The organism is Gordonia sp. SL306 (assembly GCF_026625785.1).
Classification (GTDB): Bacteria; Actinomycetota; Actinomycetes; order Mycobacteriales; family Mycobacteriaceae; genus Gordonia.
The window spans coordinates 4,702,388-4,759,258 of the sequence record NZ_CP113063.1; the positions used below are offsets into that span (position 1 = coordinate 4,702,388).

Consider the following 56,871-nt stretch of genomic DNA (forward strand, 5'->3'; position numbering starts at 1 on the left):
TCTCACTTCTTGCTGAGTCCGCTTCGGTCTCCAGCTTCTTCGCCAGCATCTCCGCACCGTAGGTCAGCTCCTGTGAGTCATTGAGATAGCGCGCGTCGGTCGCCCACAGCGTCCCGAATGTGGCGTCCTTCTCGGTGGCGAACGTGCCCTCGTCGGTACCGGGGAAAGCGACAGGATTACCGAGGATTCCGAGGAGCCCTCCGGTGTCGGTGTAGTGGTACAGCGTCGGTGGCAAGTCCTCTGGTAGCGGCATCGGGCAAGCATATTCTGCTGGGGACGGTGGCCGGGTCCGCTACCTACTGAGCGACGGCGGGGCGACGAGGCGTGATTGTGATCGCGTCGGACGGCTTATGCCATCGGCCCCGGCCGACGCGGTCGATGGTGATGGTCATGGTCGACCGGATGAACTCGCGCTTCGCGACCAGCGGTAGCTCCTGCCACATCGCCATCGGGTCGGGGGCGGTCGCGAGGTCGCGGATCAACGGGTCCGTGAACACCGGTGTCGCGTCGGCCTCGGCGTCGGCGATCTGCGCCTCCAGGCGAGTCGCGACCCGCGCGCCGGTGCTCGGGGGCATCCGACCCTCGGCGATCTCGTTCTCCACGTCCTCCAGGCGCTGACGCAGCTCGGCCAGTCGTGCCGGGGCTGTGGGGTCAGACGCCGGTACCTCGGCCAGTGCGGCCAGCGACTCGGGTGTGGTCAGGATGCCTTCGACGACCGCGAGAACGACGCCGTCGGTCGCCTCCATATTTCGGCCCACACAGTGCTCCTTGCACTGATAGACCACGTAGCCGGTCCCGTCTTTGCGTCGGCCACCGCGCGCCTTCCAGACGTGCTCACCACATACTGCACACCGGGCGATGCCGGTGAGGAGGTGCTTCACCGGCACCCCACGCGGCCCGGTCTTGCGACCCGCGAACAGAGCGACCAAGTCATGGTGTTGCTCGTCGGTGAGAATCGGCTCCCATGTGCCCTTGCCGTGAATCTCCTGGGGGCCGCGTTTCCCGTCGATGGTGGCGCTGACGGTGCGGTACCCGGCGTAGGTCGCGTTGAGCAGAATGCGGCGCAGCTTTGCCGAGTCCCACCCGATCGGGTCTTTCGTTTCGATCCATCGGACTACCGAGCCGAACGACTGCCCTGCAAGCACTCGACGCGCAGCCTCCTGAACGAGGGGAGCGCGGTCGGGGTCGGGGGTCCGGCCGGTCGACTTGCCTGTCTCGGGATCACGAACAATCTTGTAGCCGTACGGAACTCGGCCGTGGGGCTTTCCCTCGGCGAGATTGGCCCGGTGCGCGCGGAGGATGCGCTCGCGGGTCTTCTTGGCCTCCTGCTCGGACATCATGCCGTCGATGACGAACTTGGGCTCGTCGAGGTCGACGAGTTGCCCGCCATAGGACATCGCCACGCCCCGCTCGATACACAGATCGCGCAAGCCAATAAGCGCGCCGAGATCACGTGAGAGCCGCGACGCCTCCCAACAGACGATCGCGTGCCCCGGGGCGACGATCTCGCGGAGCCGGTCGAAGCCGGGGCGGTCCTTGCGGGCGTATCGGCTCGCCGACCGATCGTTGTCGCAGATCACCTCGGCCACCGGCCAGCCCTCCCGCTCGCACACTGCCCGGCACTCGGCCTCCTGCTCGGCGACGGACCGGCCCTTTGCGTTGTCGCGGGACACTCGGGTGTAGATGATTGCGCTGGTCGCGGGCGTGTTCATAGTAAGAGAGTTTACGACTAATAAACACGCCTTCGACAGCACCTACTACCAGATCCTCGATTCGACGAAGGGACGGCCGTTCGGCCTGTACCTGCACGGCAACGAGGGGACCGAGGGTGCGGAGAAAGCGGTCGACTCGATCACTACCGGACTCGGGTGGACCAAGGCGGCCGAATACATCTCCGTCGCCGGCAAGCCGTCCAAGGACGAACTCGAGAAATGCTGGGAACTCGGCGCCACGGTCGCGGCCGGGCTGATGGGCTGATGATCTCCCGGGCCGGATCGCGACCACGTCCGCGTACGGCTCCGGCGTGCACCCGACCGCGCCGGTCCACCAGCACGGTTCCGGCTGGTCCTACACTGGCACCGTGAGCACGGCCATCCACTCAGCGACCGCGTCGGACGCCGCGACGATCCCGACCCCGTACGAGGACCTGCTCCGGCTCGTCCTCGAGACCGGTACCCCCAAGGCCGATCGCACCGGCACCGGCACGCGCAGTCTCTTCGGACACCAGCTGCGCTACGACCTGGCGGCCGGCTTCCCGCTGGTCACCACCAAGAAAGTGCATCTGAAGTCGATCGTGTACGAGCTGCTGTGGTTCCTGCGCGGCGACTCGAATGTCCGGTGGCTGCAGGACCGCGGGGTGAGCATCTGGGACGAGTGGGCCGACGCCGACGGCGACCTCGGGCCGGTCTACGGCGTGCAATGGCGCAGCTGGCCGACACCGTCCGGTGAACACATCGACCAGATCTCGGCCGCCCTCGACCTGCTCCGCACGAACCCCGACTCCCGTCGCAACATCGTCTCGGCGTGGAACGTCGGTGAGATCCCGCAGATGGCGCTGCCCCCGTGCCACGCCTTCTTCCAGTTCTACGTCGCCGACGGAAAGCTCTCGTGTCAGCTCTACCAGCGCAGCGCGGACCTTTTTCTGGGCGTGCCCTTCAACATCGCTTCCTACGCTCTGCTCACGCACATGATGGCGCAACAGGCCGACTTGGAGGTCGGCGAGTTCGTCTGGACCGGCGGTGATTGCCACATCTACGACAATCACGTGGAGCAGGTGCGCAAGCAACTGTCGCGTGATCCGTACCCTTATCCGAAACTCGAACTGCGGAAACGCGATTCGATCTTCGACTACGAGTTCGACGACATCGCGGTGGTGGGTTACGAGTCGCATCCGGGGATCAAGGCGCCGGTGGCGATCTGATGGCGACCACGGTCACCCTGCTGTGGGCCCAGGATCGGGTGGGCGCGATCGGTCGTGAGAACAGCATCCCGTGGCGGGTGCCCGAGGACATGCGTCGGTTCCGCGAGCTCACCGGGTCCGATGCGGTGGTGATGGGGCGGAAGACCTGGGAGTCACTGCCCGACCGTGTCCGGCCGTTGCCCGGCAGGCGCAACATCGTGATCACGCGGTCGGCCACATGGTCCGCCGAGGGGGCCGAGATCGTCCACACGATCGACGACGCCCTCGGGCTGGTCGACGGACCGGTGACGGTGATCGGTGGCGGACAGATCTACGAGGCATCGATGGATGTGGCAACGCATCTGCGCATCACCGAGATCGACATGCTGGTCGACGGTGCTGATGCGTTTGCGCCCGAGGTTGACCCGTACAGGTGGGAGGCCGAGGGCACCGGCGACTGGCAGCCGTCGTCGACCGGCGTCCACTTCCGATTCGTCGACTATCTCCGGCACGCGAGTGTGCGGTCGGGGCGGGAGGCATAGCGGGGCAGATGACCCGTACCAGCCTCTCCGCCACACAGGCGCGGCGAATCGCCCTTGCCGCACAGGGTTTCACCGATCGACCACCTTCCGGTGTGCCGACGTCGGCGCACCTGCGGCGGGTCGTGGCCCGGACCAGGCTGCTGCAGATGGATTCGGTGAACATCGCCGCGCGTGCCCACTACATGCCGATGTTCAGCAGACTCGGTCCGTACGATCGCGACATCCTCGACCGCGCGGCCTGGCGCCCCCGGCGCGGATCGCGACTCCTCGTCGAGTACTGGGCCCACGAGGCCGCGCTCATCCCCGTCGGCGACTGGCCTCTGTTCGGTTGGCGCAGAGACGAATTCCGCGATGGACGATACCGGTTCACCCGCGAACTGATGAGCCGCAACCGGGAACTCGCGCGTGATGTGCACGGGGTGATCGTCGAGGGCGGTCCGAGCACGCCGAAGGAGATCGAAGATCACCTCGGCATCGTCCGGCAGTCGGGGGTCCCGGGTGGCTGGTGGCATCGCGGGGAGGTCAAGCACCTCTGCGAGGCCATGTTCGCCGCGGGCGACCTCTCGGCCGTACGCAACGAGAACTTCGTACGGCATTACGACCTGACCGAACGCGTCATCGGCACCGACGTCGTCGACGAGCACATCGACCGAGCGGACGCGCATCGGGAACTGGCCGCGCGGGCAGCGAGCGCACTGGGTGTCGCGACAGTCGCCGATCTCGCCGACTACTACCGCACCAAGAGCGTCGACATGCGGCCGGCTATCCGCGATCTGGTCGATGCGGGGGAGCTGACTCCGGTCACGGTCGAGGGATGGCGGGATCCGGCCTACCTGCACGCGCGCGCGGTAATCCCTCGCCGGACCGATCGCGCCGCGATCCTCTCGCCGTTCGACCCGCTGGTGTTCTTCCGCCCACGGGCCGAGCGCCTCTTCGACTTCCACTACCGCATCGAGATCTATGTGCCGGAACACAAACGGGTGCACGGTTATTACGTGCTGCCGTATCTGATGGGCGACGACATCGTCGCCCGCATCGATCTGAAGGCCGACCGCAAGGCCGGCTCGCTCCTGGTGCTCGGGGCCTTTCTCGAGGACGGCCGGGCCGAGAAGGTCGTCGCCGATCGGCTCGCCGCCGACCTCGCGGCGATGTCCGGGTGGCTCGGACTGGACCGGGTCGACGTCGGGGAGCGGGGCGATCTCTCCCGCGCGCTCTCCGCCGCCGTCCGGTGAGCTGATCAGGACGGGATACGCACGACCATCTTGCCGGTGTTCTGGCCTTGCATCAGACCCAGGAAGGCATCGACCGCGTTGTCGATCCCGTCGACGACGGTCTCGTCGTGTACGACCTCGCCTGCTGCGAACCACTGACCCATCGTGGCGGTGAACTCCGGCAGCTGATCGAAGTGGTGGCCGACCGTGAACCCGGTGAGCGTGAGGCCGCGCGTGATGATGTTGGCCATGTTGCTCGGTCCGGGGGTGCGAGTTGTGCTGTTGTACTGGGCGATCGCCCCACACAGCGCCGCTCGTCCGCCGTCGCTGAACGAGTCGAGGGCCGCCTCGAGGTGATCGCCACCGACATTGTCGAAGTAGACGTCGATGCCGTCCGGTGCGGCCTCGCGGAGCTGCTTACGCACCGACGGTTCGTCCTTGTAGTTGAACGCCGCGTCGTAGCCGTAGCGCTCGGTGAGCAGCGCGACCTTCTCGGCCGAACCCGCGGACCCGATGACCCGCTCGGCGCCCTTGAGTCGGGCGATCTGGCCGGCGGCGGTTCCGACTGCGCCCGCGGCCCCCGAGATGAACACCGTGTCACCGGGGCGCATCTGCGCGATCGTGAGGAGTCCGACGTACGCGGTGAGCCCGGTCATGCCGAGCATGCCGAGGTAGACCGACGACGAGACGCCCTCGGGCGGTTCGGGAAGCGCGCGGAAACCCTTGGCGTCCTCCTGGACGAGGTCTCGCCATCCGTACTGATGGGAGACCAGCGTGCCGACCGGCAGATCGTCGGTCGTCGACTCGACCACGCGACCGACGGCACCGCCGGTCATCGTCTCGTCGAGAACGAACGGCGGGATGTAGCTGCGGGTGTCGATCATCCGGCCGCGCATGTACGGATCCACCGAGACGAACTCGTTGGCGACGCGCACCTGCCCGGGGGCCAGGTCGCCGTACTCGACGGTGACCGTGCGGAAGTCGGCGTCCGTGGGCCAGCCGGTCGGCCGGTTCGCGAGCTGGATCTGTGTGCTGGTCTGAGTCATCGATGACTCCCTTCCGGATTGTGTACCGATCGTTCCACAATAGCGTACGCTGGTCGGAACGACAATCGACGCAGTCAGGGGTGATCATGGGCAGAACGCAGGCGTACGACACCGCCACTGTTGTCGCCTCGGCGCGGAATCTGTTCTGGAAGAGGGGCTTCGACGGGGTCTCGGTGTCCGACGTGGAAAAGGCGACCGGATTGTCGCGGTCGAGCATTTACCACGCGTTCGGGAACATGCGCGGTCTGTTCGACGCGGCAGTGCAGGACTATCTCGACACCATCGTGCGGCCCCGCATCCGTCCGCTCCGGGAATCGGACGTCGCGCCCGGCGCACTGGCCGGGTACCTCGCCGGTCTGACCGAGGCGATCGGGCGCCTCGGGGACGCCGACGAACCGACCGGCTGTCTGCTCGTCGGCACCGCGGGGACCACCCTCGGGGACGACGAGGCCGTGCGGCAGGTCGTCGGCGCCTATCACGCCGAACTCCTCGCGGCTGTCACCAGCGGAGTGGCCGCGCGATTCCCCGACGACGACGCAGAGTCCGTCGCGGCGCGTGCCACGTCCATCACCGGGGCGACGATCGCGGCGATGACCCTCGCGCGCGTCAACCGGGACGAGGCGGTTCGGCTACTCGACGTGACGTCGGCCATGATTCGCTGACCCGGCACCCCGACTGGTGCAATTGCGACGCCGGGATGCCATGCTTCTGCTCGACCAATGTGCACACGGACGTGCTCGATCGGGAAGGCTGATGATGGCGGTTTCGTACCAGGGCAAGGACTACCGGCTGGTCATGTTCGACCTCGACGACACCCTGGCTCCGTCGAAGAGCCCGATGGCCGACGACATGGTCGCCCTGATGCGCCGCATGCTCGACCGGAGTCTCGGGTGCATCATCTCCGGCGGGCGGTTCGAGCAGTTCGCCGCGCAGGTCCTGGCGCGCCTCGGGACCTTCGACTCGATCGGGAACCTCCATCTGATGCCGACGTGTGGCACGCAGTACGTGCGCTGGTCGGGTACCGATTGGGAGACCGTCTACGCCGAATACCTCAGCGACGACGAGAAGTCGCGCACCCTCGACGTCCTCGAGGCGGGGGCCAAGGAGCTCGGTCTGTGGGAGTCGGAGACCTGGGGCCCGATCCTCGAGGACCGTGGCAGCCAGATCACCTTCAGCGCCTTGGGGCAGTCGGCTCCGGTCGATGCCAAGGCCGCCTGGGATCGCGACGGTGCCAAGAAGGAGTCGTTGCGCGCGTATGCAGCCGAGCGCCTGACCGACCTCGAGGTGCGCAGCGGCGGCTCGACGTCGGTGGACGTCACCAAGAAGGGGATCGACAAGGCGTATGGCGCGCGGAAGCTGATGGACATCCTCGACCTCGGCACCGGCGACATCCTGTTCTTCGGTGACCGCCTGGACGAGGGGGGTAACGACCGGCCCGTCCTGGATCTCGGGATCGAGTCGATTGCCGTCGACGGCTGGCAGGACACCTTCGCGAAGCTCTCGGCGATCGTCGACGGGTAGTCGTCGACGATCGCACGAGAAGTCTTCGCGAATGCCGTGACTACGCGTGCTTGACCAGCAGGCCCTTCTTGAGCCCGGCGATGTCACCGGCCGTCAGACCGAGGCCCTTGGACACGTAGTTGTCGAAGCTGCCGTACGTCTTGTCCGCAGCGGCGAACGCGGCACGCAGCGACGAGATGTTCACGCCGTTCAGCGAGTCGCCCGCGTCGGCATGGCGGAAGGTGTTGCTGGCCAGGTAATCCTGCTCGACCGTGCTGCGGTCGACGCCGAGGATGCTCAGCAGGACCGCGGACGCCCAGCCGGTGCGGTCCTTGCCCGCGGTGCAGTGGTAGAGCACGGTATCGCCCTTGCTCGTGGTGGTCTTGATGTCGAGCAACGTCTTCCGGAAGGCGTCGCGCGCCGACGCGCTGGTCACGAACTCGCGGTACTGGCTCTCCGTGTCGGTCAGACTGGCCGAACCCGAGTCCAGGCTGATCGGGACCGGTGAACCGACGACGTTGTAGTTCACCGCCGTCGACCCTGGGACCGCGCGGTCGGGCTGCACAGCGCGCTCTACGTCGCTGCGGAAGTCGATGATCGAGGTGACCCGGTGTCCGGTCAGCTTCTTCTGATCGGACACCGTGAGTTTGTCGAGGCTGTCGCTGCGGATGACCCGGCCGTTGATCGAGTGACCGTCGGCGGTGTGATAGTTCGCGAACGTGCGCGTGTTCACCGTGCCGGCGAGGTCGAATGCGGCGGGCGCGGACGTGGCCGCCATCTGCGAGGGGGCTGCCGTCGCTGTTCCGATCGCGGTCGGTGCGATTGCGGGTGCGCCGACCACGGCGAGTGCAGCGGCCGCGCATACGAGCCGTCGCCGCAGTGCGGAGCGGTGCGAAGGTGTGGTCATCTCGGGCCTTTCGTTTCCTGGATGGACGTGACGATCACGGTGCCGTCTCGTGACGCTAGTCGGCGGGGCCTGCGACGGATCCGACGCGTGGCGTTCCGGAGGGCACCCGGAACGATCTGGCGTGATAGCTGCTGGTCCGCGGGTCGGCCTTGTCGACGAGGAAGTACCAGTCCATCTGCGCCGCTGCCGGTGTGACGGTCAACACCCCATAGCCGTGCGCGTCGAAATCGTTCCATCGGACGTGCCGGTTGGCGGCCATGATCGCCGTGGGCACGGCGGCGCCGACGGTGTGCTCGGGCACTCCGAGGATGTCGTCGATGTTGGACGAGGTCACCGACGGGACCACCAGCTCGGTCGCGACCGAACCGACGGCGGGATAACGAGCCGCGTCGACGGGGATGTCACAAGCCCAGGACGAATGGATGTCGCCGGTGATGAACACGACGTTGTCGACGCGATGATCGCGGATCGTGTCGAGCAGTCGGCGGCGATCGGCGGTGTAGCCGTCCCATTGATCGGCGTTGTAGGGCACGCCGCCTGCGGGCAGGCCGAGCAATTCGGTGACGGCCGCGGTGTTGCGGGCGTCGAGGGGCGGGATCAGGACGGGCGCGATCATCACCGGGTTCCCGATTATCTGCCATCGCGTGGACGACGAGGTCAATCCATTGGTGAGCCAACGCATCTGGGCCGGCCCGGTGATGGTCTGGCGCGGGTCGTCGACGTCGGACGAGGTGGCCGACACCTGGTGGTCGCGGTACGTCCGGAGGTCCAGCATCGACAGTTCGAGCAACCGTCCGAAACGGAGCCTGCGGTAGAGATGCCTGCCGGTACCGGTCGCCTCGGGACGCACCGGCATCCATTCGTAGTAGGCGCGCTCGGACGAGGCTTTTCGTGCTGCCCAGGGTCCCTCGCCTGCGCTGTGGTTCTCCGCGCCGCCCGTCCAGGCGTCGTTGGACGACTCATGGTCGTCCCACGTGCAGATCCACGGCAGGAGGCGGTGCAGTTCGGCGAGGTCGACGTCGGTCTTGTAGTGGGCGTGTCGGATCCGGTAGTCGCGCAGGGTCACGGTCTCGTTGGCCGGTTCCGTCCGCCGCACCACGCCGGACTTCCCGCCGTAGCCGCCGGTCTCGTACTCGTAGAAGTAGTCGCCGAGGTGCACGATGGCGGTGAGATCGCGGTGCGCGCGCAGATGGCGATACGCCCCGAAGTACCCGGCTTCCCAATTGGCACACGACACAACGCCGAATCGCAGCCGACGGACATCGGCGCCCGCTGCCGGTGCCGTGCGGGTGTGACCGGTCGGCGACGTGGCACCCGCCGTGGGTCCCGACGCGACCCGGAACCGATAGACGTAGGGCGTGTCGGGCTCCAGCCCGGCGACATCGACCTTCACCGTGTGGTCGGCATCGACAGACGCGTGGACGGAGCCGGATGCCACCGTGCGTGCAAAGCTCGCGTCACGGGCGACCTCCCAGGTGACGTTGACGTCGGGTCCGCGACCCGAGCCCGGCGTCGACGTGGCCGTCGGCGTGACGCGTGTCCACAGAATCACCCCGTCGGGGAGTGGATCGCCCGAGGCGACGCCGTGGGCGAACACCGCGGCCGAACGGGGCGCTGGTGTGGCGGAGACGGGTGACATGGCGATCCCGGCGGTGGAGACACCGGCCGCCACCGCGCCCGTGCGCAACACGGCGCGACGGCTGATCCCGGATCTTTCCGACGGTTCTGCAGAGGACGCGCCGGGCTGATCGGGGTCACTGGGGTCACTGGGCGGTGCGGACACGACGCTCATCATGCGGCACCCGATGCCATGGTGGCGAGCGGGAGGCGCTCGGCGGATCAGCAGCGCCGTGGGGGTTCTGGCGGGCGTCGTCGAACGTTCATCCGGAATCCGCCCGATCGACATCCGATCGCCGACCCGACGAGGGTCTGGTGCCGTTCCGGCGGAAGGAGCAGGATTTGCATCATGGCGATCGACATGGACCGGTTCACGCTCTCCCGACTCGGCGAACTCCGCTGGTGCGCGATGCGACGACGAGTGCGTGCTGCGGTCGCGGGGGAGACGGTCGTCGACTCACGTGATGCGTTGCAGGTGTGGGAGCCGTACCGGGTGGTGGGCTTCTATGCCGTACCGGTCGCGGACATCTCGCCGGGGCCGGTCGATCCGGTGGCCGTGGCGACTGCCGAGCACCGACCGCCGATCCTGACCCCGGACGATGCGTTCGGGTTGCACACCTGCCCGGGGACGGCGTGGACGATCCCCACCACCGATCACCCGCTGGTCGCGGCCGCCTTCAGCCCCGATGATCCGGATCTACGAGGCCACGTCGTCCTCGACTGGTCCGCCTTCGACGAGTGGCGGGAGGAGGAGCAGACCGTGGTCGCGCATCCACACGATCCGTTCAAGCACATCGACTGTCTGGAAACGAGTCGCCACGTCGTGGTTCGCGTCGACGATGTGGTGGTGGCCGAGAGCAACCGGCCGACGCTCCTGCTCGAGACCCACCTTCCGCCACGCCATTACCTGCCTCGCGAGGACATCCGGATGGATCTGCTCGTCGCCGGCGACACGCACACCACGTGCGCTTACAAGGGCCACGCCTCGTACTGGTCGGCCACCGTGCACGGGCGGACGGTGGCCGATGTCGCCTGGTGCTATCCCGATCCGCTCATCGACGGCGAGCCGGTCCGTGACCTGATCTGCTTCGACGACGATCGGGTCGACATCACCGTGGACGGTATCGCGGGGTGAGGGGGAGCGGTCTGCGCAACTGGTGGACAATCGACGCAACCGACCCCGCAGGAACGGCTGGCGGGTCGAACAGAATGCGGTGAGGAGGCAACGTGTCCGAGTTGGTGCCGTTGACGGTGCAGATGGTCGCCGCGACGCAGTTCACCCCACCGCCGGACGTCGACTGGAGTACCGATGCCGCCGGTGGAGAGGCGCTCGTCGAGTTCTCCGGCCGGGCCTGCTATCAGAGCTGGGACAAGCCGAATCCCCGCACGGCGACCAACGCGGGCTACCTGCGGCACATCCTCGAGGTGGGTCACCTGTCGCTGCTCGAGCACGCGTCGGTGACGTTCTACATCACCGGTATCTCCCGTTCGTGTACCCACGAGCTGATCCGGCACCGGCACTTCTCCTACTCGCAGCTGTCCCAGCGATTCGTCCCGGAGCACGACTCGAATGTGGTGGCACCACCGGCGATCCGCGGCGACGTCGAGCTCGAGGCATTGTTCACCGAGGCGACCGATTCGGCGCGAAAGGCCTACAGCGAGCTGCTCGACGCCCTCGAGGCCAAGTTCGCTGATGTGCCGAACGCGATCCTGCGGCGCAAGCAGGCACGTCAGGCGGCCCGGTCGGTACTGCCGAATGCCACCGAGACCAAGATCGTGGTGACCGGCAATTATCGCGCGTGGCGGCACTTCGTGGGGATGCGCGCGACCGAACACGCCGACGTCGAGATCCGGCAACTCGCCGTCGAGTGTCTGCGTCAGCTGATGGAGGTGGCGCCGACGGTGTTCGGTGACTTCGAGATCGGCACGCTGGCCGACGGAACCGAGGTCGCCACCTCCCCATTCGTCCTCGAGGGCTGAGCGGCGCCGCGCCGGGCGCCCGCACGCGTATCCGCGGTATGGAGAAGGTAGCCTTGAGCACCATGAACGCAGGCGTAGACCAGCCGCAGACGCACCCCTTCGGGACCATCGGTGTCGCCATGGTGACCCCCTTCACCTCCGACGGTGCGCTGGATCTGGACAAGGCCGCCGAGCTGGCCGAACACCTGGTGTCCAAGGGATGCGACGGACTCGTGGTGTCGGGTACGACCGGCGAGTCACCCACGACCACCGTCCCGGAGAAGCTCGAGTTGCTGCGTGTGGTTCTCGACGCCGTCGGGGACCGCGCTCGCATCACCCAGGGCGCCGGCAGCTACGACACCGCGGAGAGCGTCCGCTTCGCCATCGAGGCGGAGAAGGTCGGCGCCCACGGACTGCTCGTGGTGACGCCGTATTACTCGAAGCCACCGCAGGCGGGCCTGTACGCCCACTTCCGCTCGATCGCGGACGCCACCGATCTTCCCGTGCTGCTCTACGACATCCCGCCCCGTTCGGTGGTCCCGATCCTCAACGACACGATGCTCGCGCTGGCCGAACATCCGCGCATCAAGGGTGTGAAGGATGCCAAGGGCGACCTGCATTCTGCCGCGGGCATCATCGCGTCGACCGATCTGGAGTACCTGTCCGGCGAGGATGCGTTGAACCTGCCGTGGCTCTCGGTGGGTGCGACCGGATTTGTCAGCGTGATCGGGCATCTGGTCGCGGATCGGCTGCGCGACATGCAGATGGCGTTCGAGAAGGGCGACATCGCGACCGCCCGGGAGCTCAACATCTCGATGCTCCCACTGGTGAATGCGATGGGCCGATTGGGTGGTGTGACCATGGTGAAGGAATCGTTGCGAATCCTCGGATTCGATGTCGGGCGACCGCGTCTGCCGCAGGTTCCGGCAGACGGACCACAGATCGAGGCGCTCGTCGCAGATCTCCGCACGGCCGGCGTGCTGAACTGATGACCGGGCCAGCGCGGCGCCGTCGTACCGCAAGCCGAAAGGCGGGACCTCCGGCACCTCCCACCGAGGCGGCACCTCCCACCAAAGCGGCACCTCCGACCAAGGCGGCCCCTCCGACCGAGGCGGCAGCGCCTCCACAACCGCCTGCCAAGGCTGCCAAGGCGGCCGGCGGCACCGCGAAAAAGGCACCCAAGAAGGCGGATTCGTCGGCAGCCAAGGGCGGCCAGGATGCCGAGCCGAAGCATGCCGCGCGGGCCCAATCGGGCCAGTCACGCTCCGGCGGCGGACGTCACGAGCGACGGGATCGGCGTGGCGACAACCGCGGATCGCAGGCCGCGACGGTGCCTGCTGTCGATCGACTCGGTACCCCTCGCCGGGCACCCCGCAACGGTCTTCGCATCGTGGCCCTCGGCGGCATCGGCGAGATCGGGCGGAACATGACCGTCTTCGAATACGGCGGCCGCCTGTTGATCGTCGACTGCGGCGTGCTGTTCCCCGAGGACGCCCAACCCGGCGTCGACCTGATCCTGCCCGACTTCACCTACATCGAAGACCGGATGGACGACGTCGACGCGATCGTCCTGACGCATGGGCACGAGGACCACATCGGCGCGGTCCCGTTCCTGCTCCGGTTGCGCAGCGACATCCCGGTGATCGGGTCGAAGTTCACGCTCGCTCTGGTCGACGCGAAGTGTCGTGAGCACCGGTTGCGCCCCAAGCTCGTGCAGGTGGTCGAGGGTGAGCGGACCACACACGGCCCGTTCGACTGTGAGTACTTCGCGGTCAACCACTCGATTCCGGACGCCATCGCGGTGGCCATCCGGACCCCGGCCGGCGTGGTCCTGCACACCGGCGACATCAAGCTCGACCAGCTACCCCTCGACAATCGGCTCACCGATCTCGCCGGTTTCAGCCGGCTCGGCGACGAGGGGGTCGATCTGTTCCTGGTCGACTCGACCAACGCCGAGGTACCCGGGTTCGTGACGCCCGAACGTGAGATCGGCGGCGTCCTCGACCAGGTCATCGGTCGCGCCCGCCAGCGGGTGATCGTCGCGTCGTTCGCCAGCCACGTCCACCGGATTCAGCAGGTCGTCGACGTGGCCCTGGCGCACAATCGGCGGATCGCCTTCGTCGGGCGGTCGATGGTCCGCAACATGCAGATCGCCCAGGATCTCGGATACCTGTCGGTGCCCGACGGGGTCCTGGTGGATCTCGACACCGCCGCGACCCTGCCCGACGACCGGTTGGTGCTGATCTCGACCGGCTCGCAGGGCGAGCCGCTCTCGGCGCTGTCGCGGATGGCGCGTGGCGAACACCGCCAGATCAACATCCGCGCGAACGACCTCGTCGTGCTCGCGTCATCGCTGATCCCGGGCAACGAGAACTCCGTCTTCGCGGTGGTCAACGGCCTGGCGAAGCGCGGTGCCACGGTCATCACCCAGCAGAGCGCCAAGGTGCACGTCTCCGGGCACGCGTCGGCCGGTGAGCTGCTCTACCTGTACAACGCGGTGCGGCCGTCGAACGTCATGCCGGTCCATGGCGAGTGGCGCCACCTGCGGGCCAATGCCGCGCTCGCGGTCGCCACCGGCGTCCCCGAGGACCGGGTGGTGCTGGCCGAGGACGGCGTGGTGGTTGATCTCGTCGACGGCCGTGCGGAGATCTCCGGCCGCGTCCCCGTCGGCCACGTCTACGTCGACGGGCTGTCGGTCGGCGACGTCAACGAGTCCACGCTGTCGGAACGACTGGTGCTGGGCGAGGGCGGTTTCATCTCCATCACGGTCGCCATCGATGCCACCACCGGACGCGCGGTGAGTGTCCCAGAGGTGTCCGGGCGCGGTTTCTCCGACGATCCGGATGCCCTGAAGGCTGCGGCAGATGTGGTGCACCAGGCGCTCGACTCCCTGGCGGCCGAAGGTGTCACCGATGCGCATCGCATCGCGCAGACCATCCGCCGAGCCGTGGGTCGTTGGGTCGCCGATACCTACCGCCGCCGGCCGATGATCGTGCCGACGGTGTTGGCCGTCGGATCCTGATCGCGCGAGCGCCGGAGGCGGTGGACGCCGCTAGGGTGTGACCCGTGACCCTCGCACAAGATGAACGCGCTGCTCTCGTCGACACCCTCCGCTCCGTCGGGCCCGATGCGCCGACCCTGTGCGAGGGCTGGACAACCCGGGATCTCGTCGCCCATCTGGTGGTCCGGGAACGCCGGCCGGACACCGGTCCCGGAATCATGATCAAGCAGTTCGCCGGGCACACCGAGCGGGTGCGCGCCGACGCTGCCGCCGGGTCATGGCAGGTCCTGCTGGACCAGTTGGCGTCGGGTCCGCCCACGTTCTCGCCCTTCAAACTCGTGGATCGCTGGGCCAATCTCGCCGAGATGTTCGTCCATCACGAGGACGTGCTGCGTGGCGGAACGCCCAGGGACGCGCCGTGGACGCCTCGGCCGCTGTCGGCCGACATGCAGGAAGCGCTCCTCACCCCGGCGAAGTCGATGGCCAAGCTCACCCTGAAGGGCTCGCCCGCGTCGGTCACCCTGACCACCACCGACGGCCGTGAGCTGGTCACCTCCGGTTCCGGGAAGCCTGTCGTGGTGACCGGCACCGCCGGCGAGCTCGTGCTGTTCGCATTCGGGCGGGCCCCGCTCGATGTCACCTACGAAGGGGACGGCGACAGCGTGTCGGCGGTGATGAGCGCCAAGCGGGGCTTCTGAGACCTTCGATCCGTGTCGGTTACGAATTCGACACACAAATGCGTTGCCAGTGTTGCCCATGTGACTGAGGTGACGGTAGGCGACTAGTCTGTCTCGCATGGCTTCGAAAGCAACCGCTGGTGCCCAAAAACGGGGTACGTCGCAGAGGAGTGCGCCGAAATCGGCATCGCGTGCGACCGCGGGGACGACGAAGTCGGGTGCACGGGGGACGCGCGGTACGAGCACGCGGACGTCGTCGCGCTCGACGTCGGCAGGCACCCGCTCCACGACAGCCCGCAAGAGCAGCGGCACCGCCACGCGGGCTCGGAGCGGGAGCCGGAGCGCGGTGGCGTCCGAGGACATCCACCGGCGGTCGGTCGCGGCGACCGGGGCATCCGCGGTCGGTCGCGGACTCGGCGCCGGATGGTCCCTGATGGCGCGCGGCGTCGGCGGTCTGGCACGTGCCGGGGGAGTCCGCGCGACGGGGGACGATCGTTTCGACGACCTCGATGTCGAGGATGCGATCGACGACGGGTTCGACGTCGACGGGCCGATCGTCGACGACCCACTCGACGAGGAGCGGCCCGTCGATCGACGTGGACGATCGGCGCCGGGACGCGACCTGAGCGGTCACTCACATCGCCGCGACGGCGTCGCGCTGGCGATCCTCGCCTTCGCTCTCCTGGTGGGCGCGAGCGTGTGGTTCGGGGCAGCAGGACCCGTCGGGGCCTTCATCGAGGCCCTCATCCGAGCGATTGTCGGTGCCGCATCGGTGGTGATACCGGTCGCTCTGGTCGCGCTGGCGGTGGTGCTCATGCGGCGGCCGCCCAACCCGCATCGACGAGCGCGGTATCTCGGCGCCGGCCTGCTCCTGGTGCTGCCGGCGCTCGGTCTCGTCCACCTCCTCGCCGGTGCGCCGGAGGACCTGCCCGGCCGGTCGTCGGCAGGCGGTTTCCTCGGATTCGCCGTCGGCACCCCGCTCACCGACGGCGTGACGGCCTGGATCTCGGTGCCGATCCTGCTGTTGTGCATCGCGTTCGGCGCATTGATCCTGAGCGGCAAGACAGTTCGTGAGGTGATCGACGGAGCTGCCGGGTATCTGGGTCTCGGGGTCGGCCACGCCGCATACGCCGACGACGCCGCGCCGTGGGACGAGTTCGACGACGACGAGCTCGGCGACGAGTCCGAGGACGACGGCGAACCACGCCGGGCTCCTCGTGGTCGAGGTCGAGGCGCCGACGATCAGACGACCGAGGTGCTCGATTCGCCCTCCGGGTACTCGCCCGACCCGTACGACAACTACCCGCCCGACGTCGAGCCCGTGCGCCGTCGCCGCTCCCGGCGTCCTGTCGACCCCGATGTGGACGCCGCCGACTTCGCCGCGGCGACGACGATCCCGCTCGACGACGAGGTCACCGAGCAGATCGGTGTCGAACCCGAGGAACCGGCGCCACCGCGCAAGGCGAAGGCGAAGCGGTCGACACCACGCGCCCAGACGCCCGCCGCAGAGCCCGAGACCTCGACCACCGCGCTCGTGGATCGCCCCGTCGAGGGCGCCTACCAGTTGCCGCCGTCGGACCTGCTGATCGACGGAGACCCGCCGAAGCAGGGCGGACGCTCCAACGACGACATGATCGACCGGATCACCGGGGTCATGGAGCAGTTCAAGATCGACGCCGCCGTGACCGGTTACACCCGCGGCCCGACGGTGACCCGCTACGAGGTCGAACTCGGTCCGGGCGTCAAGGTCGAGAAGATCACGGCGTTGCAGCGCAACATCGCCTACGCGGTGGCCACCGACAACGTCCGCCTGCTCGCGCCCATCCCGGGCAAGTCCGCGGTGGGTATCGAGGTGCCCAACTCCGATCGGGAGATGGTGCGTCTCGCCGACGTGCTCAAGTCGCCGAAGACGCGCAAGGACGGTCACCCCCTGGTGATCGGGCTCGGCAAGGACATCGAGGGTGACTTCGTCAGTGCGAATCTGGCCAAGATGCCGCACCTGCTGGTGGCCGGCTCGACCGGTTCCGGCAAGTCGAGTTTCGTCAACTCGATGCTGGTCTCGTTGCTCAGCCGGGCGACACCCGACGATGTCCGGATGATCCTGATCGACCCCAAGATGGTGGAACTCACCCCGTACGAGGGCATTCCGCACCTGATCACGCCGATCATCACCCAGCCGAAGAAGGCCGCGGCGGCATTGGCGTGGCTCGTCGAGGAGATGGAACAGCGCTATCAGGACATGAAGGCGTCGCGGGTGCGTCACATCGACGACTTCAACACCAAGGTGCGTTCCGGGGAGATCACCACGCCGCTGGGCAGCGAGCGTGTCTACACCCCGTATCCGTACATCCTGGCGATCGTCGACGAGCTCGCGGACCTGATGATGACCGCACCGCGTGACGTGGAGGACGCGATCGTGCGCATCACGCAGAAGGCGCGTGCGGCGGGCATCCACCTGGTGCTGGCCACCCAGCGTCCGTCCGTCGACGTGGTGACCGGCCTGATCAAGACCAATGTGCCGTCGCGCCTGGCGTTCGCGACGTCGTCACTGACCGACTCGCGGGTCATCCTCGATCAGCCCGGCGCCGAGAAGCTGATCGGTATGGGCGACGGCCTCTTCCTGCCCATGGGTGCCAACAAGCCGATCCGTATGCAGGGTGCCTTCATCACCGACGAGGAGATCCAAGCAGTCGTCGACTTCACCCGCGAGCAGAGTGAGCCCGAGTACACCGAGGGTGTCACCACCGCCAAGTCCGGCGAGAAGAAGGACATCGACGGCGACATCGGCAACGACCTCGACGACCTCCTGCAGGCCATCGAACTCGTGGTCTCCAGCCAGTTCGGTTCGACGTCGATGCTGCAGCGCAAGCTCCGCGTCGGGTTCGCCAAGGCGGGTCGGTTGATGGACCTGATGGAGACGCGCGGGGTCGTCGGGCCGAGCGAAGGGTCCAAAGCCCGTGAGGTGCTGGTCAAACCGGAGGACCTCGCCGGGGTGATCACCTCGATCACCGGTGGCGGTGGCGACGACACCGCCACCGAGTAGCCCACGGGCCGATCGAGGACCGAGCGGTCGGGGTAGTGGGTGGTCGACTGTCGATGGGCAATGCCGTCAGGCGAGCCCGTGCTCGGACAGCCACGTCTGCGCGCGCCGCGCCGATGCCCTGCTCAACCAGGCGTCCTGGATCATCTCGGTCAGTTCGGTGCAGCTCAGCTCGCCGATCCTGGACGTGCGTACGAGCACCGAGAGATGCCCGTCGAAATGGCTCGTGGTGAAGAACGGCGTGCCCTCGTCCTGGACCAGGGCGAGCTTGTCATCCTCGGACGGGACCCAGATGACCACGACGTCGTCGAACCGCTCGCCGGTATCGGGATCGCGGGCGTCCGGCCGCGGGGTGCGGAAGAACACGAATGACTTCCCGCCGACCTGGTACACCGGCCGATCCGCGGACGAGCCGGCATCGCTGACGTGGGGCATCGCCTGTGCGACGGTGTGGATGTCGTCGACGGTCGCCGGGCGCTGACGTGGCGCCATGGTGCAACCGTACCCGCGTGTACTAGGCTGGGCGACGATCGAAGAGGGGAGTATCCCCACTCTTTGCGGCGTCTCCGTCAATACGGTCGCCCGGGTCACGATGCCGATCATCGTGGCGCGGACCACCCGGATTCGTCGGTCGGCCCGGTGACACGTCACGTGGTGGTGTCACCGAACCCCCGGCGGGAGAGACCTCTGGCATCGCAAGCCTGTGCTGCGCGCTGGAGGAGATCACTTTCATGGATATCTCGACAACGGTCTGGATCGTCACCTGTGTGGTGATCGCGGGTCTGTTCGTCTTCGACTTCTTTGCCCACGTCCGGGTGCCACATGCGCCCTCACTGAAGGAATCCGGGGCGTGGTCGGCCGTCTACATCTCGATAGCCATCCTGTTCGGACTGTTCGTCTGGTGGAAATGGGGCGGCACGTTCGGCGGAGAGTACTTCGCGGGTTACGTGACCGAGAAGGCGCTCTCGGTGGACAACCTGTTCGTCTTCGTCATCATCATGTCGAAGTTCGCGGTGCCCAAGGAGTATCAGCAGAAGGTGCTGTTGCTCGGCATCGTGATGGCCCTGGTGATGCGAACGGTCTTCATCCTGGTCGGCGCCGCCGCGATCAACGCCTACAGCTGGATCTTCTACCTGTTCGGCGCTTTCCTGATCTTCACTGCGGTGAAGCTGGTCAGCGAGAGCGACGATCCGGTGGAGCACGAGGAGGAGCGGGAGAGCCGCCTCGAGCGCTTCGTGAAGCGCTACCTGCGCACCTCTGACGAGTACGACGGCGACAAGCTGTTCACCAAGGCCAACGGCAAGCGTCTCGCGACACCCATGCTGATGGTGCTCGTGGTCATCGGTTTCACCGACGTGCTCTTCGCGCTCGACTCGATTCCGGCGATCTACGGTCTCACCCAGGAGCCCTACCTGGTCTTCACCGCGAACGCGTTCGCCCTGATGGGACTTCGCCAGCTGTACTTCCTGCTCGGTGGTCTGCTGGACCGGCTGGTCTACCTCTCGTACGGATTGTCCTTCATCCTCGCGTTCATCGGCGTGAAGCTGATCCTGCACGCCCTGCACGAGAACACCCTGCCGTTCATCAACGGCGGTGAGCATGTGTCGGTACCCGAGGTCACCACTCCGGTCTCGCTGGCGGTGATCATTCTGACGCTGGTGATCACCACCGTTGCGAGCCTGATCAAGTCGCGCAATTCCGAGTCGACGCCGAGCTGACGTCCCCCGATCGGCGGTGTCCGGGGTCGATCAGGCGTCGAGCGGTCCGAAGACCTGGGTCCATTCGACAACACGGACACCGTCGACGGCCTTGTGCGCGATGAAAGGGTCGTTGGCCAGGAACGCCTCCGCGGCGTCGAGGCTCTCGGCGCGAACGACGATCAGCGCGCCCGAGCCGTCCGGGTAGGGGCCGGCCAGTAGCACGTTGCCCGCCGCATTCTCCTCGCCGAGCCACTCCCGGTGCAGTGGCCGGTACTGGTCACGCAGGGCCGCCTTGGGGGGTTCGTAGGTGTAGTGGACGGCAAAGGTCGCCATCGGGGCTCCTGTCGTGATCAGTTGAGGGTGGCCAGCATTCGGGTGTTGCCGAGTGTGTTGGGCTTCACGTAACTCAGGTCGAGGAACTCGGCGACGCCGGTGTCGTAGGAACGGCACATCTCCTCGAACACCTCGCGGGTCACGGGCGTGCCGTCGATCTCGCTGAAACCGTGCCGCGCGAAGAACGAGGTCTCGAAGGTGAGGACGAAGACGCGGGACAGCTGCAGCTCCCGGGCCATGTCCAGCAGGCGCGCGACGATCCGGTGACCGACACCGCGGCCCGCATATCCGGTGTCGACCGCGACGGTGCGCACCTCGCCGAGGTCGGCCCAGAGCACGTGCAACGCGCCGCAGCCGACCACCACGCCGTCGAGGTCGGCCACCCAGAACTCCTGCACCGCCTCGTAGAGGGTGACGAGGTTCTTCTCCAACAGGATGCGGCCCGCGTACTGGTCGATGAGCTCTTTGATCCGGGGAACGTCGGAGGTTCGTGCCCGGCGGATCACCGCGTCGCGTACCTCTGTCGCCGAGACGTTCTCGTCGTCGGCTGCGGTCGATCCCGGGGCGGCGGTCGGTGGCGTCCGGGGTGCCGGGTCGGGGACGGCAGGGGGCATGGGACCTCACAGTAGTCGCGATCCGGAGGGCCGCGCACGTGCCTTTCGGCCCGAGCCCGCCCTCGCGGACAGCCCGCGACCCGGGTGCCGATAGGCTGTGGGCGTGCGGGAGCAGTATCGCCTGGTCGGCTGGCGACCACGAGAGATCGGTGAGTCATGACCGATCGGATGCGCCGTGCCGTGCACGAGCACGGAATCGCCGGTGCCGGCCGGGGACCCGACCACATCACCGACCCTGTCGACCCGGTACCCCTGGTCAACATCGCGAACGCGCTCACCGTCTTCCGGATCCTCCTGGTTCCCGTGTTCGTCGTGGCCCTGTTCATCGGCGGCGGCCACGACACGGCGTGGCGGATCACGGCAGCAGCGATCTTCGCGATCGCGGCGATCACCGACCGCTACGACGGTCGCCTCGCGCGAGAACGAGGCCTCGTCACCGACTTCGGGAAGATGGCCGACCCGATCGCCGACAAGGCCCTCATCGGCGCGGCGCTCGTCGGCCTTTCCGTCCTCGGCGACCTCTCCTGGTGGGTGACCGCCGTGATCCTCGCCCGCGAACTCGGTGTCACCGCCCTTCGGTTCTGGGTCCTGCGGCACGGTGTGATCCCGGCCAGTCGGGGTGGCAAGCTGAAGACACTGCTCCAGGCGGTGGCCATCGGCGTGTACCTGCTGCCGCTGGACGGACCATGGCATGTGGCCGCCGCCATCGTGATGGGCCTCGCGCTGGTCGTCACGGTGTTCACCGGCTTCGATTACATCTGGCAGGCGCTGGCTCTGCGGAATCGGTCCGTGGCGGCCGGCCGGGCACAGACCGAGGCCGACGACGGGCCCTCCGACGCCTCCGACGCGCCCGGTGTTCGCCCTCGGCGCAACACCGGATGACGTGCGCGATACCGCGCGGCACCGGCCGTCATATTCGACTACTGTCGTCGTCACGGCGGTGACACCCCGCCGAACCCGCGAACCTGGGTCGTCGGGAACCGGTGCGGTGTCCCAGACGTTGTGGTGATGGTCTGGTCCCGACGACCGACGAGGTGGTCGTGGCCGATAGACAACCGAGCAGTGAGGAGGACGCCCGATGGCAGTGCTACTGCGAGAGGCGCTGGGCGAGAGCCTGCGCCGGGTACGCACCACGCAGGGCCGGACGCTGCGCGAGGTGTCCACCGACGCCCGGGTCAGCCTCGGCTACCTGTCGGAGGTCGAACGTGGGCAGAAGGAGGCGTCCAGCGAGCTCCTCGCGTCGATCTGTGACGCGCTCGACGTGGAGATCGCCGAGCTCCTGCTCGACATCGGCCTCGCCATGCTGCCCGCCGACAGTGACCGTCTGATCGGCGCCGAGTCGGTCTCGACCACGGACATGGGCGTGCTCGACGCAAAGGTCGTCATCCCGGGGCCCGCCGGACGTTCCGAGGAGGCGGCGCTCGCCGCCGCCTGATGCTCTGCGGTTCGCGCCGCACCCGACCGCGCCGTCGGCGCGACCGGGACCATGGTGTGTCACCGTGTGGCGGCCCCAGACGCTAGATTGGTTACACACTCACCGACCACCCGGAATGGAGTTGACGCAAGAATGGCGAACCCGTTCGTGAAGGCGTGGCGCTACCTGATGGCACTGGGTAACGCCAAGATCGACGAGAACGCAGACCCGAAGATCCAGATCCAGCAGGCGATCGAGGACGCACAGCGTCAGCACCAGGCCCTCTCCCAGCAGGCGGCGTCGGTCATCGGCAATCAGCGTCAGCTGGAGATGAAGCTCAACCGCCAGCTCGAGGAGATCGAGAAACTCCAGGCCAACACGCGCCAGGCGCTGACGCTGGCCGATCAGGCGACTGCGGCGGGTGATACGGCGAAGGCGCAGGAGTACACCAATGCTGCCGAGGCCTTTGCCGCCCAGCTGGTCACCGGAGAGCAGAGCGTCGAGGATCTCAAGGTGCTGCACGACCAGTCGTTGCAGGCGGCCGAGCAGGCCAAGAAGGCCGTCGAGCGCAACGCGATGATGCTGCAGCAGAAGCTCGCGGAGCGGTCCAAGCTGCTGAGCCAGCTCGAGCAGGCCAAGATGCAGGAGCAGGTGAGCGCGTCGCTCAATCAGATGAGTGAGCTCGCGGTACCCGGCAACACCCCGAATCTCGACCAGGTGCGCGACAAGATCGAGCGTCGGTACTCCAATGCGTTGGGGCAGGCCGAACTCGCGCAGAACACCGTCCAGGGTCGCATGCAGGAAGTCGAGCAGGCCGGCGTCCAGATGGCCGGGCACGCACGACTCGAGCAGATCCGGGCCAGCATGCAGGGCGGGGCGCTCCCGTCGGCGGGCACCGGTAGCGCACAGCCGGCCGCCCAGCCCGCGCAACCGTCCACACCGGCGACCGAACAGCCGCCTCAGACCGGCAACTGATCCGACCGGACACGATCCGACCACGACGAACGGCCTCCCGCCGAGTGGGGGGGCCGTTCGTCGTCCGATGCGCATGCCGACCGGTGCATCCTGCGCCGGACGGGTGCGCGTGGCAGCGAGGAGATCCATGGCACGCGTGGCCATCGTGGCGGGACCTGATGCGGGACACGCCTTTCCGGCTTTCGCGCTCGCCGAACGTCTGGAAGCCGACGGCATCGGGACGATCGTCTACTCGGGGCTTCGGTGGCGCGCGACCGCTGCCGAACGGGGCATCGAGGTGGTCGAGCTGCCGGGTCTGGCCGTCGAGGACGGGGACGACGACACCGACGCCGGTGCGAAGCTGAGCGGACGGGCCGGCCGCATCGCGGTGTCGCTGGCGCCGGTGCTCGCCGAGCGCCGGGTGGACCTGGTGATCTCGGACGTGATCACCGTCGGGGGTGCGTGGGCGGCCGACCTCGTGGGTGTCCCGTGGGTGGAACTGTCGCCGCACCCGCTGTACCGGCCGTCGCGTGGCCTGCCGCCGATCGGCGCGGGTCTCGAACCCGGAAGGGGTTGGTCGGGCCGGCTGCGCGACCGGGCGATGCGCGCGGCGACCGCTCGATCGTTGCGGCGCGGTGAGCGGCAGCGGTCGCGGGCGCGCTTCGAGATCGGTCTCGGCACATCCATTTCCCGACCCGCGGCGCGCCTCGTCGCGACGTTGCCGGCGCTGGAGGTGTACCGACCGGACTGGCCCGCACACACGCATCTCGTGGGCCCATTGCTGTGGGAGCCGACCGAATCGGTGTTCGAGCGGCCTCCGGGGACGGCACCGTTGATCCTGGTCGCGCCCTCGACCGCGGTCACGGGCGCCGCGGACATGGCAGACACCGCAATCGCCGCACTGTCTTGCGACGAGCTCGGATTCCCTGTGCGCGTGGTGCTCTCGGCCCTGGACCCGCCGTCGTCGTCGGGACGGCTCCCAGATCATCTGGTGGTCGCCACGGCGCGACAGGACGAGGTCCTGCCCGACGCCGATCTGGTGATCTGCGGTGGCGGACACGGGATGCTGGCCAAGGCGCTCGCGGCCGGTGTCCCGGTGGTTACGGTTCCCGGCGGCGGTGACCAGTGGGAACTGGCGAATCGCGTGCAGCGCCAGGGGAGTGGCCGTCTCGTCCGGCCGCTGGAGGTGCGGTCTCTCGCGTCGGCGGCGCGCGAGGTGCTCACCGATCCGGCGTATGCCGATGCCGCACGGCGTGCCTCGTTGTCGGCGGCCGGGGTCGTCGACCCGGTGCAGGTTGTGCGGCGTCTGTTGCCGCAGTGAGAGGGACGTCCGGCGTGGGTAGGCTGGCCGCGTGCGTCTGACCGAATTCACCGAGCTGATCACCGCCGAGTTCGGGGAGCGGGCGGCCGATTCGATCCTGGTCGACCACGTTCTCCTCGAATTCGGTGGACGTACCGGGTCGCAGGCGATCGAAGGCGGTGCCGATCCACGGGACGTCTGGGTGGCCATCTGCCGAGATTTCGACGTCCCCCGCGAACGTTGGTGACGGCGATGCAGAGCTGCCGGCCCGCCTACCGGTGATCCGCGCGCAGCGATCTGCCCGCGGGGCGTGTCGGTGCTTGCCATCGAACACATGTTCGTTCATTGTGGGTGTTGTCGGAACCACGGACTCCGGGCGTGCGTCAGACATTGAGACGACCAAGCAACGACGTGTGCAGACGGAAATTGTCGGATCCCGTGGCTAACGTGCAACTCACATCAGCCACACACCAGACCACCTGGCCGGTCATCGGCCCCGAGTTCGGAGGAGAACCCCATGGCAGCAGCACCCCAGGACAGGGAGAAGGCGCTCGATCTGGCCCTCGCGCAGATCGACAAGAACTTCGGCAAGGGATCGGTCATGCGGCTCGGCGAGGAGACCCGTCAGCCGATCGCCGTCATCCCGACCGGCTCCATCGCGTTGGATGTGGCCCTCGGTATCGGTGGCCTCCCACGCGGTCGGATCGTGGAGGTCTACGGCCCGGAATCCTCGGGTAAGACCACCGTCGCCCTGCATGCGGTGGCCAACGCCCAGGCCGCAGGCGGTATCGCCGCCTTCATCGATGCCGAGCACGCTCTCGATCCCGATTACGCGGCCAAGCTCGGTGTGGACACCGACGCGCTGCTGGTGTCGCAGCCGGACACCGGGGAACAGGCGCTGGAGATCGCGGACATGCTGATCCGCTCCGGCGCGCTCGACATCCTGGTCATCGACTCGGTCGCCGCGCTCGTACCGCGTGCGGAGATCGAGGGTGAGATGGGCGACAGCCATGTGGGACTGCAGGCTCGCCTGATGAGCCAGGCGCTGCGGAAGATGACGTCCGGGCTGAGCAACTCGAAGACCACTGCCATCTTCATCAACCAGCTGCGCGAGAAGATCGGTGTCATGTTCGGCTCCCCGGAGACCACCACCGGCGGCAAGGCCCTGAAGTTCTATTCCTCTGTCCGGCTTGATGTCCGGCGTATCGAGACGCTCAAGGACGGCACCGATGCAGTCGGCAACCGCACTCGCGTGAAAGTGGTCAAGAACAAGGTTGCGCCGCCGTTCAAGCAGGCCGAGTTCGACATCCTCTACGGCCAGGGCATCAGCAAGGAGGGCTCGCTCATCGACATGGGCGTGGCCGAGGGGTTCATCCGCAAGTCGGGTTCGTGGTTCACCTACGAGGGCGATCAGCTGGGCCAGGGCAAGGAGAACGCCCGGAAGTTCTTGCTGGAGAACGACGACGTTCGGGATGAGATCGAGAAGAAGATCAAGGAGAAGCTGGGCATCGGGGCCGTCGTCGACGCCGATGAGGTCGCACCCGCCCCGGTGGAATTCTGATCGAGCCGTGAGCAGTACCACACCGGACCCCGAGGAACGGACCGGTCCCAGCGCATGGGACGCGGCACTCCGACTCCTCGGGGTCCGCTCTCGTTCCCGACAGGAAATGGCCGAACGGCTGACCCGCAAGGGTTTTGATGCCGAGACGGTGGACGACGTGATGATCCGACTGGAGAGACACCAGCTGGTCGACGACACCGAGTTCGCCAACGAATGGGTGCGGTCTCGGCACACTCATTCGGGCCGCGGGCGTGTTGCGCTCCGTCAGGAACTCCGCAAGAAGGGTGTCGACGCAGGCATCATCGAGGCCGCGCTCGACGACGTGGATCCCGACGACGAGCGTGCCGTCGCCGCCGGGCTCGTCGCCAAGAAGCTGACGCCCACGCAGATCGACCGTCTGCTCGCCGATCCCGCCTTGCGTGACACCATGTTCCGGCGGCTGGCGGGCATGCTGATGCGCCGGGGCTACCCACAGTCGATGGCCATCGAGGTCGTCACCGAGGCACTCGACGATGTGAACAGCGAGGTCTGACGATCACAGCGTGAACATCACGGCCGGTCCTCGACTCGAACCGGCCTACTTCGGCCCGAACGTCGGCAGATTCTCCATGGCCGCGAGGTCGGCCGCCTCGGCGTCGGGGACCACTCGCTTCGTCCGGCCCTGACGCAACCGCCGTTCGAGATAGGTGGCCAGCGACGACAACCCGAAGTTGATCACGATCATCACGATGGCGACCACGACCAGCGCGGGGAGGTAGTTCCCGTAGTACGACGCGGACTGGATGCCCGATCGGACCACCTCGATGTAGCCGATGGCGTATCCGAGAGCGCTGTCCTTCAGCGCGATGACCATCTGGGAGATCAACGCAGGCAACATCGCGGTCACGGCCTGGGGGAGCAGGACGATGCGCATCATCTGCGATTTGCGCAGGCCCAAGGCCATGGACGCCTCGGTCTGGCCCTTCGGGAGAGAGTTGATCCCGGAACGGAGGATCTCGGCGATCACCGAACCGTTGTAGAGGGTCAGGCCGGTGACCACGGCCGCGAATGCCAGTTGTGACGACGGGAAGATCGCGTAGTCGGCGAACAGGTAGTAGGCGAAGATCATCAGGATCAGCACCGGGATCGCGCGGAACACCTCGACGAACAGTCCGGACAGCGCCCGTAGCCATCGATGATCGGACAACCGGCCGATGCCGAGGATCGAGCCGAGCAGCAACGCCAGGATGATCGAGAGTGCCGCCGCCTTCAGCGTGCCCCACAGGCCGGGCAGGATGTAGGTGGTCCAGGTGGTCGACTTGACGAAGGGATTCCACTTCTCCGACGTCAGCTGGTCGTTGCCGCCGAGGATGTAGAGCACGTAGGCGGCGATCGCGATCAGGATGGCGATGAAGACGATCGCGATGATGCGATTGCGCATCCGCGCCTTGGGGCCGGGTGCGTCGTAGAGGACGGTTGCGTTGGTGCTCATCGTTTCACCGCCAGTCGTTTGGCCAGATACCCGAAGACGAAGCCTTCGGTCAGCGTGATGATCATGAAGCCGATCGCGATGATCGCGAACACCGCGACGATCTGGTCGGAGAACGTCTCGAGCTCTTCTTTCATCAGCAGCGAGGCCTCGGCCACTCCGATGACAGAGGCGATCGTGGTGTTCTTGGTCAGGGCGATCAGCACACTGCCCAGCGGCCCGATGACCGAGCGGAGCGCTTGCGGCAGGATGATGATGCCGAAGACCTGCGGGAACGTGAGTCCCAGGGATCGTGCGGCCTCCGCCTGGCCGATCGGCACCGTGTTGAAGCCCGAACGTAGTGTCTCGCACACGAATGTCGCCGTGTAGAGCACGAATGCGAGGACCGCCAGCCAGAAGTTGTTGTTGTCGATGAAGCTCTCGTTGTCCGGTGCCAGGGTGAGACCGAGATTCTGGTACAGCCCGATGGAACAGAACAAGATGATCAGCGTCAGTGGTGTGTTGCGGACCACGTTGATGTAGACCTCGGAGAAGCCGCGCATCACCGGGACCGGGGACACCCGCATCGCGGCCAGCAGAGTGCCCCAGATCAGCGCCCCGATCGACGAGAAGAAGGTCAGTTTCAGCGTCACCCAGAAGGCGGGCCACAGTTGCGGCCCCATATCCGCCCAGAGTTCACTCATCGGCGATCAGCCCTTCCTCGTCAGCTCAGGCCCGGCGGGCACGGGGTGGAAGTGGAATCGAGGAACTCGAGATTCCCCGGATCGGGGGCGAACTTGTATTTCGAGTCCGGGCTGTCGGCCCGGGCGATCATCGAATCCACCGTCTCGTTGCCGATGGCGTCGCGGAGCGCCTGATCCCAGGGGGACTGGCCATCCGGGCCGGGGACGAGCATCGCATCTATCGCCTCGTTGACCTTGGCCACGGCATCGGGATACTCCTTGGCCATGCCGACCCCGTAATACTCGGTCGAGAACGGTGTGCCCGCCTTCTTCAGCGCGTCCTTCACACACGCGTCCTCCGGATAGGACATGCCCACCAGTTTGAACTCGTCGGGGAAGAAGTTGGCATACCCGGCGAGGATCACCTCGTCGGTGGTCAGGGCGTCGACCTTGCCGCGGCGCAGCGCCTCCACACACGATGAGTAGGAGTCGTATTCCTGCAACTGCACGTTGGGCAGCTGCGCCTTGACGTTCTGGGCGGGAGTCGACCCAGTGACCGAACAGAGCTTCTTCCCGGCGTTCAGATCGGTCAGGGAGGTGATCGAGTTGTCGTCCTCCCGAACGAGCAGCCCCTGATAATTGATCAGGTACGGCCCGGCGAAGGCCACCTCCTTGGCCCGGGCGGAGGTGATCGAGTAGGTGGCCGCGATCATGTCCACCTCGCCGTTGTCGATCAGGGTCTCGCGTTGGGCGGACGGTGTTTCGCGCCACCGGATCTCGGGATGCTTGACACCCAATGAATCGGCGATGTGATTGACGACGTAGGTCGAGACGGACGGATCGAATCCGGTGACGGACTTGTCCGGGTTCCGGATACCGAGGCCGGGCTGGTCGTACTTGGTGCCCAGGACGACCGAACCGCTGCGGATCGAGTCGAGCAGGTTCCGCGGATCGGTGTTGCCGCAGCCGGCCAGTGCTCCGGCGACCAGCGCGAGGGTGAGGGCGAGGATTCCGATTCCCGTGGCCCGGTGCGCACGACGAACCGACGTCGATGGTTTCGTGAACCCCATATCAGTGGCCCAGGATCTTCCCGAGGAAATCGCGGGCACGTTCGGATCGGGGATTGGAGAAGAAGCTCTCCGGGTCGGAATCCTCCACGATCGCACCGTCAGCCATGAAGATCACCCGATCGGCCGCCTTGCGCGCGAAGCCCATCTCGTGGGTGACCACGATCATCGTCATCCCCTCCTTGGCGAGGGAGACCATCACGTCGAGTACCTCGTTGACCATCTCGGGGTCGAGCGCCGATGTCGGTTCGTCGAAGAGCATGATCTTCGGCGCCATCGCGAGTGACCGCGCGATGGCGACACGCTGCTGCTGGCCGCCGGACAGCTGGGCGGGATACTTGTCCTTCTGGCTCTCGATGCCGACACGTTCGAGAAGTTCGAGCGCCCGTTTGTTTGCCTCGGCCTTGTTCTTCCTGCGCACCTTGGTGGGAGCCAGGGTCACATTCTGCAGGATTGTCTTGTGCGCGAAGAGATTGAAGGACTGGAACACCATCCCGACATCGGCGCGCAGACGGGCGAGATCCTTGCCCTCGTCGGGCAGTAGTTTGCCCTCGACGTAGATCTCACCGCTGTCGACGGGCTCGAGACGGTTGATGGTGCGGCACAGGGTGGACTTGCCCGAGCCCGATGGGCCGAGCACCACGACAACCTGCCCGGCCGGAACCTCGAGGTTGATGTCACGCAGCACGTGGAGTGATCCGAAATGCTTCTGAACGTCTTTCATGACGATCATCGGTTGCGAGCCGGACGTCGGTTCGGTCGTCGCGGGTTGCTCGATCGGCGAATCGGTCATAAGGAATCACCCTAGTGTGAGCGGGGCAGCGCGTCCTGTTCATCGGCCGTCCGAGTGTCGAAAGGCGGATTTGCGCAGGCCCGTACCCTGGGAGGCGTGAGTATCGAGTTGTCCGAGCGGCGTGGCGCCCCCGACGCCGGAGCCGGCATCGGGTCCGACGTTGCCGCTCCCGCCCGCAGCTATCAGGTGCGGACATACGGCTGTCAGATGAACGTGCACGATTCGGAACGTATCGCCGGCCTCCTGGAGGACGCCGGATACACCAAGGCGCCCGACGACGCCGATGCTGATCTGGTCGTGTTCAACACCTGTGCCATCCGGGAGAACGCGGACAACAAGCTGTACGGAAACCTGTCACATCTCGCGCCGGCGAAGTCGGAGCGCCCGGGGATGCAGATCGCGGTCGGCGGGTGCCTCGCGCAGAAGGACAAGGACACGGTGCTGCGCAAGGCGCCGTGGGTCGACGTCGTGTTCGGCACGCACAACATCGGTTCGTTGCCCGCACTGCTCGAACGCGCGCGACACAACGAGTCGGCACAGGTCGAGATCCTCGAATCACTCGAACGGTTCCCGTCGACGCTGCCCGCCAAGCGTGACTCGGCCTACTCCGGCTGGGTATCGGTCTCCGTCGGCTGCAACAACACCTGCACGTTCTGTATCGTGCCGTCGCTGCGCGGCAAGGAGGTCGACCGCCGGCCCGGCGACGTCCTGGCAGAGGTCCAGGCACTCGTCGACCAGGGCGTCAGCGAGGTGACCCTGCTCGGTCAGAACGTGAACGCGTACGGGATGTCTTTCGCCGATCCCGACCAGCCCCGCAACCGTGGCGCCTTCGCGGAGCTGTTGCGTGCCTGCGGGAGCATCGAGGGTCTCGAGCGCGTCCGGTTCACGTCGCCGCATCCGGCCGAGTTCACCGACGACGTCATCGAGGCGATGGCGGAGACGCCCAATGTCTGCCCGCAGTTGCACATGCCGCTGCAGTCGGGCTCCGACCGCATCCTGAAGTCGATGCGGCGCAGCTACCGGCAGCGCAAGTTCCTCGGCATCCTCGACAAGGTGCGGGCGGCGATGCCGGACGCCGCGATCACCACCGACATCATCGTCGGCTTCCCGGGTGAGACCGAGGAGGACTTCCAGCAGACACTCGACGTGGTCGCCGCGGCACGGTTCTCCAGCGCGTTCACCTTCCAGTACTCGCCGCGCCCCGGAACGCCGGCCGCCTCGATGCCGGACCAGGTCCCGCCCGAGGTGGTCGGGGAGCGCTATCGACGATTGATCGCCTTGCAGGAGGAGATCTGTCTCACCGAGAATCGGGCCATCGTCGGTCGTGAGGTCGAACTGCTCGTCGTCGCCGACGAGGGTCGGAAATCGGCCAACACCCGGCGGATGACCGGTCGGGCGCGTGACGGACGTCTCGTTCATTTCGCTGCGGGGGAGCGGGTCGGGAGCGATGTGATCCGTCCTGGTGACGTGGTGACGACCCACGTGACCGCTGCTGCCCCACACCATCTCATCGCCGATGCGGGGGTGGTGACGCACCGCCGGACCCGTGCCGGAGATGCCCACGAGACGAGCCGCACGCCTACGACGCCGCCGGTCGGAGTAGGACTCGGTCTACCGACGATCGGTGCGGTGCCTGTCGAACCGGTCGCCACCGGATGCGCAGGAGGTTGTGGCTGATGGCCGACACGAGTGACCGTCCAGAGGACGGAACGGGCAGCGGCGACGTACCCGCCGACCGCGACAGCGCGACCGATGCGGGCCGATTCGCGGAGTACGAAGGTGATCTGCGCAAGGCCGAACGCAAGGTCGCCGGTGAGATCGACCCCGGCATGCGCGCCCTCGTGGTCGCCGTGGCGGTCCTCGTGGCGATGCTCTCGCTCGTGCTGCCGCACACCGGTTCCGCGAGCGGAATCGACGTGCTGACGTTCTCCCCGGATGCGGTGGCCGAGCGGGTCACCATCACCTCGAAGGTGTTCGTCTACTTCGTCGCCATCTTCGGGATCGGCGCGTCGGTGCTCGCGTTGCTGACCCGTCGCTGGATCATCGCGTGGATAGCGCTGTGTGGCAACGCGATCGCGTGTGTCGCCGGAATGCTCGCCTGGTGGTCACGGAACACGCCGGGCGTCGGTGGCGTCCAACCGCCGTCGGGCGTCGGTATCGGGCTGATCATCGGGTGGCTGGCCGTCTTCGTGCTGACCTTCCACTGGGCCCGGGTCGTGTGGGCCCGCAGCACCTATCACCTGGCACTCGAGGAAGAGCGGCGCGAAGAGGCAGCGACCCGCGACGCCCTGGCGCGCTCGTTGCAGCGCAAACCCGGTCAGGACAGCTGAGAGTTCGGGAGAGCGGCCCGGTCAGCGGTCGGCGATCGCACTGGCCGCGGCGTCAGCCCACTCTTTCCACTGGGCCGCCTGGTCGCGGAGTTTGGCAGCGTCCTTGGCCTTGCCGCGCTCTTCGGCCTTGCGCGCCTGATCCTCGATCTGGGCCGCACGGTCCGCGAACTGCGCGGCCCTGGCCTGCGCCTCGGGGTCGGTGCGCTGCCACTGGGCGTCTTCGGCGTCGCGAATCCGCTTCTCCAGCGCACGGGCCCGGCCCTCGAGGCCGCTCATCTGTTCCCGGGGTACCTTGCCGATCTCATCCCACTTGTCGCGGAACGCCCGGAACTCGCGGCGCGCGGCGTCGAGATCCGACGACGGGTTGATGGTCTTCTCGGCGGCATCGAGGAGGGCGACCTTTGCGGTGGCATTGGCCGCGAACTCGCTGTCCCGCTCGGACGTGGCGGCGTTGCGTGCCGAGAAGAACACATCCTGGGCGGCCTTGAAGCGCTGCCACAAGGCGTCGTCGGCGTCGCGTGGGGCACGACCGGCCGCCTTCCATTCGGCGAGGAGCTCACGGAACTTGCCCGACGTCGGACCCCAGTCGGTGGAACCGGACAGTTCCTCGGCGCGCGCGATCAGCTCTTCCTTGCGGGCCTTGGCGCCGGCCCGCTCACGGTCGAGTTCGGCGAAATGGGCGCCGCGACGACGGTTGAAGGCGTCCCGCGCCTTGGCGTAGCGCTTCCACAGGGCATCGTCGGTCTTGCGATCGACCCCCTTGATGGTCTTCCACTCGTCGAGAATCGCCCGGAGCCGGTCGCCTGCCGCCTTCCACTGTGTGGAATCGGCGCCGATCTCCTCGGCCTCGGCGGCCAGCAGTTCCTTGCGCGCGATCGCCTCGGTGCGCAACCGGTCGCGCTCGGACTTGATCGAGTCGGCCACCTCGTCGGCACTCCCGACGATCAGGTTCAACCGCTCCTCGAGCGCCGCCACGTCGCCGAGGACCGCCGCGGTCGGCAGCGCGTCGAGCAGGTGTTGAGCGGCAGCCTGGGCTTTACGTGGATCGCCGGACCGCGCGGCCAGGCGTTCCTCGAGGATCTCCACCTCGGTGGCGAGGTCATCGAACTTGCGGGCGAAATGGGCGAGACCGTCCTCGACCGAACCCGCTTGCCAGGAACCGATCTCCCGTTCGCCGGAGGGCGCCTTGAGCCAGACCACACCGTCCGCGTCGATCCGCCCGAACTGATGCGGGTCCCCGTGTGGAACGGGGGTCGGCACCAGCGGCAACTCGCTGGGTCGGGGGTGCGGACCGGGCCGCGGACCGGGTTTCGGTCCCGGTCTCGGCCGCGGTCGCGGCGTCACTTCCTCCGCGGACGAAGACGGACCACCTGTCGCCGCGGTGTCGGCAGGGGTCGTCGACTCCGTCACCTCGGAGGCAATTGTCGGATCGGTCGGATCAGTCATGTGCAGGTGCCCTCTCCCGCAGGTTGGTTGCCGCGCGTCACGGCTGCCGTCGCATCGATACCTCTGTGGCGCCCGGCGTCGACACGGAGGTCTCCCCATTCAAACAGGTCAGAGCTCTTCGTGGGGCCGCTGCCACGACATTGCACCGCGATGCCGGTGCTGAGCGCGCCTCATCGCTCGACTAGCGTCGTGGTCGTGCTGGCGTCCGTGGTCTTCGTGCCGAGTGCTCCTTTGCTGGTGCCGGCTCTGGCCGGCCGCCTCGCCGTCGACACCGACGAGGTGCGCGCAGCGACCCGGGCGGCGGGCCGAGATCTGGCCGGGACGGCGTCGACGTGGATCGCGATCGGCGCCACCGATACCGACGTCGACCAGGTCGGCACGGCCGGGACGTTCCTGCCGTACGGGGTCGATGTGCCGGTGTTCCTCGACGCGGCTGACGTCGGTGGTCGAGCGGACGACACCCGCGGCCTGCCGTTGTCGTTTCTGATCGCGGGCTGGCTCCGTGCCGAGGCCGGGGCAGAGGTCGTCACGCCCGTCCCGGTGACACCCGGCGCGACACCTGCCCGGTGTGCGCAACTGGGTGCCGAGCTCGCCGGCCGTGTGGACGGCGAGTCGGAGCCGATCGGCGTCCTCGTGGTCGGCGACGGCGCGATCTCGTTGTCGCCGCGGGCTCCCGGCGGCGGCCTGCGGGAAACCGCCGTGCGTCTGCAGCAGGTCATCGACGACGCGCTCGGCACCGCCGACGCCGCAGCACTCGCCGGGCTCGATCCCGAGGTATGCGCGGCCGAGGGCGTTGGCGGGCGACCGGTCTGGCAGGTCGCGGCAGCGCTGTGCGCCGGTCGTCGGATGCACGGCGAACTCCGATATGCCCGCGCGCCCTTCGGGGTCGGTTACGTGGTCGCGGTCTGGACTCCGCAATGACCACTCCGATCCCGGTTGCGGTCCTCGGTCCCACCGCGAGCGGCAAGTCGGATCTCGCACTCGATCTCGCGGAGCGACTCGACGGCGAGATCGTCAACCTCGACGCGATGCAGCAGTACCGCGGGATGGACATCGGCACGGCGAAACTGACGGTGGCGGAGCGTCGAGGCATCCCGCATCACCAGATAGATGTCCTCGACGTGACCGAGACGGCGACCGTCGCGCGGTATCAGCAGGCCGCCACGGACGACGTCCAGACGCTGCTCACGGCGGGCCGGACCCCGATCCTGGTCGGCGGGTCGATGATGTACATCCAGGGGCTGCTGGACAATTGGCGGTTCCCGGCGACCGACGCCGATGTCCGGGCGAAATACGAGGCGATGCTCGCCGACGACGGCGTGGCCCGTCTCCATCAGCGTCTCGCCGAGGTCGATCCGCAGGCGGCGGCGTCCATCCTCGCCACCGATGGCCGACGGATCGTGCGTGCCCTCGAGGTCGTGGAGATCACCGGTGAACCGTTCGCGGCGTCGGCACCCACCATCGGAGACCCGCGGTGGGGTACGCGAATCCTCGCACTCGACCGGGAGACCGGCGCCCTGGACGAGCGGATCCGGTTGCGCACCCGCCAGATGTTCGCCGGTGGGCTGGAAACGGAGGTGCGCGACCTCTGCGAGGTCGGATTGCGCGAGGGCCGGACGGCCTCCCGGGCCATCGGATATGCACAGGTCCTCGCGGCTCTCGACGGCGAACACGACATGGCGACGGCCGAAGAGCTCACCTTCATCGGGACGCGGCGCTACGTTCGCCGGCAGCGTTCGTGGTTCCGCCGCGACCATCGCATCATGTGGCTCGACGCTGCGGAACCCGACCTGGTCGGCGCCGCCCTCCGGGCGATCGGCCACGGCTGATCGGTGCGTGGCCAGGGGGCCCGAAGGACGGCCCGTACCCTGGATGGGGTGACGGCGACCCAGTCCACTGCACAGTCCACCGCCCGGCCCGGATCGGCCTCCGACCGTCGGCGTTTCGTGAAGGGGCACGGCACCCAGAACGACTTCGTCATCCTCACCGACCCGGCGGCAGACCTCGAATTGACCGAGCCCGTGGTGGCCGCGCTGTGCGACCGTCGGCGCGGCATCGGCGCGGACGGCCTGCTGCGGGTGGTGCGCTCGGCGGCGCTGGTGGAGCGGGGAGTGCTGACTGCGCTGCCCGACGGCGTCGGACCAGACGACTGGTTCATGGACTACCGCAATGCCGACGGATCGATCGCGGAGATGTGCGGGAACGGCGTGCGGGTGTTCGCCCACCACCTGCGGGCCTCGGGCCTGGTCGCCGACGACGCGTTCACCGTCGGGTCGCGCGCAGGTGCCCGACCGGTGATCGTGCACAGCCACGACGAGGTCCGCGCTGACGTGACCGTCGAGATGGGGCAGGTGCGTCTGACCGGCGAATCGTTGGTGCGGATCGGCGACGACGCGTATCGCGGTGCGATGGTCGACGTGGGCAATCCGCATCTGGCCTGCGTGGTGCCGGACATGACCGCCGCCGACCTGGCGGCTGTCGACTTCACCGCGGGGGTCGAGATCGACAGCCAGGCCTTTCCGCACGGTGCCAACGTTGAGCTGGTGACGCCCGCCGGACCTGTCGACGAACGAGGCCGACTACCTGCGGCGATGCGAGTGTTCGAGCGCGGTGTGGGCGAGACGCGCAGTTGCGGGACCGGTCTGGTGGCGGCGGGCGCCGCGATCCTGGCCGCCGGCGACCAGTCCACCGGCACTCTCTGCATCACCGTGCCAGGTGGTCGCGTCGAGGTGGATATCCGGGCCGACGGGTCCCACCTGCGCGGACCATCGATGCTGGTCGCCGACGGTGAACTGCGGACCGGTTGGGACCGACTTCAGGACTGATCTCCTGGCCACCCGGCGGTCACCGGAAAACCAGGTGCTGTGCAGTCCCATGACGTGAGATCATGGTCTTGCCTATGACCGAATCAGCATCCACACCATTTTCCCTGTCCACCCCGGACGACGACGATCTCACCGATCTCCCCGAGACCGCCACCGAGCCGGGCACCGGCCGCGACATCCTCCGCGGTCTGGCACAACCCACGACGGGTGAGCTCCAGCTCTCCGAGCGCGCCTCTCTGCAGCGTGTCGCCGGATTGTCGACCGAACTCACCGACGTCACCGAGGTCGAATACCGGCAGCTGCGACTCGAACGCGTCGTTCTGGTCGGTGTCTGGACCGAGGGCAGCGCCGCCCAGGCGCGCGCCAGCATGGTCGAACTCGCCGCACTGGCCGAGACGGCCGGCTCGGAGGTTCTCGACGCGCTGATCCAGCGGCGGTCGCGGCCCGACTCGGCCACCTACATCGGGTCCGGCAAGGCCGACGAACTCCGCGAGGCCGTGCTCACCTCCGGCGCCGACACGGTGATCTGCGACGGTGAACTCACCCCGGCTCAGCTCACCGCGCTGGAGAAGATCGTCAAGGTCAAGGTCATCGACCGGACCGCATTGATCCTCGACATCTTCGCCCAGCACGCGACGTCGCGCGAGGGCAAAGCCCAGGTGTCGCTCGCCCAGATGGAGTACATGCTGCCCCGACTGCGTGGGTGGGGCGAGTCGATGTCGCGCCAGGCGGGTGGTCGCGCGGGAAGCAACGGCGGTGTGGGTCTGCGTGGTCCGGGCGAGACGAAGATCGAGACGGATCGTCGGCGCATTCGCGAACGAATGGCGAAGCTGCGCCGGGAGATCCGCGGGATGAAGAAGTCGCGCACCGTGATGCGCGCGGCGCGCGAACGCAACGCCATCCCTCGATTGACGGTCGCCGGGTACACGAACGCCGGCAAGTCGAGTCTCGTCAACGCGATGACCGGGTCCGGCGTCCTCGTGCAGGACGCACTGTTCGCCACCCTAGACCCCACCACCCGTCGCGCCACCCTCGACGACGGCCGCGCAGTGGTGTTCACCGACACCGTCGGTTTCGTGCGGCACCTGCCGACGCAGCTCGTCGAGGCGTTTCGGTCGACACTGGAGGAGGTGGTCGACGCCGACCTGGTCCTGCACGTCGTCGACGGTGCGGATGCCTTTCCTGCCGAACAGATCTCGGCCGTGCGTCAGGTGATCAACGAGGTCGTCGCCGAGGAGGACGCCGCGCCGCCGCCGGAACTGTTGGTGATCAACAAGATCGACGCCGTCGACGCCACCAGGATGGCCGAACTGCGTGGGGCGTTCGGTGATGCGGTGTTCGTGTCCGCGCGCACCGGTGAGGGCTTGCCCGAGCTGTTCGACCGGCTCCGCGAGTTCATCGGCCGCTCCGACGTGGAGCTGACGATCGACGTGCCGTACACCCGTGGTGACGTGGTGTCGCGGATTCACGAGGAGGGCGAGGTGCTGTCGAGCGAACACACCGCGGACGGCACCCGGATGCGAGTGCGCGTCCCGGCAGCCTTCGCAGGCGCGCTCGACGATCTCACGGTGACGACCTCACGGTGAGGTAGCCATCCGCCGAGCGTGCGCAGAAATCCGCCGAGCGTGCGCAGGCAGTGATGCCCACGCACGCTCGACGGGATTCTGTGCACGCTCGACGGGAAACCGGGCACCGCTCGGGAGGGCTCCGGCCTCAGTCGGCGTCGAGGTCCTTGGCGACCAGGGTGGCAATCGCATCGAGGGTGTTCTGATCCTCGGCCGTGACCACGACGTTGGTGCCCTTCTCGGCGCCGAGAGTCATGATCATCAGAGCCGAACCGGCATCCACCGGGTCTCCGCCCTCGAGGCCGATGGTGACCGCGGTGCCGGCGTCCGCGACCGCCTCGGCAATGATCGTCGCGGGACGGGCATGCAGGCCGACGGCGGATCCGACGGTGACGGTGGTGCTGGGCATGTGGGTGTCTCCTCACTCATTCGGTGGTGATGTCTGAATTGTGTCGCTGAGGACGATTGTGCACGCGTTCGCGGCGGCGGGGTGCGGCTTGACCGATCACCTCAGGCCGCAACGGCCTCCAGTTCGGGTACGGTTGTCGCCTCTTTTCGGGCGGTGCTCCATTGCTTGGCCGCGATGACGAGGAACGCGGACAACGCCGTACCGGCGGCGAGCGCCACCAGGAACAAGACCCAGTGGTTCATCGTGAAGAACACGAAGATGCCGCCGTGCGGGGCGCGCTGGGTGACGCCGAACGCCATGATCAACGCACCGGACAGTGCGCCGCCTGCCATCATCGACGGGATCACGCGGAACGGGTCGGTCGCCGCGAACGGGATCGCGCCCTCGGAGATGAACGACGCACCGAGCAGCCATGCGGCCTTGCCGTTCTCACGCTCGGGCTCGGTGAACAGCCCCGGGCGCAGTACGGTGGCCAGCGCCAGCGCGAGCGGTGGGACCATGCCTGCGCACATCACCGCGGCCATGATCTCCAGCTGCGCATTGCCGCCGATCGCGAGGCCCGCGGTGGCGAACAGATATGCCGCCTTGTTGACCGGGCCGCCGAGGTCGAAGCACATCATCAGGCCGAGCACGATGCCCAGGATGATCGCCGAGCCGCCGGACATGCTGTTGAGGCCGTCGGTCATCTGATCGGTGACCCATGCGAGCGGCTTGCCGAGCAGCATGTACAGGAGCACGCCGATGACCAAGCTGCCCAGCAGCGGGATGATCACCACCGGCATCAGCCCTCGCGCCCACTGCGGCAACGGGAGTCGGGCGATCCAGAAACAGGCGACGCCGGCGATGAGGCCGCCGACCAGACCGCCGATGAAGCTGGCACCGACGGCGACCGACACGAGACCCGCGACGAAACCGGGTGCGATACCGGGGCGATCGGCGATGGCGAACGAGATGTAACCGGCCAGGACCGGGACCAGCATGCTCATGGCGAGACCACCGACGGCGAACAACACCGCGCCGATGTATTGGCCGAGGCCGCCGGCAGGCAGATCCCACAGACTGTTGTTCAGCGCGATGAACTGTCCGTCGTTGAGCGCGCCGGACGTGTCGAGGGTCGAGTTCGCGATCTCGTAGCCGCCGAGGAACGGGAGAAAGGCGAGAGCCATGAGCAGGCCACCGGCGGCGACGAACGGGATCATGTAACTGACGCCGGTCATCAGTGCCTGCTGGACCTGCTTGCCGAAGCCGACGCCGCCGGCGTCCGCGGTGCTGTCCGGGACGCCGTCGCCGGAGCCCGCCACCACTGCGGCATTCGGATTGTCCGAGGCGGCAACCGCTTCGGCGATCATTGCGTCGGGCTCATTGATCGCCCGTTTGACGCCGGAGGAGATGACGGGCTTGCCGTGGAAACGCTCCTTGCCCTTCACCCCGACGTCGGTGGCGAAGATGACGGCGTCCGCGTTCGCGATCACCTGCGGATCGAATGCGGTTGTCGCCGACGACCCCTGGGTCTCCACGTGGAAGTCGATGTCGGCGCGTTCGGCCGCGTACTTGAGGGCATCTGCCGCCATGTAGGTGTGTGCGATCCCGGTCGGGCACGCGGTGATCGCGACGATCGACTTGCGTCCGGGGACAGTCGCATCCGGTGCCGGCGGCGGGGCGCCCGCCGCCGATGCCGGGGCGGTGGCCGCAGCGGTTGCCGCGGCAGTGGATGCCACCGGTTGTGCGGGTGCGGGATTGATCGCCTCGTCGACGAGTTGTACCACCCGCTCATCGCTCTCGGCCTCGCGCAGGGACGCGACGAAATCGGGGCGGACCAGCGATCGCGCAAGAGAGCTCAGCAGTTTCATGTGCTCGGATGCGCCGCCGGACGGCGCGGCGATGAGGAACACGAGGTCTGCCGGGCCGTCGGGTGCACCGAAGTCGACCTTGGCGGACAGCCGCGCCATCGCGAGACTGGCCTCGGTGACCGACTCGGCACGGGCGTGCGGGATCGCGATTCCACCGGGCAGCCCGGTCGCGGACTTCGCCTCGCGGTCGAGCGCCCCTCGAGTGAGGTCGGCGGCATCGGTCGTGCGGCCTGCCGCCTGGAGTGCTTCGGCGAGATAGCCGATCACGGCCGCCGGGTCGGCGCCCGCGTCGACGTCGAGACTCACCGTCTGCGTCGTGATGATCTGTTCGGACATCGGATTTCCTTCTACCTGGGGGTGTGCAGTCGTCGGGTTCGTGGTGGCTGGGTCGGGGCAGTCTGTCCGTCGAGGACGGGCCCGTGCGTGCGATCGTCGAGTGTCATCCGACCTGGGCGGCTCCGGAGAGGTCCGTGACCGCCACCCCGTCGAGATCGAGCTGACCTGGCGCGGGTGGCTGAGTGCCGGCGAGCGCGGTGGCCGCCGAGCCATAGGCGACCGCGGTCCGGAGCCGCTCCGGCTCGGTGGCGCCGCGGGACTCCGCGATCAGATACCCGGCGAGAGCCGAGTCCCCGGCGCCGACAGTGCTGCGCGGCACGATCGGTGGCGGGGTGGCGAACCAGGTCCCGGAGTCGGTGACCAGGATCGCCCCGGCCGCACCGAGGGTGGCGAGGATGGCGGCCCCGGTCCGGTCGACGAGAGTGCGAGCCGCGCTGACGAGCGGTGCGTAATCGCCTCGCGACGTCGCGGCGACGAGACCCGACGGGTCCACGCCGGTGGCCTCGGCCAGCTCCTCGTCGTTGGGCTTCAGCAGGTCCACACGACCCCGGACCGTCGCCGACAGCGGGCCGCCGGAGGTGTCCACTGCGACTCGGCAGTCCTGTCCGTCGAGCTCGTCGATGACGGTCCGGTACCAGTTGTCGGACGGCCCCGGCGGCAGTGACCCACACAGCGCCACCCAGCTTGCGCCGCGCGCGTTCTCGACAACCAGGTCGACGAGGGCATGTGCCTCGGCGGGGGACAGCCCGAAGCCGGGTGCGTTGATCTTGGTGGTCGTGCCGTCGGGATCGGCGACCGTGACGTTGGAGCGGACGTCGCCGTCGATCGGCAGGGCGAGGTAGGGGAGACCGACCGTGTCGAGCGCGGTGAGCAGTGGGTCGCCGGTCCGCGCGGGCAGGACGGCAAGCGTCGACAGCCCTGCCTCGGACACCACCCGCGCGACGTTGACGCCCTTGCCGCCGGGTTCGGCACGCACCGACGTCGCGCGCTGCACCTCACCGCGGCGCAGCGGTGCGGCGAGCTCGAGGGTGCGGTCGAGGCTCGGATTGGCGGTGACGGTCAGGATCACCGGCGGTGTTGATGGTTGTGTCATGGGGGTCCTCTCGGTCACGCGATCACGACGTCGATCCCGCGTGCCGACAGGGCCGCGGAGGTGACCGGGTCGATCCCGGCGTCGGTGACCAGCACGTCGATATCTGCGAGATCGGCGAACGAGGACAGGTCCTCACGGTCGATCTTTGATGAATCAGAAAGCACCACAACGCGATTGGCAACCCTCACGATGGCCGCCTTGATGGCGGCCTCGTCCGGGTCGGGGGTGGAGAGTCCGTGTGACTCGGTGATCCCGTTCGCGCCGACGAAGGCCGTCGAGATACGCAGTCGTTCCAGTGCCGCCACCGTCTCGGAGCCCACCGTCGCCTGTGTGAGTCCGCGGACCCGGCCTCCGAGGACATGCAGGTCCGACGAGTTGTGGCCGGCCAGCGCGGCCGCGATCGGGATGCTGTGGGTGATCAGGGTCAGACGGCGGTCACGTGGCAGGGCGAGGGCGGCCTGGAAGGTGGTGGTGCCGGCGTCGAAGAACACGGAACCACCGTCCGGTGGGAGGAACCGGATCGCCGCACGGCCGATGGCGACCTTCTCATGCGTGTGGGTCATCTGGCGTTCGTCGATGCCGAGCTCGCCGATCACCGGCGTGGAACCCGGCCGAACCGCGCCGCCGTGTACCCGCTGAAGATGTCCTGCGCGCTCGAGGGTTGCGAGATCCCGACGCACCGTCTCACTGGTCACGTCGAACAGCGTGGCCAACGCGGTGACCGACGCGCGGCCATTGGCCCGCACCTGATCGGCGATCGCCTGCTGACGTTCTTCGGCGTACACGGATGTCCTCGTCTGTTGGAATCTGTGGATTTCAATGTTGCTATATCTGTGTTTACGCCTGTTTATGTTGACAAGTCAAGGTTTTCTTGTAACTTGAATCACATAACTTTCAGTTACGGGCCCATTCCACATGCGCTCCGCTGCTCGATACAGGCCAGTGAGTCCGGGACGGGATCGGTTCCCGGACCGACGGACAGATAGGACTTCGGTGACACAGACACAGGTTTTGCAGGGGACACCGGTGGTGGCCGGAAAGGCCTTCGGTCCGGCCATCTGGCCGGGCGCCCGCCCGGAATACGACCCGAGCGCAGAGGACGCCGTCGCCGAGGACGAGCGTGAGGTCGAGACCAAACGCTTCACCGACGCCGCGGCGGCGGTGGCGGGACGGCTCCGGGAGCGGGCCTCGCATGCCTCGGGCGCCGCGTCGGAGGTGCTCGTGGCGACCGCCGGCCTGGCCGAGGACCGCGGTTGGGTCGGTGCGGCGTCGGCGTTGATCGCCAAGGGCACCCCCGCGCCGGCTGCGGCCGTGGCGGCGACCGAACAGTTCGCCGCGATGTTCACCAAGCTCGGCGGACTGATGGCCGAGCGGGTCACCGATCTCAACGACGTCCGCGATCGGGTGGTCGCCGAGTTGCTCGGGATACCCGAGCCCGGCGTACCGGAACCGCCCGTGCCGTCGGTGCTGCTCGCCGACGATCTCGCCCCGGCGGACACCGCCGGGCTCGATCCGACGCTGATCACCGCGCTCGTCACGCGTCTCGGAGGTCCCACGAGTCACACCGCGATCATTGCCCGCCAGTTGGGGATTCCATGCGTGGTGGCAGTGGGTGAGCTCGCCACCGTGGCCGTCGGCACCACGGTGCTCGTCGACGGCACGGCGGGCACTCTGGAGGTCGAACCCGACGAGGCGAGGGCGCTGGCCGGCGTCGACGAGAGTCGTCGCAAGGCCGCCGCGGTGGCGTCGTGGACGGGACCCGGGACGACCGCGGACGGGCATCCGGTCTCGGTGCTCGCGAATGTCGCCGACGGAGCGTCGGCACGAAACGCATCCGGTCATCCCGTCGAGGGTGTCGGATTGTTCCGCACGGAGCTGGCGTTCCTCGAGCGGGCCGAGGCCCCGACGATCGCCGAGCAGACAACGTTGTACCGCGAGGTGATCGACGCATTCGCCGATCAGAAAGTGGTGATCCGGACGCTCGACGCCGGGTCGGACAAGCCGCTCAAATTCGTGACCCAGCTCAACGAGGCCAATCCGGCGCTGGGTGTGCGGGGCAATCGCATCGCGATCGACCATCCCGAGATCCGCGCGGCGCAGCTCGATGCGATCGCAGCCGCTGCTCAGGAGAGCGGAGCCACGCCATGGGTGATGGCCCCGATGATCGCATCGCCTTCCGAGGCAGCGGAATTCGCGGGCGAAGTGCGGCGCCGTGGATTGATCGCGGGGGTGATGGTCGAGGTGCCCGCCGCTGCGATCCTGGCTCCCGCGATCATGGCGGAGGTCGACTTCGTCTCGATCGGCACCAATGATCTGACGCAGTACACGATGGCCGCGGATCGGATGTCCGCCGAACTCGCCACACTGACGGATCCGTGGCAGCCTGCGGCGCTGGCACTGATCGACATGGTTGCCCGCGCCGGTCAGGCGGCGGGCAAACCGGTCGGAGTGTGCGGTGAGGCGGCCGCCGACCCGCTGCTGGCATGTGTACTCGTCGGCATGGGCGTCAGTTCATTGTCCGCGGCGCCCGCCGCGGCTGCGCCGGTCGGGGCTCGCCTCTCGGAGGTGACCCTCGACCAGTGCCGGTCAGCCGCGCAAGCAGTGCTGAAAACCGCCGATCCCGCGGAGGCCCGTGCGGTCGCGGCCGCGGCGCTCGGTGGCTGACTCTCGGCCGCCGATCCTCACACGCGCCGCATCACGGTGACGACCTTGCCGAGGATCGCGGCCTCGTCGCCCGGGATGGGATCGAAGAGGTCGTTGTGCGGCATCAGCCACACGTGACCGTCCTTGCGCTTGAACGTCTTCACGGTGGCCTCGCCGTCGATCATGGCCGCGACGATGTCGCCGTTGTCTGCGACGTTCTGCTGCCGGACCACGACCCAGTCGCCGTCGCAGATGGCGGCGTCGATCATCGACTCGCCGACGACGCGCAGCAGGAACAGCGATCCCTCTCCGACCAGTTCTCGAGGTAGCGGGAACACGTCCTCGACGGCCTGCTCGGCCAGGATCGGTCCGCCTGCGGCGATCCGCCCGAGCACGGGCACGAACGTCGGTGTGGGCAATTCCTGACCGTCGGCCAGTCCGGCCGCCGCGCCGCCGGGCGGGGTGTGGTCGCCGTCCTGGATGTTGACCGCGCGCGGCCGGTTGTGGTCGCGCTTGAGCAATCCCTTGCGTTCCAGGGTGCGGAGTTGATGCGCCACCGACGACGTGGACGTCAGTCCGACGGCGTCGCCGATCTCGCGGATGCTGGGCGGGTAGCCACGCTCTCGCACGGACTGACGGATGAACTCCAGGACCCCGCGCTGCCGGGCGGTGAGAGCCGCCTCGGCGACCTCGGGTTCGGCGACGACGGGTGCCGGCTCCGACGAGTCGTCGGGGGCGTCTGCGGTCTCGTGGATCCCGCGGGTGGCTCCACGCCGCCCGCCGGCCTTGTCGCTCATCGCTGAGTCCTTCCTGTCGGCTGTTGCATCGTCGGCTGCCGCCGGAACCGGGTTCGCCTCGCAAAATCGCTGGTCGATCGGTTGTCTCACGGCCGAGGTTAACCGAACCTGCCGACAGGTTCAAACATTTGTTCGACGCGTGTCGAGACTTTGTCGGCGCAGCGTGCTACAAATCGAACATGCGTTCCATCGAACATGTGATCGAGGGAACGGTCGATTCGGATCCCAGGAGGACACGATGAGCACAGCCACCTTGACCCGCGAGACGTCCGTCCGCGAGACACCCGCGCGCCACGTGCCGAGCAGTGGCACCCTGACCCGCGAGACACCGGCGCTGGCGCCGCGACGGCCGGTCACCTCCGGCGTCGGTTCGCGTCCGAGGCGCGGCGCGAGGGTCGAGCCGACCCGTCCGGCCGACCGTCGTCCGGACGGTCGATACAACGCGGGCACGACGATCGTCGGCACCCGGTGTGCGGCACCGGCAGATGAGCGGCGGGTCTACGCACGACGTCGTGCGGCCGCGCTTGCCGTGCTGGTCGGGGGAGCGCTGGCCGCGCTCGTCTGGGTCGTCGCGATCGTCGGGTCGAACTACGCCGCGTCCGTCGCCCCGCAGCCGGTGGGCACCGAGGTGGTGCACGTCCGGCAGGGCGACACCCTGAGCTCGATCGCCGATCGGGTGGCGCCGGATCTGCCGCGCCAGTCGGTCATCGATCAGATCGTCGAGCGCAACGCCTTGGCCTCCTCGGGACTCCGGGTCGGTCAGGCACTGATCGCGCCCGCATACCGCTGAGCAACGGACGGTATTCTCATGGCACAGGTTCCAGCCGGAAACCGGCACGGCGTAGCGAGCATCCGGTGCGCCGGAGTGTCCCGAGACGTGCGTGAGGACAACATGCGCTGCCCGTTTTGTAAGAACGAAGACACCAAGGTCATCGACTCGCGTGTCGCCGATGAAGGGCAGGCGATCCGACGGCGCCGTTCGTGTGCGGAGTGTGGTCGCCGGTTCTCGACGGTGGAGAGCGCCGTGCTGTCGGTGGCGAAACGCAACGGGGTCACCGAACCGTTCAGCCGCGAGAAGGTGATGCGCGGAGTTCGTCGGGCCTGCCAGGGGCGTGCCGTGGCCGAAGACGCCCTCGCCCAGCTCGCGCAGCAGGTCGAGGATGCGGTGCGCGCATCCGGATCGGCCGAGATCCCCAGCAACGAGGTGGGATTGGCGATCCTCAAACCGTTGCGTGAGCTCGACGAGGTGGCCTATCTCCGATTTGCGTCGGTGTACCGCTCGTTCGACTCGCTCGAGGACTTCCAGCGCGAGATCGACGACCTGCAGGGCGACCTGACGCACGAGAAGACAGTGGACGCTGCGGGGCCGACCGTCTCCGAATGACGGCGTCGGAGCGGTGCGCTCAATGGAACACGTCCAGTGCGCGCATCGCCCGCTTCTCGGAGATCGGATAGGCGGTACCGAGTCGCTGCGAGAAGAGACCGACCCGGAGTTCCTCGACCATCCAATGGGCATACTCGTTGAAGGCATCGCGCCGGCCGACGGGGAGCTGCGCGACTCGCTGATTCCAGTGTGCGATCACCCGGTCGACCGCGGCGAGGGCATCGCGATCGCGGGTCGTTGATCCCATGAGATCGGCCAATCGATTCTCCGCCGCCTGGAGATAGCGAGGGATCTCGGTGAGATGTCTGCGTGGGGTCGCGGCCACGAATCCGTCGAAGACGAGGTTCTCCAGTTGCTCGGCCACGTCGTCGGCAGCGACGGACCCGCTGTCCTGGTCGATCTCCGATCGGAGGGGGGCGAGATGCCGGAGAATGTCCGTGGCGAGCGCGAAATACTCAGGGGCCGCGTCGGTCACAGTCGTTCTGAGGTCATCGCGGAGCCGCGCGAACTGGCCGGGCGTCCGGATGACGGTGAGGTCTCGGGTGGCCACGGCGTCACGGACCGCGCGCCGGGTGCAATCGGCCGGCAGATCGTCGGGTCGTCGATACGGGCTCTGACTCAGCGCCAGCCGTCCGGCCGGGTCGAGGGTTCCGGTGATCTTCTTGGGGAGCGTCGGGATCGTCGTCTCCAACAACACGATCACCGCGTCGGTCAGCTTGCGGTCGCGTTCGGCCGCGGTGACGGACTCGGTCCGCGTGACACCGGTTGCCCGTCCAGCGTCGTCCCGCACGACGTCGAGTCCCGGATAGCGGGTGATCGTCTGGCCGGCAACCGTTGTGGTGGTGGTGTCGGGTAGATCGCCGATGCCATCGTCGGTCCAGGAGGTGTGGACGGCGCGGGGACGTGAGGTGTCGTCGTGCCCGGCGAAACCCTTCTTCAGGTCGGCCAGTGACTTGCCACTCGCGACCACCGTCCCGGCGCGGTCGGTGACGGCGAAGTTCATCGTCAGATGGGCAGGGACGCGATCGAGGGAGAAGTCACCCGGGGACACGGTCATGCCGGTGATCGAGGTGAGCTCGCGGGACAGACCGGTCACCAGTGGCTCCGACCGGGGTGTCAATCGCGAGACCGCGAGGTCGGCGAAACGCTGGGCGGGTGCCATCGACTTGCGCAGGGCCTTGGGCAGTGATTTGACGAGCTCGGTGGCGAGTTCGGAGCGCAGGCCCGGGACCGACCAGTCGAAGCCTGCGGGTCGTACGTGATCGAGTAGCGGCCGGGGGATCACGACGGTGACCCCGTCGTCGGGAGCTCCTGGCTCGAACCGGTAGCGCAGTTCCAGGCGGGTCTCGCCCTGCTGCCAGGCTCCGGGAAAGTCGGTGTCGGCCACCGTGACATCGGCCGCCACATCCTCCGGCTTCAGATCGAGCAGGTCCGGATGCTCTCGGCGCGTCTTCTTCCACCAGGTGTCGAAATGCCGCGCCGACACGACGTCGGCGCCGACCCGGGCATCGTAGAACTCGAAGAGCTGTTGCTCGCTGATCACCAGATCGCGACGACGCGCGCGATGCTCGACGTCGGCGGCCGCCTCGAGGAGATCCCGATTGCGGTGGAAGAACACATGATCGGTGCGCCAGTCGCCCTCGACCAGGGCGTGGCGGATGAACATCTCCCGTGAGGTCGGCGGATCGATCGCGCCGTAGGGAACGCGTCGCTGGGCGACGAGGGTGACCCCGTAGAGAGTAACCCGCTCGTAGGCCATCGCCGACGCGCGCTTGGCCGACCAGTGCGGCTCGCTGTACGACCGGCGGACGAGGTCGCCCGCGAGTTTCTCGGCCCAGAGCGGATCGATGCCGGCGACGGTGTGCGCGAACAGCCGTGAGGTCTCGAGGATCTCAGCGGCCATGATGAAGGGAGGTGGTTTACGGGCGAGCGACGAGCCGGGGAAGATCGCCAGCGATGTGTTTCGGGCACCGATGTAGTCGCGTGAATCGCCCTGGCGGACTGCGATGTTGCCCAGCAGTCCGGACAGGATCGAACGGTGGATGGCGTCGGCGTCGCGTGGCGACGCGGTGGCGGTCCAATCGAGGTCGGAGACGATCCGTGACAACTGGCGATGGAGTTCCTGCCATTCCCGGATTCGCAGGAAGTGGAGGAACTCGCTCTCACACATCCGTCGGAACCGATTACCGGACAACTCCTGTCGCCGATCGTTCAGATACTCCCAGAGCTCGAGATACGAGAGGAACTCCGAACCCGGCACCGCGAACCGTCGATGCGAGGTGCCGGCGGCCTCGCGATGTTCCGCAGGCCGTTCGCGCACATCTGGCACCGACAACGCCGCGGCGATCACCAGGACGTGGTCGAGACACCCGAGTTCGTGTGCGGAGATCAGCATCCGTGCCAGACGGGGATCCACCGGTATCCGGGCCATGTCACGCCCGATCCGGGTGAGGACCGGCTCGTGATCGTCGCGAGCGGTCTCACGGATCGCGCCGAGCTCGGTGAGCACGGCCATGCCGTCACGGATGGCGCGCGCGTCGGGCGGCTGCACGAAGGGGAATGCCGACACGTCACCGATGTGCAGGGCGGCCATCTGGAGGATCACCGCGGCGAGATTGGTCCGCAGGATCTCTGGGTCGGTGAACGCGGGGCGGTTGTCGAAATCCTCCTCGGAGTACAGGCGGATGCAGATGCCCGGTGCGACACGGCCACAGCGCCCGGCCCGCTGCCGGGCGGAGGCCTGGGAGATCGGCTCGATGGGAAGTCGGTTCACCTTCGACCGTGTTGAGTAGCGCGAGATGCGGGCGGTGCCCGTGTCGATGACGTAGCGGATACCCGGAACGGTCAGCGACGTCTCGGCGACGTTGGTGGCGAGGACGATCCGCCGCCCGCTCGACGGCGCGAAGACGCGTTGCTGGTCGGCGATCGACAGCCGCGCGAAGAGCGGGACGATCTCGGCACCCGACGCGACACGATGGCGCAACGCGTCCGCGGTCTCGCGGATGTCCCGTTCGGTCGGCAGGAACACCAGGATGTCGCCGGTGCGGTGCGACGACCACAGGTCGCCGACGGCCTGGTCGACGGCTTGGACCTGATCGAGGTCGCGATGATCGGAATCGGGATCCCGGTCGTCCCCGAACGGCCGGTATCGGACCTCGACGGGATACGCACGCCCGGACACCTCCAGGATGGGCACGTCACCGGTGAGCCGGTTGCCGCCCGCGGGTTCGTCGGATGCGAAGTGCCGCGCGAACCGATCGGGCTCGATGGTCGCCGAGGTGATGATGACCTTGAGGTCGGGACGGCGTGGCAGCAGTTGCTTCAGGTACCCGAGGATGAAGTCGATATTGAGGCTGCGTTCGTGGGCTTCGTCGATGATGAGCGTGTCGTAGGGGCGCAGCAGGGGGTCGGTACCGATCTCACGGAGCAGGATTCCGTCGGTCATCACCTTGACCAGGGTGTTTGCGCCGGCCCGGTCGGTGAACCGCACCGAGTATCCGATCGCCTGGCCGATCTCGCTGTCGGTTTCGTCGGCGATGCGGCGCGCGACCGAACTCGCGGCTATCCGCCGTGGCTGGGTGTGACCGATGGCGCCCCGGATGCCGCGACCGAGTTCGAGACAGATCTTGGGTAGCTGGGTGGTCTTGCCCGAACCGGTCTCACCGGCGATCACCACCACCTGATGATCGGCGATGGCGGCGGCGATCTCGTCGCGGGCCGCCGACACCGGCAGGTCCGGCGGGAAGGTGATCGTCGGAACCGTCGCACGCCGACGATCGACGCGGTGCGTTGCGGCGTCGACGTCGGCGGCCAGCTTGTCCCAGGCCGCCTGTTTCGGTGAGCGACCGAGTTTGTCGAGTCGTCGGCGCAGACGGTGAGCGTCGAGGATGGTCACGTCGGCGAGGCGGTCACTGAGCGCTCGTCGGTCCTCTGCGGTCGGAACGGGCATGATCGGTCCAGGATATGGGGTCGACGGAGGTGACCCGACGCACGCCCGGCATGATTGGGGCATGGCTGGTTCACTGTGGCACGGTTTCGCCGATATGGGTTCGGTCTCCACCAAGGGGCCGTTCGTGGTCACCCGCGGACAAGGAACACGGATCTGGGATGCCTCCGGACGCGAGTACCTCGACGCGACCGCGGGTCTCTGGTTCACCAACATCGGCCACGGCCGAACCGAGGTGGCACAGGCCGTCGCGGATCAGCTCGGTCGGCTGGCGCACTACTCCGGGTTCGGCGACATCACCGCCGATGTGACGGCGGATCTCGCCGAGCGTCTCGCCGCGATCGCCCCGGTTCCCGACAGCAAGATCTTCTTCACCTCGGGTGGCAGTGACTCTGTCGACACGGCGGCGAAGCTGGCCCGGCGCTACTGGCACGAGCAGGGCAGGCCGGAGAAGAACATCATCGTCGGTCGCACCAAGGCTTACCACGGCATGCACGTGGCGGGAACGGCGCTCGCGGGCATCCCGGTGAACCGCGAAGGCTACGGCGAACTCATGCCCGACGCCGAGTCGGTGGAGTGGGACAACGCGAAGAGTCTCCTCGGCCTCATCGAGCGCCTGGGCGCCGATCGTATCGCGGCGTTCTTCTGCGAGCCGATCATCGGTGCCGGCGGGATCTACCTGCCTCCGGAGGGGTACCTCGCCGAGGTGCGTCAGATCTGCCGCGACCACGACGTGTTGTTCGTCGCCGACGAGGTGGTCACCGGATTCGGACGCATCGGTGGAGATTCCTGGTTCGCGTCGTCCCGTTTCGACCTCGCGCCCGACATGATGACGACGGCCAAGGGCCTCACGTCCGGATACGTGCCGATGGGTGCGGTGTTCATCGCTCCCCACATCGCCGAACCGTTCTTCGCGGGCGGGGTGTGGTGGCGCCACGGCTACACCTACGGCGGGCACGCCGGTGCCGCCGCGGCCGCGATGGCTAACCTCGACATCATCGAGCGTGAGGGCCTGCTGGGCGAGGCGACCCGGTTGGAAGGCGATCTGGCGCAAGCTCTCTCGCCATTGGCCGATCTCGATTCGGTGTCCGAGGTCCGCACCGGCCTCGGCGCGGTCACCGCGGTCCAGCTGGCCGATCCCGCGCAGGCGGTGCCGATGGTCGGCAGACTGCGCGAGCACGGCGTCAGCGGCCGTGCCGCGGGCCAGGGTGCGCTGCAGATCTCGCCGGCCTTCGTGATGACCACCGACGAGGTCGGAGAGCTCGCCGACCGGATGCGGGCCGCGCTGGCCTGATCCAGGGACAACCGAATCTGCCCCCGGCCCTCCGTTTCGGAGGGTCGGGGGCAGATCTGTGTGCGGGGTCGGTCAGACCGTAGCGAGCACTTCGGTGGTCGCGATCGCCTGGGCGACACCGGCAACGATCGAGGCGACCTTGAGGGCCTCGAAGATCGCCTCGCGATCGACGCCTGCCTCGCGCAGGGTGTTCTCGTGAGCGCCGACGCAATGCTCACAACCGTTGATCGACGACACCGCGAAGGACCACAGCTCGAACAGCGCCTTGTCCACCCCGGGGTTGCCGATGATGTTCATCCGCAGACCGGGACGCAGGTCGTCGTACTTGCCCTCGAGGAAGCCGCGGCCACGGTAGAAGACGTTGTTCATCCCCATGATCGACGTAGCCCCGAGCGCGGCGTTGTACGCCTCGGCGGACAGCGTGTCGGCGGCCTCGTCGGCGATCTCGGCCAGCACCTTGGCATTACGCGTCGCGGCCGCGGTCGACAGCAGGGTGCCCCACAGCTGCTCTTCGTTGAGCGCCGTGGTCCGGCTGATCGAACCCAGATTCAGTTTGAGGTCTTTGGCGTACTCGGGCAGTGCTTCCTTGAGATTCTCGATGCTCATGCGGTCTCCTCTCAGACGCTCGCGGTCAGCAGCTCGCCTGCGTCGATGGTCGGATCGCCCTTTTTCCAGTTGCAGGCGCACAGCTCGTCGGACTGCAGGGCGTCGAGGACACGGAGCACCTCGTCGACGTTGCGGCCGACCGAACCGGCGGTCACGGAGACGAACTGGATCTCGTTGTTGGGATCGATGATGAACGTGGCCCGGTCGGCCACCCCGTCCGCGTTGAGAACACCTGCCGCGGAAGCAAGTTCGCGCTTGAGGTCGCTCAGCATGGGGAAGGGGAGGGTTTTGAGATCCTCGTGTTGCGCCCGCCACTGGAAGTGGACGAACTCGTTGTCGACCGAAGCGCCGAGCACCTGCGCGTCACGGTCGGCGAACTCGTCGTTCAGCTTGCCGAAGGCAGCGATCTCCGTGGGGCACACGAAAGTGAAGTCCTTGGGCCAGAAGAAGACGATCCGCCACTTCCCGGGGTGATCGTCGCTGGTGACCGTGGTGAAGTAGTCGTCCGGCTTCTGGGCGTCGACCTTGGACAGGTCACCCCCGATGACCGCGGTGAGGTGGTAGGCGGGGAACTGGTCGCCGATGGTCAGCAAAGCCACTCTGTTTCGCTCCTTGGGGTTTCGATCAGCGTCGGGTGCGTCATACGAGGACGCGGATTCGTCGTCAGACATGCACCATCGTGCCGGAATATCGGCAAGAGCGAAACGTGATGATACGCACTATATTGATAGGCATGGCCAATAAAAGTCATCAACCGTCCGCGACCGCTCTGCGGGCATTCGTCGCGGTCGCGCACCGGCGTCATTTCGGTTCTGCGGCAGACGATCTCGGGGTGAGCCAACCGACGTTGTCGCAAGCGCTCGCCGGTCTCGAGGCCGGACTCGGACTGCAGCTCGTCGAGCGGACGACGAGGCGTGTCTTCCTGACTCCGGAGGGGGAGAGGTTGCTGCCCAGGGCAATCGCCGCCGTGGATGCGATCGATGACCTGCTCGCCGAGGCGTCGGGAAACGGGAACCCGCTCGCCGGGCCGATGCGGGTCGGTCTGATACCGACGGTCGCCCCGTACATCCTTCCGGCAGTGCTTCGCGGTGTTGCAGAACGTATTCCGGAGCTACGAATCCAGGTGGTGGAAGACCAGACCTTGCGACTGCTGCGACAGTTGAGAGACGGGTCACTCGACGTGGCCATCATGGCGTTGCCCACGAATGAACGGGGGATGATCGAGGTCCCGCTGTACACAGAGGATTTCGTCCTGGCGCTGCCGGCCGCTCATCCACTCGCGGGGCGACGCAGGGTGGACCCGGCGTCGCTCGCCGACCTGCCGTTGCTCCTGCTCGACGAAGGCCATTGCCTCCGGGATCAGGCGCTGGAGGTGTGCCGGCTCGCGGGCGTACGACCGGACGTCGGACAGACCCGGGCGGCATCCCTGGCGACCGCGGTGCAATGTGTGGAAGGTGGTCTGGGGGTGACACTGATCCCGCAGACCGCGGTGGCGGTCGAGACCGGCGGCGGTCATCTGGCCACCGCAACCTTTGCGCGGCCCCGTCCGGGTCGGCAGGTGGGCCTGGTGTACCGCGAGTCGGCCCGTCGAGCCGAAGCGTTTCACACGCTCGCGGACGTCATTGCCGATCTGGTGGTCGCGACCGGTACTGTGCGTCGCGGCTGATCACCGCCGACAGCAACCGAACTTGCGCCGAGAGCATCAGGTCGCCCGGTAACGCTGGGGTCGACCGGTTGCTGTCGCCGAAATCGCCGTTGCTCTCGGCGAAGAACGCGTTGCTGTCGACGCGATATCGGTTGCTGTCGACGAAGAACAGGTTGCTGTCGGCGGGATTCCGGTTGCCGTCGGCGCGGGGTCGAGTCAGTTCAGCGGGGTTCGAGCACGAACACCGGGATGACGCGGTCGGTCTTGGTCTGGTACCCGGCATAGTCGGGCCAGGCCTCGACGGCACGGGCCCACCAGGTCTCACGTTCTTCGCCGGAGACCTCGCGCGCGGTGTAATCGCCGACGTGCTCCCCGTCGCGGAGTTCGACATGCGGTTCGGCGACGAGGTTCCAGTACCAGACCGGGTGCTTGGGGGCCCCGCCGAGCGAGGCCACGACCGCGTAGTCGCCGTCGTGTTCGACCCGCATGAGTGGCGTCTTGCGCAGCTTGCCCGATTTGCGGCCGACCGAGGTGAGGATCACGACGGGTTTCCCCTTCATCGTGGTCGCGGCGGTGCCGTTCGACCCCTCGTATTCGCGGACCTGATCCGTGGCCCAATCCGCCGGGCTGGGTTCGTATTCTCCGGTGAGTGGCATATCTCCTCCAACGTGGTCGGTGGACCCGACTATTCCATACCCGCCTGGCTGAGTTGCTCCCATTCGTCGACCAGGCTGGAGTCGACCTCGCGGACCATCGCCCCGACCCGGTCGGTGATCTCGACGACCTCCGGGGTGCTGACCGCAGTCGGAAGGCCTTGTCTCAGAACTCGATAGCAATCGGACAGGTATCGCAGGAGAACTCCCTCGCTGCGGGCCAATCCGTATTGGGAGATGAGTTCGGTGAACGTCATCGACCGCTCGAGCATCTCGCGGAGCACCGACTTCGGCGACGGCGGATACGACGACACCCAGGGATGTCCGCGACGGTAGACGCCGAACGCGAACTCGATCTCATCGGCGAGCGGTCGGGGCCAGGTGATCTCCTCGAGCCGGGCCATACGCTCCTCGTACTCGACGCCGTCCGACTTCATCTCGGCGATCGCCGCGTCGCGCGCGACCTTGCGTTGTGCGAACAGCAGCGGTCGCGGATCCTCGAGCGTCGACTCGAGGATCGAGAGCACATCCAGTGAGTATGTTTCGGAGTCGGGGTCGAGGATCTCGAATGCGGCCAACGCGAACGACGAGAGTGGATTGGTGAGGGCGAAGTTCTCCGGCATGTCCACCGACATCGCGACATTCTTGCCGTCTGCGTCGGGAGCATCGAGCTGGACGACGATGCCGGAGTCGCGAAGTCCTCGATACAGCTCGATGGTGTGCCGGATGTGGCGGAGTTGCCGGTTGCGCGGCTCGTGGTTCTCCTCGAGGAGATGCCGCAGCGCCACGAAACAGTCACCGGGCCGTGCCAGTACCTCCATCAGGATTGCCGTGGTCATCCGGAAATGCGACCGCAGGGGCTCGTCGGGTGCATCGATGAGTTGGGTGAAGGTCTTCTCGCCCCAGGACACGAAACCCTCCGGCGGTTTCTTCCGGACCAGTTTGCGGAGTTTCTTGGGATCGTCGCCCGCCTTTGCCACCGCCCGCGCGTTGTCGACGTCGTGCTCGGGCGCCTGGACCACCACATAGCCGACGCTGTCGAATCCGGCGCGGCCCGCTCGCCCGGCGATCTGGTGGAATTCACGCGCGCGAAGACGTCGGACCCGGGTGCCGTCGTACTTGCTCAACCCCGCGAACAGCACGGTGCGGATGGGCACGTTGATGCCGACTCCGAGGGTATCGGTACCGGCGACGACCTTGAGAAGTCCTTGTTGCGCAAGACGTTCCACGAGCCGACGGTAACGCGGCAGCATACCCGCGTGGTGCACCCCGATGCCGGACCGCAGGAGTTTGGACAGTGTCGCACCGAAGCCGGTGTGGAAGCGGAAATCGCCGATGGCCTCGGCGATGAGTGCCTTCTCGGCCTTGTCGGCGATCTTGGCCGACAACAGTGCCTGGGCACGTTCCACCGCGGAGGCCTGGGTGAAGTGCACCACGTAGACGGGCGCGCGTCCCGCGGAGATCAGGTTCTCGATGGTCTCGTGAATCGGCGTCATCGCGTACGTGTGCTCGAGCGGCACCGGCCGATCGGTACCGGTGATCGCCGACGTCGGGCGTCCGGTGCGCCGCTGCAGGTCGTCGACGAAGAATGAGACGTCACCAAGCGTCGCCGACATCAACAGGAACTGCGTGTGCGGAAGTTCGATGAGAGGCACCTGCCACGCCCAGCCCCGATCGGCCTCGCCGTAGTAATGGAACTCGTCGGCGACGAGAGTGCCGATGTCGCTGCGCGATCCGTCCCGGAGTGCGAGATTCGCGACGATCTCGGCCGTGGCACACACGAT

At 67.4% G+C, this 56,871-nt stretch carries 53 protein-coding genes and 1 pseudogene (2 of these 54 only partly in view); 31 read left to right on the top strand and 23 right to left on the bottom strand.

What is annotated here, in order from left to right; translation table 11 throughout:
• Both OVA31_RS21530 and OVA31_RS21535 read right to left on the bottom strand, forming a co-directional pair.
• Positions 1-253: the start of a DUF2971 domain-containing protein gene (locus OVA31_RS21530; protein ID WP_267628596.1), read on the bottom strand. Its footprint begins 704 nt before the window's first position; 253 of the gene's 957 nt are visible here — the first part of the coding sequence; the start codon lies at positions 251-253; its stop codon lies off the left edge, out of view.
• A gap of 43 nt (positions 254-296) precedes the next feature.
• Positions 297-1,712, bottom strand: coding sequence for a recombinase family protein (locus OVA31_RS21535; RefSeq protein ID WP_267628597.1), 1,416 nt, complete (start codon positions 1,710-1,712; stop codon positions 297-299).
• Positions 1,713-1,734: 22 nt separating this feature from the next.
• Between OVA31_RS21535 and OVA31_RS21540 the strand changes: the two are divergent.
• From OVA31_RS21540 to OVA31_RS21555, 4 genes and pseudogenes are all read left to right on the top strand, one after another.
• Positions 1,735-1,977 (top strand): annotated as a pseudogene (locus OVA31_RS21540) (flavodoxin family protein); the annotation flags it as partial.
• A 103-nt stretch (positions 1,978-2,080) separates the two neighbouring features.
• On the top strand, positions 2,081-2,920 hold the full coding sequence (locus OVA31_RS21545; protein WP_267628598.1) for a thymidylate synthase: 840 nt from the start codon (positions 2,081-2,083) through the stop codon (positions 2,918-2,920).
• Positions 2,920-3,441, top strand: a complete 522-nt coding sequence (locus OVA31_RS21550) for a dihydrofolate reductase (RefSeq protein ID WP_267628599.1) — start codon at positions 2,920-2,922, stop codon at positions 3,439-3,441. Before OVA31_RS21545 ends, OVA31_RS21550 begins: the two co-directional genes overlap by 1 nt.
• 8 nt (positions 3,442-3,449) lie before the next feature.
• The gene (locus OVA31_RS21555) at positions 3,450-4,673 is read left to right on the top strand and encodes a winged helix-turn-helix domain-containing protein (RefSeq protein ID WP_267628600.1); all 1,224 of its coding nucleotides are present in this window, start codon (positions 3,450-3,452) and stop codon (positions 4,671-4,673) included.
• Between the two features lie 5 nt (positions 4,674-4,678).
• Here OVA31_RS21555 and OVA31_RS21560 read toward each other — a convergent pair whose 3' ends face one another.
• Positions 4,679-5,698, bottom strand: a complete 1,020-nt coding sequence (locus tag OVA31_RS21560; protein ID WP_267628601.1) for an NADP-dependent oxidoreductase — start codon at positions 5,696-5,698, stop codon at positions 4,679-4,681.
• A gap of 86 nt (positions 5,699-5,784) precedes the next feature.
• On the opposite strand from OVA31_RS21560, the gene OVA31_RS21565 reads away from it, so the two are divergent.
• Both OVA31_RS21565 and OVA31_RS21570 read left to right on the top strand, forming a co-directional pair.
• Positions 5,785-6,360, top strand: a complete 576-nt coding sequence (locus tag OVA31_RS21565) for a TetR/AcrR family transcriptional regulator (RefSeq protein ID WP_267628602.1) — start codon at positions 5,785-5,787, stop codon at positions 6,358-6,360.
• A gap of 94 nt (positions 6,361-6,454) precedes the next feature.
• Entirely contained in the window at positions 6,455-7,219 is a 765-nt protein-coding gene (locus OVA31_RS21570; protein ID WP_267631640.1) for an HAD-IIB family hydrolase, read from the top strand.
• A 40-nt stretch (positions 7,220-7,259) separates the two neighbouring features.
• Here OVA31_RS21570 and OVA31_RS21575 read toward each other — a convergent pair whose 3' ends face one another.
• Positions 7,260-8,105: a tyrosine-protein phosphatase gene (locus OVA31_RS21575; RefSeq protein ID WP_267628603.1), complete on the bottom strand. Its 846-nt coding sequence runs from the start codon at positions 8,103-8,105 to the stop codon at positions 7,260-7,262.
• 55 nt (positions 8,106-8,160) lie between these two features.
• A complete protein-coding gene (locus tag OVA31_RS21580) occupies positions 8,161-9,897 on the bottom strand; it encodes an alkaline phosphatase D family protein (RefSeq protein WP_267631641.1) in 1,737 nt (578 codons plus the stop codon).
• A 174-nt stretch (positions 9,898-10,071) separates the two neighbouring features.
• On the opposite strand from OVA31_RS21580, the gene OVA31_RS21585 reads away from it, so the two are divergent.
• From OVA31_RS21585 to OVA31_RS21610, 6 genes are all read left to right on the top strand, one after another.
• Entirely contained in the window at positions 10,072-10,857 is a 786-nt protein-coding gene (locus OVA31_RS21585) for a DUF427 domain-containing protein (protein WP_267628604.1), read from the top strand.
• A gap of 92 nt (positions 10,858-10,949) precedes the next feature.
• Complete coding sequence (gene thyX / locus OVA31_RS21590) at positions 10,950-11,702, top strand: FAD-dependent thymidylate synthase (protein ID WP_267628605.1); 753 nt, start codon at positions 10,950-10,952, stop codon at positions 11,700-11,702.
• Between the two features lie 62 nt (positions 11,703-11,764).
• On the top strand, positions 11,765-12,670 hold the full coding sequence (dapA, locus tag OVA31_RS21595) for a 4-hydroxy-tetrahydrodipicolinate synthase (protein ID WP_267628606.1): 906 nt from the start codon (positions 11,765-11,767) through the stop codon (positions 12,668-12,670).
• Positions 12,670-14,703: a ribonuclease J gene (locus tag OVA31_RS21600; protein WP_267628607.1), complete on the top strand. Its 2,034-nt coding sequence runs from the start codon at positions 12,670-12,672 to the stop codon at positions 14,701-14,703. The genes dapA and OVA31_RS21600 overlap by 1 nt, the downstream gene beginning before the upstream one ends.
• Before the next feature lie 44 nt (positions 14,704-14,747).
• Positions 14,748-15,380 carry a TIGR03085 family metal-binding protein gene (locus OVA31_RS21605; RefSeq protein ID WP_267628608.1) on the top strand — a complete coding sequence of 211 codons (633 nt, stop codon included), beginning with the start codon at positions 14,748-14,750 and terminating at the stop codon, positions 15,378-15,380.
• 97 nt (positions 15,381-15,477) lie between these two features.
• Complete coding sequence (locus tag OVA31_RS21610; RefSeq protein WP_267628609.1) at positions 15,478-18,402, top strand: DNA translocase FtsK; 2,925 nt, start codon at positions 15,478-15,480, stop codon at positions 18,400-18,402.
• A 66-nt stretch (positions 18,403-18,468) separates the two neighbouring features.
• Here the strand turns inward: OVA31_RS21610 and OVA31_RS21615 are convergent, their stop codons facing one another.
• Positions 18,469-18,891, bottom strand: coding sequence for an MmcQ/YjbR family DNA-binding protein (locus tag OVA31_RS21615; RefSeq protein ID WP_267628610.1), 423 nt, complete (start codon positions 18,889-18,891; stop codon positions 18,469-18,471).
• A gap of 239 nt (positions 18,892-19,130) precedes the next feature.
• Between OVA31_RS21615 and OVA31_RS21620 the strand changes: the two genes are divergently transcribed.
• Complete coding sequence (locus OVA31_RS21620) at positions 19,131-20,117, top strand: TerC family protein (protein WP_267628611.1); 987 nt, start codon at positions 19,131-19,133, stop codon at positions 20,115-20,117.
• A gap of 30 nt (positions 20,118-20,147) precedes the next feature.
• Here the strand turns inward: OVA31_RS21620 and OVA31_RS21625 are convergent, their stop codons facing one another.
• Both OVA31_RS21625 and OVA31_RS21630 read right to left on the bottom strand, forming a co-directional pair.
• Positions 20,148-20,432 carry a YciI family protein gene (locus OVA31_RS21625; RefSeq protein ID WP_267628612.1) on the bottom strand — a complete coding sequence of 95 codons (285 nt, stop codon included), beginning with the start codon at positions 20,430-20,432 and terminating at the stop codon, positions 20,148-20,150.
• A 17-nt stretch (positions 20,433-20,449) separates the two neighbouring features.
• Positions 20,450-21,046: an amino-acid N-acetyltransferase gene (locus OVA31_RS21630; RefSeq protein ID WP_267628613.1), complete on the bottom strand. Its 597-nt coding sequence runs from the start codon at positions 21,044-21,046 to the stop codon at positions 20,450-20,452.
• 156 nt (positions 21,047-21,202) lie between these two features.
• On the opposite strand from OVA31_RS21630, the gene pgsA reads away from it, so the two are divergent.
• The 7 genes from pgsA (at position 21,203) to OVA31_RS21665 (ending at position 26,807) form a co-directional block, all read left to right on the top strand.
• Positions 21,203-21,928, top strand: a complete 726-nt coding sequence (pgsA, locus tag OVA31_RS21635; protein WP_267628614.1) for a CDP-diacylglycerol--glycerol-3-phosphate 3-phosphatidyltransferase — start codon at positions 21,203-21,205, stop codon at positions 21,926-21,928.
• 196 nt (positions 21,929-22,124) lie between these two features.
• Entirely contained in the window at positions 22,125-22,481 is a 357-nt protein-coding gene (locus tag OVA31_RS21640; protein ID WP_267628615.1) for a helix-turn-helix domain-containing protein, read from the top strand.
• A gap of 132 nt (positions 22,482-22,613) precedes the next feature.
• Positions 22,614-23,435, top strand: coding sequence for a PspA/IM30 family protein (locus OVA31_RS21645; protein WP_267628616.1), 822 nt, complete (start codon positions 22,614-22,616; stop codon positions 23,433-23,435).
• Between the two features lie 127 nt (positions 23,436-23,562).
• Entirely contained in the window at positions 23,563-24,735 is a 1,173-nt protein-coding gene (locus OVA31_RS21650; RefSeq protein ID WP_267628617.1) for a glycosyltransferase, read from the top strand.
• A gap of 31 nt (positions 24,736-24,766) precedes the next feature.
• Positions 24,767-24,961: a DUF3046 domain-containing protein gene (locus OVA31_RS21655; RefSeq protein ID WP_267628618.1), complete on the top strand. Its 195-nt coding sequence runs from the start codon at positions 24,767-24,769 to the stop codon at positions 24,959-24,961.
• A gap of 270 nt (positions 24,962-25,231) precedes the next feature.
• On the top strand, positions 25,232-26,275 hold the full coding sequence (gene recA, locus OVA31_RS21660; protein WP_161059303.1) for a recombinase RecA: 1,044 nt from the start codon (positions 25,232-25,234) through the stop codon (positions 26,273-26,275).
• Positions 26,244-26,807: a regulatory protein RecX gene (locus OVA31_RS21665; protein WP_420714097.1), complete on the top strand. Its 564-nt coding sequence runs from the start codon at positions 26,244-26,246 to the stop codon at positions 26,805-26,807. The genes recA and OVA31_RS21665 overlap by 32 nt, the downstream gene beginning before the upstream one ends.
• Before the next feature lie 45 nt (positions 26,808-26,852).
• Here OVA31_RS21665 and OVA31_RS21670 read toward each other — a convergent pair whose 3' ends face one another.
• From OVA31_RS21670 to OVA31_RS21685, 4 genes are read right to left on the bottom strand one after another with little or no spacing between them, the layout of a single operon-like run.
• Positions 26,853-27,746, bottom strand: a complete 894-nt coding sequence (locus tag OVA31_RS21670; RefSeq protein WP_267628620.1) for an amino acid ABC transporter permease — start codon at positions 27,744-27,746, stop codon at positions 26,853-26,855.
• On the bottom strand, positions 27,743-28,426 hold the full coding sequence (locus tag OVA31_RS21675; protein WP_267628621.1) for an amino acid ABC transporter permease: 684 nt from the start codon (positions 28,424-28,426) through the stop codon (positions 27,743-27,745). The genes OVA31_RS21670 and OVA31_RS21675 overlap by 4 nt, the downstream gene beginning before the upstream one ends.
• A gap of 20 nt (positions 28,427-28,446) precedes the next feature.
• Positions 28,447-29,475 (bottom strand): glutamate ABC transporter substrate-binding protein, encoded by a 1,029-nt coding sequence (locus tag OVA31_RS21680; protein WP_267628622.1) that lies wholly within the window; start codon positions 29,473-29,475, stop codon positions 28,447-28,449.
• Position 29,476: 1 nt separating this feature from the next.
• Positions 29,477-30,205 (bottom strand): amino acid ABC transporter ATP-binding protein, encoded by a 729-nt coding sequence (locus OVA31_RS21685; RefSeq protein WP_190268388.1) that lies wholly within the window; start codon positions 30,203-30,205, stop codon positions 29,477-29,479.
• Positions 30,206-30,361: 156 nt separating this feature from the next.
• Here OVA31_RS21685 and miaB point away from each other — a divergent pair, with 156 nt between their 5' ends.
• Positions 30,362-31,942 (top strand): tRNA (N6-isopentenyl adenosine(37)-C2)-methylthiotransferase MiaB, encoded by a 1,581-nt coding sequence (miaB, locus tag OVA31_RS21690; protein ID WP_420714098.1) that lies wholly within the window; start codon positions 30,362-30,364, stop codon positions 31,940-31,942.
• A complete protein-coding gene (locus OVA31_RS21695) occupies positions 31,942-32,595 on the top strand; it encodes a hypothetical protein (protein WP_267628623.1) in 654 nt (217 codons plus the stop codon). The genes miaB and OVA31_RS21695 overlap by 1 nt, the downstream gene beginning before the upstream one ends.
• 21 nt (positions 32,596-32,616) lie before the next feature.
• Here the strand turns inward: OVA31_RS21695 and OVA31_RS21700 are convergent, their stop codons facing one another.
• Positions 32,617-34,041: a DUF349 domain-containing protein gene (locus OVA31_RS21700; protein WP_267628624.1), complete on the bottom strand. Its 1,425-nt coding sequence runs from the start codon at positions 34,039-34,041 to the stop codon at positions 32,617-32,619.
• A gap of 195 nt (positions 34,042-34,236) precedes the next feature.
• Here OVA31_RS21700 and OVA31_RS21705 point away from each other — a divergent pair, with 195 nt between their 5' ends.
• From OVA31_RS21705 to hflX, 4 genes are all read left to right on the top strand, one after another.
• The gene (locus OVA31_RS21705) at positions 34,237-34,962 is read left to right on the top strand and encodes a hypothetical protein (RefSeq protein ID WP_267628625.1); all 726 of its coding nucleotides are present in this window, start codon (positions 34,237-34,239) and stop codon (positions 34,960-34,962) included.
• Positions 34,959-35,870 carry a tRNA (adenosine(37)-N6)-dimethylallyltransferase MiaA gene (gene miaA, locus OVA31_RS21710; protein WP_267628626.1) on the top strand — a complete coding sequence of 304 codons (912 nt, stop codon included), beginning with the start codon at positions 34,959-34,961 and terminating at the stop codon, positions 35,868-35,870. The genes OVA31_RS21705 and miaA overlap by 4 nt, the downstream gene beginning before the upstream one ends.
• Before the next feature lie 48 nt (positions 35,871-35,918).
• On the top strand, positions 35,919-36,866 hold the full coding sequence (gene dapF, locus OVA31_RS21715; RefSeq protein WP_420714099.1) for a diaminopimelate epimerase: 948 nt from the start codon (positions 35,919-35,921) through the stop codon (positions 36,864-36,866).
• Positions 36,867-36,940: 74 nt separating this feature from the next.
• Entirely contained in the window at positions 36,941-38,452 is a 1,512-nt protein-coding gene (gene hflX / locus OVA31_RS21720; RefSeq protein WP_267628627.1) for a GTPase HflX, read from the top strand.
• 127 nt (positions 38,453-38,579) lie between these two features.
• Here hflX and OVA31_RS21725 read toward each other — a convergent pair whose 3' ends face one another.
• The 4 genes from OVA31_RS21725 to OVA31_RS21740 all read right to left on the bottom strand — a co-directional run bounded on the left by OVA31_RS21725 (position 38,580) and on the right by OVA31_RS21740 (position 42,904).
• Positions 38,580-38,840, bottom strand: coding sequence for an HPr family phosphocarrier protein (locus OVA31_RS21725; RefSeq protein WP_164308337.1), 261 nt, complete (start codon positions 38,838-38,840; stop codon positions 38,580-38,582).
• Positions 38,841-38,941: 101 nt separating this feature from the next.
• Positions 38,942-41,026 (bottom strand): PTS fructose transporter subunit IIABC, encoded by a 2,085-nt coding sequence (locus tag OVA31_RS21730; protein WP_267628628.1) that lies wholly within the window; start codon positions 41,024-41,026, stop codon positions 38,942-38,944.
• 103 nt (positions 41,027-41,129) lie between these two features.
• Positions 41,130-42,095: a 1-phosphofructokinase family hexose kinase gene (locus OVA31_RS21735; RefSeq protein WP_267631644.1), complete on the bottom strand. Its 966-nt coding sequence runs from the start codon at positions 42,093-42,095 to the stop codon at positions 41,130-41,132.
• 38 nt (positions 42,096-42,133) lie between these two features.
• The gene (locus OVA31_RS21740) at positions 42,134-42,904 is read right to left on the bottom strand and encodes a DeoR/GlpR family DNA-binding transcription regulator (RefSeq protein WP_267628629.1); all 771 of its coding nucleotides are present in this window, start codon (positions 42,902-42,904) and stop codon (positions 42,134-42,136) included.
• Between the two features lie 208 nt (positions 42,905-43,112).
• Between OVA31_RS21740 and OVA31_RS21745 the strand changes: the two genes are divergently transcribed.
• The gene (locus OVA31_RS21745) at positions 43,113-44,783 is read left to right on the top strand and encodes a putative PEP-binding protein (RefSeq protein ID WP_267628630.1); all 1,671 of its coding nucleotides are present in this window, start codon (positions 43,113-43,115) and stop codon (positions 44,781-44,783) included.
• A gap of 17 nt (positions 44,784-44,800) precedes the next feature.
• Here the strand turns inward: OVA31_RS21745 and lexA are convergent, their stop codons facing one another.
• Positions 44,801-45,559, bottom strand: coding sequence for a transcriptional repressor LexA (gene lexA, locus OVA31_RS21750; RefSeq protein ID WP_267628631.1), 759 nt, complete (start codon positions 45,557-45,559; stop codon positions 44,801-44,803).
• Between the two features lie 238 nt (positions 45,560-45,797).
• Between lexA and OVA31_RS21755 the strand changes: the two genes are divergently transcribed.
• The gene (locus OVA31_RS21755; protein WP_267628632.1) at positions 45,798-46,349 is read left to right on the top strand and encodes a LysM peptidoglycan-binding domain-containing protein; all 552 of its coding nucleotides are present in this window, start codon (positions 45,798-45,800) and stop codon (positions 46,347-46,349) included.
• 102 nt (positions 46,350-46,451) lie between these two features.
• Positions 46,452-46,943 (top strand): transcriptional regulator NrdR, encoded by a 492-nt coding sequence (gene nrdR, locus OVA31_RS21760; RefSeq protein ID WP_267631645.1) that lies wholly within the window; start codon positions 46,452-46,454, stop codon positions 46,941-46,943.
• A gap of 19 nt (positions 46,944-46,962) precedes the next feature.
• On the opposite strand, the gene hrpA is transcribed toward nrdR, so the two are convergent.
• Complete coding sequence (gene hrpA, locus OVA31_RS21765; protein WP_267628633.1) at positions 46,963-50,892, bottom strand: ATP-dependent RNA helicase HrpA; 3,930 nt, start codon at positions 50,890-50,892, stop codon at positions 46,963-46,965.
• A 61-nt stretch (positions 50,893-50,953) separates the two neighbouring features.
• On the opposite strand from hrpA, the gene OVA31_RS21770 reads away from it, so the two are divergent.
• Complete coding sequence (locus tag OVA31_RS21770; protein WP_267628634.1) at positions 50,954-52,183, top strand: aspartate aminotransferase family protein; 1,230 nt, start codon at positions 50,954-50,956, stop codon at positions 52,181-52,183.
• A gap of 72 nt (positions 52,184-52,255) precedes the next feature.
• Here OVA31_RS21770 and OVA31_RS21775 read toward each other — a convergent pair whose 3' ends face one another.
• Positions 52,256-52,789 carry an alkyl hydroperoxide reductase gene (locus tag OVA31_RS21775; protein ID WP_267628635.1) on the bottom strand — a complete coding sequence of 178 codons (534 nt, stop codon included), beginning with the start codon at positions 52,787-52,789 and terminating at the stop codon, positions 52,256-52,258.
• Between the two features lie 11 nt (positions 52,790-52,800).
• A complete protein-coding gene (locus OVA31_RS21780; RefSeq protein ID WP_267628636.1) occupies positions 52,801-53,388 on the bottom strand; it encodes a peroxiredoxin in 588 nt (195 codons plus the stop codon).
• A gap of 110 nt (positions 53,389-53,498) precedes the next feature.
• Here OVA31_RS21780 and OVA31_RS21785 point away from each other — a divergent pair, with 110 nt between their 5' ends.
• Positions 53,499-54,455 carry a hydrogen peroxide-inducible genes activator gene (locus OVA31_RS21785; protein ID WP_267631646.1) on the top strand — a complete coding sequence of 319 codons (957 nt, stop codon included), beginning with the start codon at positions 53,499-53,501 and terminating at the stop codon, positions 54,453-54,455.
• Positions 54,456-54,655: 200 nt separating this feature from the next.
• On the opposite strand, the gene OVA31_RS21790 is transcribed toward OVA31_RS21785, so the two are convergent.
• Together OVA31_RS21790 and OVA31_RS21795 are read right to left on the bottom strand one after the other, a co-directional pair.
• Positions 54,656-55,090: a nitroreductase family deazaflavin-dependent oxidoreductase gene (locus OVA31_RS21790; RefSeq protein WP_267628637.1), complete on the bottom strand. Its 435-nt coding sequence runs from the start codon at positions 55,088-55,090 to the stop codon at positions 54,656-54,658.
• Positions 55,091-55,119: 29 nt separating this feature from the next.
• On the bottom strand, positions 55,120-56,871 hold the 3' portion of the coding sequence (locus tag OVA31_RS21795; RefSeq protein WP_267628638.1) for a DEAD/DEAH box helicase. 354 nt of this gene lie beyond the right edge of the window; the window shows 1,752 of its 2,106 coding nt (coding positions 355-2,106); the start codon falls outside the window, past its right edge — the gene reads right to left on this strand; the stop codon is at positions 55,120-55,122.

Bases quoted from the DNA above. Each gene is read 5' to 3' on its own strand.
- OVA31_RS21665 (WP_420714097.1), top strand. From the start codon at position 26,244: ATGAGGTCGCACCCGCCCCGGTGGAATTCTGATCGAGCCGTGAGCAGT.
- OVA31_RS21535 (WP_267628597.1), bottom strand. From the start codon at position 1,712: ATGAACACGCCCGCGACCAGCGCAATCATCTACACCCGAGTGTCCCGC.
- OVA31_RS21790 (WP_267628637.1), bottom strand. From the start codon at position 55,090: ATGCCACTCACCGGAGAATACGAACCCAGCCCGGCGGATTGGGCCACG.
- OVA31_RS21775 (WP_267628635.1), bottom strand. From the start codon at position 52,789: ATGAGCATCGAGAATCTCAAGGAAGCACTGCCCGAGTACGCCAAAGAC.
- OVA31_RS21645 (WP_267628616.1), top strand. From the start codon at position 22,614: ATGGCGAACCCGTTCGTGAAGGCGTGGCGCTACCTGATGGCACTGGGT.
- OVA31_RS21580 (WP_267631641.1), bottom strand. From the start codon at position 9,897: ATGAGCGTCGTGTCCGCACCGCCCAGTGACCCCAGTGACCCCGATCAG.
- miaA (WP_267628626.1), top strand. From the start codon at position 34,959: ATGACCACTCCGATCCCGGTTGCGGTCCTCGGTCCCACCGCGAGCGGC.
- OVA31_RS21670 (WP_267628620.1), bottom strand. From the start codon at position 27,746: ATGAGCACCAACGCAACCGTCCTCTACGACGCACCCGGCCCCAAGGCG.
- OVA31_RS21785 (WP_267631646.1), top strand. From the start codon at position 53,499: ATGATACGCACTATATTGATAGGCATGGCCAATAAAAGTCATCAACCG.
- dapA (WP_267628606.1), top strand. From the start codon at position 11,765: ATGAACGCAGGCGTAGACCAGCCGCAGACGCACCCCTTCGGGACCATC.
- OVA31_RS21730 (WP_267628628.1), bottom strand. From the start codon at position 41,026: ATGTCCGAACAGATCATCACGACGCAGACGGTGAGTCTCGACGTCGAC.
- OVA31_RS21565 (WP_267628602.1), top strand. From the start codon at position 5,785: ATGGGCAGAACGCAGGCGTACGACACCGCCACTGTTGTCGCCTCGGCG.
- OVA31_RS21770 (WP_267628634.1), top strand. From the start codon at position 50,954: ATGGCTGGTTCACTGTGGCACGGTTTCGCCGATATGGGTTCGGTCTCC.
- OVA31_RS21695 (WP_267628623.1), top strand. From the start codon at position 31,942: ATGGCCGACACGAGTGACCGTCCAGAGGACGGAACGGGCAGCGGCGAC.
- OVA31_RS21675 (WP_267628621.1), bottom strand. From the start codon at position 28,426: ATGAGTGAACTCTGGGCGGATATGGGGCCGCAACTGTGGCCCGCCTTC.
- OVA31_RS21685 (WP_190268388.1), bottom strand. From the start codon at position 30,205: ATGATCGTCATGAAAGACGTTCAGAAGCATTTCGGATCACTCCACGTG.
- hrpA (WP_267628633.1), bottom strand. From the start codon at position 50,892: ATGCCCGTTCCGACCGCAGAGGACCGACGAGCGCTCAGTGACCGCCTC.
- OVA31_RS21615 (WP_267628610.1), bottom strand. From the start codon at position 18,891: ATGGCGCCACGTCAGCGCCCGGCGACCGTCGACGACATCCACACCGTC.
- OVA31_RS21725 (WP_164308337.1), bottom strand. From the start codon at position 38,840: ATGCCCAGCACCACCGTCACCGTCGGATCCGCCGTCGGCCTGCATGCC.
- OVA31_RS21585 (WP_267628604.1), top strand. From the start codon at position 10,072: ATGGCGATCGACATGGACCGGTTCACGCTCTCCCGACTCGGCGAACTC.
- OVA31_RS21575 (WP_267628603.1), bottom strand. From the start codon at position 8,105: ATGACCACACCTTCGCACCGCTCCGCACTGCGGCGACGGCTCGTATGC.
- OVA31_RS21610 (WP_267628609.1), top strand. From the start codon at position 15,478: ATGGCTTCGAAAGCAACCGCTGGTGCCCAAAAACGGGGTACGTCGCAG.
- OVA31_RS21570 (WP_267631640.1), top strand. From the start codon at position 6,455: ATGGCGGTTTCGTACCAGGGCAAGGACTACCGGCTGGTCATGTTCGAC.
- OVA31_RS21650 (WP_267628617.1), top strand. From the start codon at position 23,563: ATGGCACGCGTGGCCATCGTGGCGGGACCTGATGCGGGACACGCCTTT.
- nrdR (WP_267631645.1), top strand. From the start codon at position 46,452: ATGCGCTGCCCGTTTTGTAAGAACGAAGACACCAAGGTCATCGACTCG.
- OVA31_RS21555 (WP_267628600.1), top strand. From the start codon at position 3,450: ATGACCCGTACCAGCCTCTCCGCCACACAGGCGCGGCGAATCGCCCTT.
- OVA31_RS21620 (WP_267628611.1), top strand. From the start codon at position 19,131: ATGGATATCTCGACAACGGTCTGGATCGTCACCTGTGTGGTGATCGCG.
- OVA31_RS21630 (WP_267628613.1), bottom strand. From the start codon at position 21,046: ATGCCCCCTGCCGTCCCCGACCCGGCACCCCGGACGCCACCGACCGCC.
- OVA31_RS21600 (WP_267628607.1), top strand. From the start codon at position 12,670: ATGACCGGGCCAGCGCGGCGCCGTCGTACCGCAAGCCGAAAGGCGGGA.
- pgsA (WP_267628614.1), top strand. From the start codon at position 21,203: ATGACCGATCGGATGCGCCGTGCCGTGCACGAGCACGGAATCGCCGGT.
- OVA31_RS21550 (WP_267628599.1), top strand. From the start codon at position 2,920: ATGGCGACCACGGTCACCCTGCTGTGGGCCCAGGATCGGGTGGGCGCG.
- hflX (WP_267628627.1), top strand. From the start codon at position 36,941: ATGACCGAATCAGCATCCACACCATTTTCCCTGTCCACCCCGGACGAC.
- lexA (WP_267628631.1), bottom strand. From the start codon at position 45,559: ATGAGCGACAAGGCCGGCGGGCGGCGTGGAGCCACCCGCGGGATCCAC.
- OVA31_RS21640 (WP_267628615.1), top strand. From the start codon at position 22,125: ATGGCAGTGCTACTGCGAGAGGCGCTGGGCGAGAGCCTGCGCCGGGTA.
- recA (WP_161059303.1), top strand. From the start codon at position 25,232: ATGGCAGCAGCACCCCAGGACAGGGAGAAGGCGCTCGATCTGGCCCTC.
- OVA31_RS21625 (WP_267628612.1), bottom strand. From the start codon at position 20,432: ATGGCGACCTTTGCCGTCCACTACACCTACGAACCCCCCAAGGCGGCC.
- OVA31_RS21755 (WP_267628632.1), top strand. From the start codon at position 45,798: ATGAGCACAGCCACCTTGACCCGCGAGACGTCCGTCCGCGAGACACCC.
- OVA31_RS21560 (WP_267628601.1), bottom strand. From the start codon at position 5,698: ATGACTCAGACCAGCACACAGATCCAGCTCGCGAACCGGCCGACCGGC.
- OVA31_RS21680 (WP_267628622.1), bottom strand. From the start codon at position 29,475: ATGGGGTTCACGAAACCATCGACGTCGGTTCGTCGTGCGCACCGGGCC.
- OVA31_RS21700 (WP_267628624.1), bottom strand. From the start codon at position 34,041: ATGACTGATCCGACCGATCCGACAATTGCCTCCGAGGTGACGGAGTCG.